Annotated in this window: 47 protein-coding genes (1 of these 47 running past the window's edge); 19 read left to right on the top strand and 28 right to left on the bottom strand. The window is 61.1% G+C overall.

The features are described from left to right. From HYE77_RS05060 to HYE77_RS05050, 3 genes are all read right to left on the bottom strand, one after another. Window positions 1-528 carry the start of an OmpP1/FadL family transporter gene (locus tag HYE77_RS05060; RefSeq protein ID WP_026078188.1) on the bottom strand. It extends 747 nt beyond the left edge of the window, so the window shows 528 of its 1,275 coding nt (coding positions 1-528); it begins with the start codon at window positions 526-528; its stop codon lies off the left edge, out of view. A 146-nt stretch (window positions 529-674) separates the two neighbouring features. Next, window positions 675-1,157, bottom strand: coding sequence for a hypothetical protein (locus tag HYE77_RS05055; protein WP_177036358.1), 483 nt, complete (start codon window positions 1,155-1,157; stop codon window positions 675-677). 265 nt (window positions 1,158-1,422) lie between these two features. Beyond that, window positions 1,423-1,647 (bottom strand): hypothetical protein, encoded by a 225-nt coding sequence (locus tag HYE77_RS05050; RefSeq protein WP_003214941.1) that lies wholly within the window; start codon window positions 1,645-1,647, stop codon window positions 1,423-1,425. 846 nt (window positions 1,648-2,493) lie between these two features. Between HYE77_RS05050 and HYE77_RS05045 the strand changes: the two genes are divergently transcribed. Together HYE77_RS05045 and rmuC are read left to right on the top strand one after the other, a co-directional pair. After that, window positions 2,494-2,817: a sel1 repeat family protein gene (locus HYE77_RS05045; RefSeq protein ID WP_023659092.1), complete on the top strand. Its 324-nt coding sequence runs from the start codon at window positions 2,494-2,496 to the stop codon at window positions 2,815-2,817. Window positions 2,818-2,992: 175 nt separating this feature from the next. Continuing rightward, window positions 2,993-4,357, top strand: coding sequence for a DNA recombination protein RmuC (gene rmuC / locus HYE77_RS05040; protein ID WP_173406092.1), 1,365 nt, complete (start codon window positions 2,993-2,995; stop codon window positions 4,355-4,357). Window positions 4,358-4,459: 102 nt separating this feature from the next. On the opposite strand, the gene HYE77_RS05035 is transcribed toward rmuC, so the two are convergent. Both HYE77_RS05035 and HYE77_RS05030 read right to left on the bottom strand, forming a co-directional pair. Further along, window positions 4,460-7,930 carry a PAS domain-containing hybrid sensor histidine kinase/response regulator gene (locus HYE77_RS05035; RefSeq protein ID WP_003214948.1) on the bottom strand — a complete coding sequence of 1,157 codons (3,471 nt, stop codon included), beginning with the start codon at window positions 7,928-7,930 and terminating at the stop codon, window positions 4,460-4,462. Between the two features lie 120 nt (window positions 7,931-8,050). Continuing rightward, window positions 8,051-8,797 (bottom strand): 3-oxoacyl-ACP reductase family protein, encoded by a 747-nt coding sequence (locus tag HYE77_RS05030; RefSeq protein ID WP_177019643.1) that lies wholly within the window; start codon window positions 8,795-8,797, stop codon window positions 8,051-8,053. Window positions 8,798-8,911: 114 nt separating this feature from the next. On the opposite strand from HYE77_RS05030, the gene HYE77_RS05025 reads away from it, so the two are divergent. After that, the gene (locus tag HYE77_RS05025; protein WP_102605104.1) at window positions 8,912-9,835 is read left to right on the top strand and encodes a LysR family transcriptional regulator; all 924 of its coding nucleotides are present in this window, start codon (window positions 8,912-8,914) and stop codon (window positions 9,833-9,835) included. A gap of 118 nt (window positions 9,836-9,953) precedes the next feature. On the opposite strand, the gene HYE77_RS05020 is transcribed toward HYE77_RS05025, so the two are convergent. The 3 genes from HYE77_RS05020 to HYE77_RS05010 all read right to left on the bottom strand — a co-directional run bounded on the left by HYE77_RS05020 (window position 9,954) and on the right by HYE77_RS05010 (window position 13,312). Then, window positions 9,954-10,682 (bottom strand): aspartate/glutamate racemase family protein, encoded by a 729-nt coding sequence (locus tag HYE77_RS05020; protein WP_003214954.1) that lies wholly within the window; start codon window positions 10,680-10,682, stop codon window positions 9,954-9,956. A 13-nt stretch (window positions 10,683-10,695) separates the two neighbouring features. After that, entirely contained in the window at window positions 10,696-12,225 is a 1,530-nt protein-coding gene (locus HYE77_RS05015) for an NCS1 family nucleobase:cation symporter-1 (RefSeq protein WP_177027957.1), read from the bottom strand. A gap of 352 nt (window positions 12,226-12,577) precedes the next feature. Then, on the bottom strand, window positions 12,578-13,312 hold the full coding sequence (locus tag HYE77_RS05010; protein ID WP_003214958.1) for a phosphoadenylyl-sulfate reductase: 735 nt from the start codon (window positions 13,310-13,312) through the stop codon (window positions 12,578-12,580). Window positions 13,313-13,464: 152 nt separating this feature from the next. Between HYE77_RS05010 and thrH the strand changes: the two genes are divergently transcribed. Next, complete coding sequence (gene thrH, locus HYE77_RS05005) at window positions 13,465-14,082, top strand: bifunctional phosphoserine phosphatase/homoserine phosphotransferase ThrH (RefSeq protein ID WP_177068499.1); 618 nt, start codon at window positions 13,465-13,467, stop codon at window positions 14,080-14,082. A gap of 115 nt (window positions 14,083-14,197) precedes the next feature. Here the strand turns inward: thrH and HYE77_RS05000 are convergent, their stop codons facing one another. The 6 genes from HYE77_RS05000 to HYE77_RS04975 all read right to left on the bottom strand — a co-directional run bounded on the left by HYE77_RS05000 (window position 14,198) and on the right by HYE77_RS04975 (window position 19,487). Beyond that, window positions 14,198-14,554 carry a type II toxin-antitoxin system HigA family antitoxin gene (locus tag HYE77_RS05000; RefSeq protein ID WP_087695204.1) on the bottom strand — a complete coding sequence of 119 codons (357 nt, stop codon included), beginning with the start codon at window positions 14,552-14,554 and terminating at the stop codon, window positions 14,198-14,200. After that, window positions 14,554-14,856: a type II toxin-antitoxin system HigB family toxin gene (locus HYE77_RS04995; RefSeq protein WP_177067726.1), complete on the bottom strand. Its 303-nt coding sequence runs from the start codon at window positions 14,854-14,856 to the stop codon at window positions 14,554-14,556. The genes HYE77_RS05000 and HYE77_RS04995 overlap by 1 nt, the downstream gene beginning before the upstream one ends. Window positions 14,857-15,083: 227 nt before the next feature. Beyond that, a complete protein-coding gene (pabB, locus tag HYE77_RS04990; RefSeq protein WP_177068498.1) occupies window positions 15,084-16,424 on the bottom strand; it encodes an aminodeoxychorismate synthase component I in 1,341 nt (446 codons plus the stop codon). 5 nt (window positions 16,425-16,429) lie between these two features. After that, on the bottom strand, window positions 16,430-17,416 hold the full coding sequence (locus tag HYE77_RS04985) for an alpha-L-glutamate ligase-like protein (RefSeq protein ID WP_003214969.1): 987 nt from the start codon (window positions 17,414-17,416) through the stop codon (window positions 16,430-16,432). Continuing rightward, window positions 17,416-18,948 (bottom strand): inactive transglutaminase family protein, encoded by a 1,533-nt coding sequence (locus HYE77_RS04980; protein ID WP_003214971.1) that lies wholly within the window; start codon window positions 18,946-18,948, stop codon window positions 17,416-17,418. Before HYE77_RS04980 ends, HYE77_RS04985 begins: the two co-directional genes overlap by 1 nt. Before the next feature lie 5 nt (window positions 18,949-18,953). After that, entirely contained in the window at window positions 18,954-19,487 is a 534-nt protein-coding gene (locus HYE77_RS04975; RefSeq protein WP_023659091.1) for an ATP-dependent zinc protease, read from the bottom strand. Between the two features lie 272 nt (window positions 19,488-19,759). On the opposite strand from HYE77_RS04975, the gene HYE77_RS04970 reads away from it, so the two are divergent. From HYE77_RS04970 to prpD, 6 genes are all read left to right on the top strand, one after another. Beyond that, entirely contained in the window at window positions 19,760-20,473 is a 714-nt protein-coding gene (locus tag HYE77_RS04970; RefSeq protein ID WP_008432676.1) for a GntR family transcriptional regulator, read from the top strand. After that, window positions 20,470-21,363 (top strand): methylisocitrate lyase, encoded by an 894-nt coding sequence (gene prpB, locus HYE77_RS04965; protein WP_003214976.1) that lies wholly within the window; start codon window positions 20,470-20,472, stop codon window positions 21,361-21,363. The genes HYE77_RS04970 and prpB overlap by 4 nt, the downstream gene beginning before the upstream one ends. Window positions 21,364-21,403: 40 nt before the next feature. Continuing rightward, window positions 21,404-22,531 carry a 2-methylcitrate synthase gene (prpC, locus tag HYE77_RS04960; protein ID WP_177008963.1) on the top strand — a complete coding sequence of 376 codons (1,128 nt, stop codon included), beginning with the start codon at window positions 21,404-21,406 and terminating at the stop codon, window positions 22,529-22,531. Window positions 22,532-22,732: 201 nt separating this feature from the next. Continuing rightward, a complete protein-coding gene (gene acnD / locus HYE77_RS04955; protein ID WP_177068497.1) occupies window positions 22,733-25,327 on the top strand; it encodes a Fe/S-dependent 2-methylisocitrate dehydratase AcnD in 2,595 nt (864 codons plus the stop codon). 42 nt (window positions 25,328-25,369) lie between these two features. Then, complete coding sequence (prpF, locus tag HYE77_RS04950) at window positions 25,370-26,560, top strand: 2-methylaconitate cis-trans isomerase PrpF (protein ID WP_177068496.1); 1,191 nt, start codon at window positions 25,370-25,372, stop codon at window positions 26,558-26,560. 166 nt (window positions 26,561-26,726) lie between these two features. After that, entirely contained in the window at window positions 26,727-28,211 is a 1,485-nt protein-coding gene (prpD, locus tag HYE77_RS04945; protein WP_177068495.1) for a 2-methylcitrate dehydratase, read from the top strand. Between the two features lie 113 nt (window positions 28,212-28,324). Here the strand turns inward: prpD and HYE77_RS04940 are convergent, their stop codons facing one another. The 7 genes from HYE77_RS04940 to HYE77_RS04910 form a co-directional block, all read right to left on the bottom strand. Beyond that, complete coding sequence (locus tag HYE77_RS04940) at window positions 28,325-29,647, bottom strand: AAA-associated domain-containing protein (RefSeq protein WP_177023062.1); 1,323 nt, start codon at window positions 29,645-29,647, stop codon at window positions 28,325-28,327. A 14-nt stretch (window positions 29,648-29,661) separates the two neighbouring features. Continuing rightward, on the bottom strand, window positions 29,662-31,407 hold the full coding sequence (locus HYE77_RS04935) for an ABC transporter permease subunit (protein ID WP_134325938.1): 1,746 nt from the start codon (window positions 31,405-31,407) through the stop codon (window positions 29,662-29,664). A gap of 227 nt (window positions 31,408-31,634) precedes the next feature. Then, window positions 31,635-32,363, bottom strand: a complete 729-nt coding sequence (locus HYE77_RS04930; RefSeq protein ID WP_003214990.1) for an alanyl-tRNA editing protein — start codon at window positions 32,361-32,363, stop codon at window positions 31,635-31,637. A gap of 2 nt (window positions 32,364-32,365) precedes the next feature. Further along, window positions 32,366-33,358: a serine O-acetyltransferase gene (locus tag HYE77_RS04925; RefSeq protein WP_003214992.1), complete on the bottom strand. Its 993-nt coding sequence runs from the start codon at window positions 33,356-33,358 to the stop codon at window positions 32,366-32,368. A 22-nt stretch (window positions 33,359-33,380) separates the two neighbouring features. Next, a complete protein-coding gene (locus HYE77_RS04920; RefSeq protein WP_043225528.1) occupies window positions 33,381-34,295 on the bottom strand; it encodes a PLP-dependent cysteine synthase family protein in 915 nt (304 codons plus the stop codon). Window positions 34,296-34,319: 24 nt separating this feature from the next. Next, window positions 34,320-36,179 (bottom strand): molybdopterin-synthase adenylyltransferase MoeB, encoded by a 1,860-nt coding sequence (gene moeB, locus HYE77_RS04915; protein WP_134325939.1) that lies wholly within the window; start codon window positions 36,177-36,179, stop codon window positions 34,320-34,322. A 1-nt stretch (window position 36,180) separates the two neighbouring features. After that, window positions 36,181-37,074 (bottom strand): DMT family transporter, encoded by an 894-nt coding sequence (locus HYE77_RS04910; RefSeq protein ID WP_166742189.1) that lies wholly within the window; start codon window positions 37,072-37,074, stop codon window positions 36,181-36,183. Between the two features lie 150 nt (window positions 37,075-37,224). On the opposite strand from HYE77_RS04910, the gene HYE77_RS04905 reads away from it, so the two are divergent. Then, a complete protein-coding gene (locus HYE77_RS04905) occupies window positions 37,225-38,649 on the top strand; it encodes a PLP-dependent aminotransferase family protein (RefSeq protein ID WP_032899027.1) in 1,425 nt (474 codons plus the stop codon). Between the two features lie 190 nt (window positions 38,650-38,839). On the opposite strand, the gene HYE77_RS04900 is transcribed toward HYE77_RS04905, so the two are convergent. Beyond that, the gene (locus HYE77_RS04900; RefSeq protein WP_003215001.1) at window positions 38,840-39,658 is read right to left on the bottom strand and encodes a pyruvate, water dikinase regulatory protein; all 819 of its coding nucleotides are present in this window, start codon (window positions 39,656-39,658) and stop codon (window positions 38,840-38,842) included. A gap of 178 nt (window positions 39,659-39,836) precedes the next feature. Here HYE77_RS04900 and ppsA point away from each other — a divergent pair, with 178 nt between their 5' ends. The 8 genes from ppsA (at window position 39,837) to HYE77_RS04860 (ending at window position 47,972) form a co-directional block, all read left to right on the top strand. Continuing rightward, complete coding sequence (gene ppsA / locus HYE77_RS04895; RefSeq protein ID WP_003215003.1) at window positions 39,837-42,212, top strand: phosphoenolpyruvate synthase; 2,376 nt, start codon at window positions 39,837-39,839, stop codon at window positions 42,210-42,212. A gap of 107 nt (window positions 42,213-42,319) precedes the next feature. Beyond that, window positions 42,320-43,309, top strand: a complete 990-nt coding sequence (locus tag HYE77_RS04890) for an alpha/beta fold hydrolase (protein WP_003215005.1) — start codon at window positions 42,320-42,322, stop codon at window positions 43,307-43,309. 222 nt (window positions 43,310-43,531) lie between these two features. Then, window positions 43,532-44,023 (top strand): ribonuclease E activity regulator RraA, encoded by a 492-nt coding sequence (rraA, locus tag HYE77_RS04885; RefSeq protein ID WP_003215007.1) that lies wholly within the window; start codon window positions 43,532-43,534, stop codon window positions 44,021-44,023. 25 nt (window positions 44,024-44,048) lie between these two features. Continuing rightward, window positions 44,049-45,044 (top strand): zinc transporter ZntB, encoded by a 996-nt coding sequence (locus tag HYE77_RS04880; protein WP_003215009.1) that lies wholly within the window; start codon window positions 44,049-44,051, stop codon window positions 45,042-45,044. Window positions 45,045-45,130: 86 nt separating this feature from the next. Next, a complete protein-coding gene (locus HYE77_RS04875; RefSeq protein ID WP_003215011.1) occupies window positions 45,131-45,376 on the top strand; it encodes a hypothetical protein in 246 nt (81 codons plus the stop codon). Between the two features lie 2 nt (window positions 45,377-45,378). Beyond that, entirely contained in the window at window positions 45,379-46,203 is an 825-nt protein-coding gene (locus tag HYE77_RS04870) for a mechanosensitive ion channel domain-containing protein (RefSeq protein ID WP_177068494.1), read from the top strand. A gap of 87 nt (window positions 46,204-46,290) precedes the next feature. Next, window positions 46,291-46,881, top strand: coding sequence for an RNA polymerase sigma factor SigX (gene sigX, locus HYE77_RS04865; protein ID WP_008432648.1), 591 nt, complete (start codon window positions 46,291-46,293; stop codon window positions 46,879-46,881). Between the two features lie 107 nt (window positions 46,882-46,988). After that, the gene (locus tag HYE77_RS04860) at window positions 46,989-47,972 is read left to right on the top strand and encodes an OmpA family protein (RefSeq protein WP_003215016.1); all 984 of its coding nucleotides are present in this window, start codon (window positions 46,989-46,991) and stop codon (window positions 47,970-47,972) included. A 60-nt stretch (window positions 47,973-48,032) separates the two neighbouring features. On the opposite strand, the gene cobA is transcribed toward HYE77_RS04860, so the two are convergent. The 6 genes from cobA to HYE77_RS04830 form a co-directional block, all read right to left on the bottom strand. Then, the gene (gene cobA / locus HYE77_RS04855) at window positions 48,033-48,776 is read right to left on the bottom strand and encodes a uroporphyrinogen-III C-methyltransferase (protein WP_177068493.1); all 744 of its coding nucleotides are present in this window, start codon (window positions 48,774-48,776) and stop codon (window positions 48,033-48,035) included. A 9-nt stretch (window positions 48,777-48,785) separates the two neighbouring features. Beyond that, a complete protein-coding gene (locus HYE77_RS04850; protein WP_177068492.1) occupies window positions 48,786-51,494 on the bottom strand; it encodes a nitrate reductase in 2,709 nt (902 codons plus the stop codon). After that, window positions 51,494-51,811: a nitrite reductase small subunit NirD gene (gene nirD / locus HYE77_RS04845; RefSeq protein WP_003215022.1), complete on the bottom strand. Its 318-nt coding sequence runs from the start codon at window positions 51,809-51,811 to the stop codon at window positions 51,494-51,496. Before nirD ends, HYE77_RS04850 begins: the two co-directional genes overlap by 1 nt. After that, complete coding sequence (gene nirB / locus HYE77_RS04840; protein WP_003215025.1) at window positions 51,808-54,261, bottom strand: nitrite reductase large subunit NirB; 2,454 nt, start codon at window positions 54,259-54,261, stop codon at window positions 51,808-51,810. Before nirB ends, nirD begins: the two co-directional genes overlap by 4 nt. Before the next feature lie 232 nt (window positions 54,262-54,493). Next, on the bottom strand, window positions 54,494-56,164 hold the full coding sequence (locus HYE77_RS04835) for a bifunctional protein-serine/threonine kinase/phosphatase (protein WP_177068491.1): 1,671 nt from the start codon (window positions 56,162-56,164) through the stop codon (window positions 54,494-54,496). Then, entirely contained in the window at window positions 56,164-57,375 is a 1,212-nt protein-coding gene (locus HYE77_RS04830) for a NarK/NasA family nitrate transporter (protein ID WP_003215029.1), read from the bottom strand. Before HYE77_RS04830 ends, HYE77_RS04835 begins: the two co-directional genes overlap by 1 nt. Window positions 57,376-57,671: the final 296 nt, after the last annotated feature.

Below are 57,671 nucleotides of genomic sequence, written 5' to 3'. Positions count from 1 at the left end.
GCCGGAGATCCGGTTGATGGTAGGACCGAAACCGATGGAAACCCGGTCGTTGAATGCGTAGCTGACCGTTGGCTGCAGAGTGATTACAGATACTTTGCTGTAGCTGCCGAACCCGCTGCCCTGGAAGCCGCGTTCATAATCAGTCACCAGGCCGAACGGTGCGTAAACACCAAAGCCGACAGCCCACTGATCGTTGAGTTTGTTGGTGTAGAAGCCGAACGGTACGCCGGTGAAGGGCACCATGTCGCCTTTGTTGGTGCCCCTGGAACGGCCGCCGGCATCTTTGATGTCGGTCGAGGCATCGATGGCTGCAACACCACCCGTGATTTGCTGGCCTTCAAGGCGAGCCATACCGGCAGGGTTGCCATAAACAGTGCTTGCGTTATCGGCAGATGAAGAACGTCCCGCAAAACCGGTACCCATCCCGGCAACGTCTTGTTCGTTGAGGGCGAAGCCGCTCGCGAACACGTGGGAGGAGGCCATTGCAACGGCGAGGCTAAGTGTCGTCTTGAGCATTACTTTTTTCATTATTAGAACTCCGTGGTGATCACCGCTGCGGAAAGTAACAATAAATTTATGTTTGCGCTATAGGCTCAAACACAGGAGATAGAGCGGTTTTGTAGGACAATCCGACCAAAATCAACGTTTTTAGCCGAATCTTGCAAATCGCCCGGTCAACAGGCGACGTGATTCATGGGTGAAACACAGGTTTGCCAGGCCTGGGTGAAATCCCGGAGCCGGCCTTGAGGGTGAAATATTTCTTTCCAGATACGCGCCATCGCCAATACGTCGTCGGCCGGTGGCAGGTGTGGGCGGTGTTGTTCCACCAGCAGCCAGGCGATGGCGGTGGCGTAACGCAGGTTGACCGTCAGCTCAAGCTGCGGCCCGCTGAGGAAAGCATGCTGGCTGGCGAGTCCGCGTACCAGGCTGGCGCGCTCGGGGTCCAGCGCCAGGTAGTTATCCCACAGCGCGCGATGACGCGGCTCGGTGATGCTGTAGAGGCCGTGGCCGCGGCGGTCGTGCAGGGCTGAACCGAGTGCCGACTGGCTGGCGGCGATGCCCAGCAGCAGGGATTCAGCCGTCTGGTTATGGCGACCCAGGTAAAGCAGGGTGGGCCGGATCACATAACGACACAATTCGCTGGCGGCGATGCCCATAAATGCCTCAATCCATGAAATTAATCGGCGATACCTGAGCGAGGGCTTGGCAGCGGTGAATCGGATCTCAGGTCCGCCGGAAGCGGATCATGCCGCTTGAGTTGAAGTGTAGTGTCATATTTACGATGTAAAGGACTGTTTTTAAAATATTTTCATCATTTAGTTATATCGTTTATATCAATTTAAACTTAGCGCGCCTGAATTTCAGGCAATAAAAAACCCCGGGTTTTAACCGGGGTTTTTGTGTTTCAGCGATTCGGGTCGATCAGGCAACCAGTGCCTGGCGAGTACGATCGATCACGGCCTGCAGCGGTTCTGCGCTGGAGTATTGATCGGGGTACAGGCGTTCGCTGTGACGAGCGATGCCGTGTTCGTTGACCAGGGTAAAGCTGAAGCAGCCTTTGCGAGCGGCCATGATCAGGCAGTTCATTGGTGCAAAAGCGTTGGTGAGGGTGCGAATGGCATCCTGAGTGTGGATTTGAGTGGACATATTATTGGTGTTCCTACAAATGACACGGTTAAGAACCGTGCAACGTTAAAACGTTCCAGTGACGTTGATCACCATTGATCGAACGAAGAACCCGACTGGAACAAAGCAGCCAGTTTGAAGCGCTATTAAGTTGGCGCGCTTGGGCTGGCAGGTAGGTACTTAGGAGGGCAGGCAACACAACAGGGGCAAAGGTTCTGGGCCCGGGGTGAAGATCCTGATCAATTTGCAGGTTGGTTCTTTCAGAGTATGGAAACTTCGCGACACCCTTTGCATTGTTCAAAGGCCGTGTCGTCGCAAGTGATACCTGGAAACCATCGAGGTGGTCGATCCCTTTTTGTCGGCGGTGCCGTGAGGGAGTTGTTCGACCAGAATTGACTTTCAGCTTGGTACTAACGCCGCGGATAGTAACGGATTGAAACGATGAAAGGAAGTGTGATAGGCAAAAAACTTTTCGGGTCCTGGGCCTGCGGTAACATTCCTTAGCCGCTGCCTGAGCAAAAAACGCGGTTGATATAACCGGCGAGTGGGTAGTTGTGCACATTGGTGGCGCCCTGTGTAACTGAACTGACATACGCCCCGCAAAGCGCCCGGGTGCCTGCAACTAAAATTTAAGTCAATGAAAAATCGAGCTTTTTTTTATTGGTGAAAAAATCGTCAGTTTGACTGCGGCCCCCGTTCCATGGGCCTTTGCGGGACTTACAGAACGGTTGTCCACTGAGTTATCCACAGCTTCTGTGGATTGTCCCAAGCGCTTGCTCTAGAACGGGCGTGCAGGCTTTTTTCAGCTTTACCTGTACGAAAAAAAGAGTAGAGTGGCGCGCCTTCCGTTCTGTCCCACAGTGCTTTATGAAGTTTCGCTCAGTATCACCTTCTGTTACCGACAGCCCTCAGGTTGTTACCGCACCCAAGCGTTTTTCCCTGAAAGTTGCCTTGTGGTTGCTCGACAGCCCGCGCCTGGGCCACAGCCCCAACGTCAAACATTTTGCAGGGCATTTGCTCAAGCAACCGGCTCGTGCTGGCGTGGTGGTGGCGCAAAGCCGTCTGGGCCAGTTGATGTGCCGCGAGTGCGGCAATGCCCGCGACCGCCGTATCGGCCACGAACTGCTGCGCCAGGCCGCCCGCGCCGGTGACCGCATCGCCCAGCGTGAACTGGGCCAGATCGAAGACTGAGCTGTCCTCAATGCGCTGGCTTGGTTAACCTTCTTCTTTTCGGGTGACGGCAGGAATCGCTATGGCTTTTGACTGGACCAGTGTTGTGCTGGGTCTCGCCGCTGCTGGATTGCCGCTGTTGGGCCTGTGCTGGCAAATTCAGCGCCGACTGAGCGCGCGAATCGCCGGCTGGGAATTGCTCGAAGAGCGCCTGGCCACCGCACAACTGGCCCAGGAAGGGCTCGCCGCGCAGTTGGACGCCAGCCGTGACGAAATCAGCGACCTGAGCCAGGCCAACGCTGCCAAACAGGCTGATTTGGCCGCCGTGCGCCGGGAAGTCGAACTGCTGCAGATCGACCGTGACAACGCCCGCGACGCCGCCCACGCCTGGAACCTCGACCGTTCCGCCAAGGAAACCGAACTACGCCGCCTGGATGCCTTGTCCGCGTCCCTGCGCGCCGAATTGCGCGAGCAACAGGAAAGCCATCAGCAACGCCTCAGTGACCTGCAAGGTTCCCGTGATGAGCTGCGGGCGCAGTTCGCTGAACTCGCCGGGAAGATCTTCGACGAGCGCGAGCAACGCTTCGCCGAAACCAGCCAGCAGCGCCTCGGCCAATTGCTCGACCCGCTCAAGGAGCGCATCCAGTCGTTCGAAAAGCGCGTCGAAGAAAGCTACCAGAGCGAAGCCCGCGAGCGGTTTTCCCTGGCCAAGGAGCTGGAGCGCCTGCAACAGCTGAACCTGCGCCTGTCCGATGAAGCCACCAACCTGACCCGCGCCCTCAAGGGCCAGAAAACCCAGGGCAACTGGGGCGAGTTGATCCTGGAGCGGGTGCTGGAACATGCCGGTCTGGAAAAGGGCCGCGAGTACCAGACCCAGGTCAACCTCAAGGGCCCGGACGGCGAACGCTTCCAGCCCGACGTGTTGATCATGCTGCCGGGGGACAAGCAGGTAGTGGTGGACTCCAAGGTCAGCCTGACCGCCTATCAACAGTACGTCGCCGAGGACGACCAGGCGATCGGCCAGGCAGCCCTCAAGCAGCACGTACTGTCCTTGCGCAACCACGTCAAAGGCTTGGCCGGCAAGGACTACAAACGTCTGGAAGGCCTGCACAGCCTGGATTTCGTGCTGCTGTTCGTGCCCATTGAAGCCGCATTTTCGGCGGCGCTTCAAGCCGAGCCGAACCTGTTCCAGGAAGCCTTCGACCGCAACATCGTGATTGTCAGCCCGACCACGTTGTTGGCCACCTTGCGGGTGATCGACAGCCTGTGGAAACAGGAACGGCAAAGCCAGAACGCCCGGGAAATTGCCGAGCGCGCCGGTTGGCTGTACGACAAGTTCGTGCTGTTTATCCAGGACCTGGACGAGGTAGGCAACCGCCTGCAGCAGCTGGATAAAGCCTACAGTGCAGCGCGCAACAAGCTGACCGACGGACGCGGAAACCTGGTGAGCCGTACCGAGCAACTGAAGCTGCTCGGCGCCCGCGCCAGCAAAAGCCTGCCGGCCGACTTGCTGGAACGGGCGATGACCGATGAAGACGGCGTGGCGCAGTTGCCAGAATAGTCACCGGTCTCTGTGGGAGCTGGCTTGCCTGCGATGCAGACACCTCGTTCCTCCAGATACACCGAGGCGATGCCATCGCAGGCAAGCCAGCTCCCACATGGGCTAAAGCGGCAGGTGCCGGCTCAACAATGCCCGCAACGCCGCCGGCTTCACCGGCTTGGCCAGGTAATCCAACCCTGCCGCATGCACCTGGGCCACCATCTCCGGCCGCCCGTCGGCACTGATCACCACACCCGGAATCGGCTCTGCCAGTTGTGCCCGCAGCCAGCCCATCAACTCGGTGCCGGTCTCGCCGTGGTCGAGGTGGTAATCCACCAGGGCCAGTTGCGGCCGCACACCCTCGGCCAGCAACGCGGCACATTGCGCCTGGTCGCGGGCGGTCCAGACTTCACAGCCCCAGCGCGTGAGCAAACTGCGCATGCCGATCAGGATGCTTTCTTCGTTATCCACACACAGCACCTGTGCACCGCTCAACGGCTGGCCGCTTTCCTGCGCCGGCTTGGCAGGCGCGCTGACCTGAGTGCGCGCCAACGGCACACGCACGCTGAACACGCTGCCTTTGCCCGGCCATGAACGCACGCTCAGGCGGTGCCCGAGCACGCGGCACAGGCCATCGGCAATCGCCAGGCCCAGTCCCAGGCCTTTCTCGGCACGGGTCTGGTGACTGTCCAGGCGTTTGAATTCCTCGAAGATGACTTTTTGCTTGTCCTGGGGAATCCCGGGACCGCGGTCCCACACTTCCAGGCACAACTCGCCGCGACGGCGCCGCACACCCAATAGCACCGGCCCGTCGGCGTACCGGAATGCGTTGGTGAGGAAATTCTGCAACACCCGCCGCAGCAACTTGATGTCACTGTCCACCCGCAAACGACTGCCCCGCAGACGGAAACGCAAACCCTGCTCCTGAGCCAGCGCCTTGAACTCGGCGCCCAGCGTATCGAACAGTTCATTGAGCACGAAGGGCTGGCGCTGCGGATTGATCTTGCCGTTTTCCAGGCGCGAAATATCCAGCAGGTCGCTGATCAGGTCTTCCGCCGAACGCAACGAGCTGTCCAGATGCTGCACCAACTGCCGGGCATCCGGCGACATGCCGTCGTTCTGGTGGGAGAGGGCGGCAGAGAACAGCCTTGCGGCGTTCAACGGTTGCATCAAGTCGTGACTGACCGCTGCGAGGAACCGGGTTTTCGACTGGCTGGCGGTCTCGGCCACGCCCTTGGCATCGGTCAGCGCGACGTTGAGTTGCGACAGTTCGTGGGTTCGCTCGGTCACCCGCTGTTCCAGGCCTTCATTGGCCTCGGTCAACGCCTGCTCGGCTTCGCGGAACGCGGTGATGTCGGTGAAGCTCATCACAAACCCGCCACCCGGCATCGGGTTGCCGATCAGCTCGATCACCCGGCCATTGGGAAACAGCCGCTCGGAGGTATGCGCACGGCCCTGGCGCATCCAGTGCAGGCGGCGCGCCACGTGTACTTCCGCCTCGCCCGGGCCGCACAGCCCGCGCTCGGCGTTGTAGCGAATGATGTCGGCAATCGGCCGGCCCACGCTGATCAGGCCCTCGGGGTAATTGAACAGCTCCAGGTACCGCCGGTTCCACGCCACCAGCCGCAGGGACTGGTCGACCACGCTGATGCCCTGGGTGATGTTTTCGATGGCGCCTTGCAGCAATGCCCGGTTGAACTGCAGCACTTCCGACGCCTCGTCGGCGATGCGTACTACGTCCTCCAACTGCATTTCCCTGCCTTCAATGGCGGCTTTCACCACTGCGCGGGTCGATGAAGCCCCGAGCACACCGGCCAACAGGCGTTCGGTGTGGGCAATCCAGTCATTGTCAGCGTTCTGGTTGGGGTTAAACCCTTTGCCTTGGCGATAGGCGAAGCGCACAAAACTCTGGTGAGCCCGTTCTTCACCGACAAACCGCGCTGCGAGGCTGAGCAAATCATTGATCTGCACCGAAAGCATTGAGCGGGCGCTGGCTCGCTGGCTGATTTCCTGGCCAATAAAACGCCCGGCCTGCCAATGCTCCGACACCCGCGTACGCGACAGCATTGAGACCCACACAAACAGTGTGAAGTTACCCGCCAGGGAAAATACGGTGCCCAGCGTCAGAGAAGTTACAGACAAGCCCAGCGGATGCGAATGCAGCCACGTCATGCCCGGGAAAAGGCTGAACGACCAGCCCAGACTTTTCGCGGTGACCGGCAGGACCAAGGTGTAGAACCACAGGAACGTACCCGCCGCCAATCCGGCAAACACGCCGCGCCGGTTGGCCTGTTTCCAGTACAGCGCACCCAGCATCGCCGGTGCCAGCTGGGTCACGGCGGCGAACGCAATCTGGCCAATGGTTGCAAGGCTGGCGGAGGACCCCAGCAGCCGGTAACTGACGTAAGCCAGCAGCAGGATGATGACAATGCTCACCCGGCGTACCGACAGCATCCAGTGACGGAACACTTCGAACGGCCGCTCGGCACTGGAACGGCGCAGCAGCCAGGGCAGCAGCATGTCGTTGGAGACCATGGTCGACAGGGCGATGCTCGCGACGATCACCATGCCCGTAGCCGCCGAGGCGCCGCCGATAAACGCCAGCACGGCGAGCGCCGGATGGGCTTCGGCCAACGGCAGGCTGATCACGTAGGAATCCGGCAATACCGAGCCCGGCAGCAGCATCTTCCCGCCGAGGGCAATCGGGATGACAAACAGGGCGGCCAGGATCAGGTAGGCCGGGAACACCCACTTGGCCAGCCGCAGGTCCTGGGGGTCGATATTTTCCACCACGGTGACATGGAACTGCCGGGGCAGGCAGATGATCGCCATCATCGCGACACCGGTCTGCACCACCATCGAGGGCCAGTTGACGGTCTCTTTCCAGTATTCCTCCAGCCGTGGCGCGAGCATCGCCTGGCTGAACAAATCGTCGAAACCGTCGTACAGGCCGTAGGTCACAAACGCACCGACGGCGAGAAACGCGAACAGCTTGACCAACGATTCAAAGGCAATCGCCAGCACCATGCCGCGGTGGTGTTCCGTGGCGTCCAGGTTGCGGGTACCGAACACAATGGTGAACAACGCCAATACCAGCGACACGATCAGCGCCGTGTCCTGGGAGCGGGTGCCGGTAGTGTCGGCGCTGGCGCCGATCAGCAGGTTCACCCCCAGCACGATGCCTTTGAGTTGCAAGGCTATATAAGGCAGGACGCCCACCAGGCAGATCAGCGCCACCACCACCGCCAGGGATTGGGATTTGCCGTAACGGGCGGCGATAAAGTCGGCGATGGAGGTGATGTTTTCCTGCTTGCTGATCAGCACCATCTTCTGCAGGACCCACGGCGCGAGCACCAACAGCAGCACCGGTCCCAGGTAGATCGGTAAAAACGCCCACAACTGTTCGGCCGCCTGGCCTACGGCACCAAAGAATGTCCAGCTGGTGCAATACACCGCCAGCGACAGGCTATACACCCAGGCACGCATCCGCGGCGGCAGCGGCGCATGGCGACGGTCACCGTAAAAGGCGATGGCAAACATAATGGCCATATAGGCCAGGGCAACGGCGGCGATCAGCCCGCTGGACAGCGTCATGAGAACTCCAGACATAAGAACGCCCGGGCATTCCCGGCCCGGGCGAACAGTCTCGCATGATGCTTGGCGTTAGTCAGTGTCGACCAAGGTCGGAGCGTGGTGTGATGTCGCAGCGTTGGTTCAGGCGCCGAAACCACCGTCGATGGTCAGGCTGGCGCCGGTGATGTAGCCGGCCTCAGGGCCTGCCAGATAGGCAACGAAACTGGCGATCTCTTCTACATGGCCATAACGGCCCACGGCCATGAAGCCGATCAGGCTTTCGGCGAAATCACCGCTTGCCGGGTTCATGTCGGTGTCCACCGGGCCTGGCTGCACGTTATTGATGGTGATGCCCCGTGGGCCCAGGTCGCGGGCCAGGCCTTTGGTCAGGCCGACCAGCGCCGATTTGCTCATGGCGTACGGGCCGCCACCGGCAAACGGCATGCGATCGGCATTGGTGCTGCCGATGTTGATGATGCGGCCACCTTCGCCCATGTGCCGCGCGGCTTCCTGGGTGGCGACAAATACGCTGCGTACGTTGATGGCGAGGGTGCGGTCGAAGTCTTCCAGCTTGAAATCTTCCAGCGGGCCGACGGCCAGCACGCCTGCGTTGTTGACCAGAATATCCAGGCGCCCGAACGCTTCGACGGTGGCGTTGACGGCGCTGCGGATGGCGTCTGCGTCGGCGCTGTCGGCATGAATCGCCAGGGCTTTGCCGCCTTGGCTGATCACGCTGTTCTGCAACGCTTCAGCCTTGGCAGCCGAACTGACGTAGGTAAAGGCGACGGCAGCGCCCTGTGCGGCCAGGCGCTTGACGATGGCGGCGCCGATACCGCGGGAACCGCCCTGGATCAAGGCGACTTTGCCGCTGAGGTTTTGTGTGGTCATGTCGTTCTCCAAAAGGTGTGTTTAGGTTGGAGTCGAGTATCGACCTCACCCGGCGCGCCCGGTAGACCGTGATTGCTATAGTCTGTGTAAACCAAAAGTTTAGAGTGGGGCGATATGGAAAGCTTTGGCAGTATCGAATGCTTCGTGCGCAGCGCCGAAGGCGGCAGTTTTGCCGAGGCTGCCCGGCACCTGAGCCTGACCCCGGCGGCCGTGGGCAAAAGTGTGGCCAAGCTGGAGGCGCGCCTGGGTGTAAGGCTGTTCCAGCGCAGTACCCGGCGCCTGACGCTGACTGAGGCCGGCAAGCTCTTCCTCGAAGAAGTCAGCGGCAGCCTCACCACCATTCAAAACGCCGTGGCTAACCTGGCCAGTGCCGAAGGGCGGCCAGTGGGCACGCTGAAAGTGAGCATGGGCACGGTGTTCGGCAACCGTTATGTGGTGCCGTTGCTGGGGGAGTTTCTAAAGCGCTTTCCTGATATCAACCCCGACTGGCATTTCGATAACCGCCAGGTGGACCTGATCGGCCAGGGTTTCGATGCCGCGATCGGCGGTGGTTTTGAGCTGCCCCAGGGCGTGGTCGCGCGCAAGCTGGCGCCGGCTCACCGGATCCTGCTGGCCTCACCGGAATACCTCGCCAAACGCAAGCCGGTGGTCGCGCCCGAGGACTTGTCTGTGTGCAACGGCATCCTGATCCGCTCACCGCAAACCGGGCGCGTGCGTTCGTGGCAACTCACCCACCGCACCCGCGAACAACGCCCGCTGGTGCTCAAGCCGCGCATGACCATGAGCGACTCGGGCGCTGCCTGCTGCGCCAGCGCCCAGGGCCTGGGGATTGCGCTGGTCAGCATGCCGATGGCGGTGCCGTATCTGGACAGCGGCCAACTGGTGCGAGTGCTGCCCGACTGGTACGTCGACGACGGCAACATCTCGCTGTACTACGCCGAACACAAGCTGCTGCCCGGCAAGACCCGGGCGTTTGTGGATTTCATCCTGGAGCAGTTTGTCGAACGCGAGTTGGGGCGGCGGTTCAGCGCCATTTGATCCTTGTGGGAATCAAAGTGTGGGAGCGGGCTTGCTCGCGAAGGCGGTGTGACAGTCACCACATGCATCGACTGATCCACCGCTTTCGCGAGCAAGCCCGCTCCCACATTTTGGATCTTCAATGTCCGAACTTTCCGGGCCAGCCGATCACTTTCTTCGGCCTCGGCGTCGCATACGTGCGGATCTTCGAGGTCGACAGTCCCAACCGCACCAGGCCTTCGGCAATGGTGACAGCCGAGGTCACACCGTCCACCACCGGCACACCCGTGCGGTAGCGAATCTGCTCATCCAGCCCGGCCATGCCGCCGCAGCCCAGGCAGATCACTTCGGCCTTGTCTTCGCTGATCGCCAATTCGGCCTGGCGTACGATGGCCTCCATGGCCCGCAGCGGGTCTTCTTCCAGCTCCAGTACCGCCATGCCGCTGGCCCGTACCGACGCGCAGCGCTGATACAAACCCGCCAGTTTCAGTCGGTCCTCGATCAGCGGCACGGTGCGGTCCAGGGTGGTCACCACGGAGTAGGCATGTCCGAGGAACATCGCGGTGCTGGCGGCCGCTTCGGTGATGTCCACCACCGGCACGTTGAGCAACTCCTGTAAGCCTTCGCGGCCATGTTCGCCGTAGCCGGCCTGGATTACCGCATCGAACGGCTGGTCGTAAGCCATCACCCGGTCCATCACCGCGATGGCCGCCAGGTAGCTTTCGAAATTGCCTTCCACCGATTCGGCACCGAAAAACGGAGTCAGGCCGACGATCTCGGTGCCGGGGGACGCCACCGCCCGTGCCTGTTTGGCGATGGCCTCGGTGATGGACTCGGTGGTGTTGACGTTGACCACAAGGATGCGCATGGAATGTCCTTACTTAATGACTGATGTTATCGACTGCAATGCTTTCGCCGCTCACATCGGCGTAGTACGGCTGGCGCTTGGCGAACAGCAGGTACAGCAGCCCTGCAATACCGGCGCCAATCAGCCAGGAGAAGGGCGAGACGAGGGCGAACCCGGGCAGCAGGGCCAGGAGAATGGCGATCACCGCCGCAGGAATAAACGCCGCCACCGCCCGCAAATTGATCCCGCAGCTGTAGTAATAAGCGCCATTCGGGTCTTCGCTATACAACTGCGGCACGTCCACCTGGCTTTTACGGATCAACCAGTAGTCGACCATGATCACGCCGTACAACGGCCCCAGCAGTGCGCCCAGCCCTGAGAGGAAATACACGATCACCAGCGGGCTGTTGTAGAGGTTCCACGGCAGGATCAACACCGCCACGGTGGCGCTGATCAGCCCGGCGCGGCGGAAGTTCAGGTACTTGGGCGCCAGGTTGCTCAGCACAAAGGCGGGTGCGACGAAGTTGGCCATGATGTTCACCGCCACGGTCACAATCAGGAACGCTAGGCAGCCCAGCACCAGGAAGAATGTGTTGGGTATCGCCGCAATGATTTCCGTAGGGCTCTCGATCACCCGGCCATTGAGGTGGAACTGCCCGCCGCACAGCAGCACGGTGATGGCCGCGAACACCAGGATATTCACCGGCAGGCCCCAGAAATTACCGACCTTGATGGTCTTGCGGCACGGCGAGGAGCGGGCGAAGTCGCAGAAATTCAGGATCAGCGTGCCGTAGATCGCCAGCCACAGCGCGCCGCCGGCAAAGATATTGCGCCACATCTCACCACCGGTCAGCGGCTCGCGGATCGACCAGGCGATCTGGCCGCCGGCCTGGAAATACATCCAGCCGGCCAGGGACGCTACTGTCAGCAGAATCACCGGCCCGGCGAAGGCTTCATAGCGGCGCACCATCTCCATCCCATAGGCGAGGATGGCGAGCTGCACAAACCAGATCGCCACAAAACACGCCCAGCCCAGGGTGGACAGGCCGAGGATTGAGTTGTGGTCGTAGTCGGCAAAACCTGGATGAACCGCTGTCAATAGCACGCGGAAAACCACCGAGGCCAGGTAGGTCTGTATCCCGAACCAGGCAATCGCGATCACCGCACGAATCAGTGCAGGAATCTGCGCACCATGGATGCCAAAACTGATGCGGCTGATCACTGGAAACGGTACGCCGGTCTTCTGCCCCATATAGCCCGACAGGTTCATGAAGAAGTACACCAGCGCCGCGCCGATCCCCAGGGACAGCAGAATCTGCCAGCCACCCAGGCCCAGCGCATACAGGCCGATGGCGAAGGAGTAGTTGGCGATGTTGTGCACATCGTTGGTCCACAAGGCAAAGATGCTGTAGCGGCCCCAGCGCCGGCCTTCGGCCTTGGTAGGCGCCAGGTCCTTGTTGTGCAGGCGCGGGCTGAGGACCAACGGGCCGGGGCTCGTGGCCTCGGGGTTCAGGGTGGAGGAGGGCAGATCCAGTGCGATGTTATTGGAGAGACTTGTACGCATTCCGGCAGGCTCCTGGACATCAGCAGGAGAGCGGCTGATGTCAAAGTGTATGTATCTTTTTTATTAATTGTATACAAAGTGTGTTTTGCCTTAAGCCACATGCGTGCCAGATTTTCGCCGGGTGAAATACACGGCGATTTGGTTTTTAGCGTGATTGGAAATAACCGGCTGAATTTAAAGCGATATAAATTGACCGTTTGAACAGCTATTTATTTTGTGGTGCAGAGAGGGGCGGGGATTTTAGAAGAGGTGTGACGAGGGAGGATGTAACTTTTCGGTGCAGGATTTTATAAGTGCACACAAAAATGGCACCGATGGTGACATTTCTGTGTACAGGATTCTGGCTCAGGCGTTATGCCTTGCTGATGATGTTCCCGGCGTGCAACCCGCATTCTTTTTGGGTTGCTTCTTCCCACCACCAACGGCCTTCGCGTTCGTGCTGGTTCGGCAGTACCGGACGGGTGCACGGCTCACAGCCGATGCTGATAAAACCGCGCTCGTGCAGGCTGTTGTACGGCAACTCCAGCATGCGGATGTAACCCCATACTTCCTCACTGGTCATCTGCGCCAGCGGGTTGAACTTGTACAGGGTGCGTTCCGGGGTGGAAAAAGCCGTATCGATTTCCAGCGCGGCCACCTGGCTGCGGGTGCCGGGGCTCTGGTCGCGGCGCTGGCCGGTGGCCCAAGCGCTTACACCGGACAGCTTGCGGCGCAGCGGTTCGATCTTGCGCACGCCACAGCACTCGCCATGGCCGTCCTTGTAGAAACTGAACAGGCCCTTTTCCTTGACGAAGGGTTCCAGCTTGCTCTGGTCCGGCGAGATCAGTTCGATGTCGATCTTGTAGAACTCACGCACCTGCTCGATAAACCGGTAGGTCTCCGGGTGCAGGCGACCGGTGTCGAGGCTGAACACCTTGACGTTCTTGTTCAGCTTCCAGGCCATGTCTACCAGCACCACGTCCTCGGCACCGCTGAAAGAGATCCACAGGTCGTCGCCAAACTGGCTGAAGGCCAGCTTGAGAATGTCCTGAGCGGATTTGTTGGCGTAAGTCGCGGCGAGTTCAGCGACGTCGAAGGCTTGGTTCATCAGGACGGTTCCTACAGGTCAGTGGCGCTGAGCGCTCTATAGGGGGGCGATGGTAACAAAATCCCGCCTGCGTTGCGGCGGCCAGCGTGAATCGCTAGAGTTCGGCAGTCCTTTTGCTCGCTCAACTCAATAACTTTAAATGGGAGTGTCTTGTGGAAATTGCCTGTCTCGACCTGGAAGGGGTGCTGGTTCCGGAAATCTGGATCGCCTTCGCCGAAAAAACCGGTATTGAATCCTTGCGGGCCACCACCCGGGACATCCCCGACTACGACGTGCTGATGAAACAGCGCCTGCGCATTCTTGATGAGCATGGGCTGAAGCTCTCGGACATCCAGGAAGTGATCGCCACCCTCAAGCCGCTGGACGGCGCCATCGAGTTCGTCAATTGGCTGCGCGAGCGCTTCCAGGTGGTGATCCTGTCTGACACCTTCTATGAGTTCTCCCAGCCGCTGATGCGCCAACTGGGTTTCCCGACCTTGCTGTGCCACCGGTTGATCACCGACGAAAATGACCGGGTGGTGAGCTACCAGCTGCGTCAGAAAGATCCCAAGCGTCAGTCGGTGCTGGCCTTCAAGACCATGTACTACCGCGTGATTGCCGCTGGTGATTCCTACAACGACACCACCATGCTGGGTGAGGCCGACCGTGGGATCCTGTTCCACGCGCCGGAGAACGTGATTCGCGAGTTCCCGCAGTTCCCGGCGGTGCATACGTTTGAGGATTTGAAGAAAGAGTTCATCAAGGCGTCGAATCGGCAGTTGAGCCTGTAAGTTATTTGGCGTGGCTGACGCCTCATCGCAGGCAAGCCAGCTCCCACATGTTGACCGCGCTCCCATGTGGGAGCCGGGCTTGCCCGCGATGGGGCCGGTATGGCCACTGCACAGCCTAGACCCCTGCCAGCAAACTCTCATAAGGAATGCGCAAGCCTTCATGCAGGCGTTTGATCATCGACAAGCTCAGCTTGCGCTTATGATTCAACACTTCGGAAACCCGCCCGCTCGGACCTATGAAAGGCTCCAGGTCACGGGCGGTCAGGCCTAGTTGCTCCATTCGAAATTTAATCGCTTCGACGGGATCCGAAGGCGGCATTGGGAAATGCTCCGCTTCGTACTTTTCGATAAGTATCGCGAGAATTTCCAGCTCGTCACCCTCGGGCGAGCCGATTTCCGCTTCCCATAGCTGTTCGACGCGCGCGAGCGCAGCGGTCAGGTCTTCCTGGGAATGAATGGGTTTGATGTTCATCACACGGTCTCCGCATTGATCTGATCGTACTGCGCGTGGGTCCCCACGAAGCGTATGAACGCAAGCTGTCGCTGATAATTGATCGCCATGATCACTCGATACTTGTTGCCGCCTATGTTGAACACAACCCGGCCCCCTTTGAGAATGCTCGCTGTCCTTAGCTCTGCCTTGAGGGCCTGAGGGGTTGGGTAAACAGCTTTTTCCATATGGCGATACAGCTCGACCAGCGGCGTTTTGGCATCCATGCAACCAGGGTGGTTTTCCCAGAATATTCGTAGGCCAGACAGAGCGATTATCCGCATCGCTGCGACCTCCCAATTTGGGAGATAATAGGTGCGGTTGAGGGCAGATGCAATCTCGGAAATCTTTCCTGACAAGTAGGCAGTCGTTTCATGTGATCCTTCACAGACGGCTGGTGGACGGTTGAAACCGGACGCTATCCTCCGGCTTCGACCCCGTCTACTTCGGTACTGATTCAGGTCTTTTCTGCTGCCTGGCTCCGCGTCGCAGAGCCAGGGAGGGCTGCGTGCTACAGGCTTTCCAAGGTTTGTAACAACACCCGCACCTTGGTCATCGACTCCTGATACTCCGCCTGCCACTCCGAGTCCGCGACAATCCCGCCGCCGCCCCAGCAGCACACCTGACCATCCTTGACCAACAGGCTGCGAATGGCGATGGAGCTGTCCATCTCGCCGCGCACGTCCAGATACACCAGCGAACCGCAATACAACCCGCGCCGGGTCGGCTCCAGCTCGTCGATGATCTGCATCGCGCGAATCTTCGGTGCGCCGGTGATGGAGCCGCCGGGGAAGCTGCCGGCGATCAGGTCGAGGGCGTCTTTATCGTCGGCCAATTCGCCGGTCACGCTGCTCACCAGATGATGCACATTTGGATAGCTTTCCAGGCTGAACAACTCCGGGACCCTCACCGAGCCGGTGCGGCAGGTGCGGCCCAGGTCGTTGCGCAGCAGGTCGACGATCATCAGGTTTTCGGCACGATCCTTGGGGCTGGCCAGCAATTCAGCGGCGTTGGCTGCATCTTCCTCGGGCGTCGCCCCCCTTGGCCGGGTGCCCTTGATCGGGCGGGTTTCCACCCGGCGCTGGCTGATTTTGACGAAGCGCTCCGGCGATAAACTCAATACCGCGCCATCATCCGGCAAGCTTTGGAACCCGGAAAACGGCGTCGGGCAGGCTTCGCGCAAGGCGCAGTAGGCCACCCACGGATCGCCACTGCACGGGGCACGGAAACGTTGGGCAAAGTTGACCTGGTAGCAGTCACCGGCCTGGATGTAGTCCTGGATACGGGCGAGGGCGTGCTGGTAGGTGTCGGCTGTCACGTCCGGGGCCATTGGGCCTTGCAGCTTGAAGGTGGCCGATGCGCTGATGGTCGGCTGACCGAACAAGGTAATCAGGCGTTGCCGTTCGCTTTCCGCCAGTTTGGGGTGGAACACCAGTTGGCTGGTCTGCGCCTGGTGATCGCTGATCAAGGCCCAGGCGTACAGGCCAAAGCGTGCATCCGGCAGGTGCAGGTCGTCCACCGCCAGGTGCGGCAGGTGCTCAAGATGACGACCGAAGTCGTAGCTCAGGTAGCCGATGAGGCCGCCGGCAAACGGCAGTTCGTAGGGCGCGGGGATCGTGGCTTCACCCAGCAACGTCAGGTTTTCCCGCAGGCGCTGCAGGAAATCACTGCCGCTTTCGTCGGGCAGTACCGCCAGGGTCGTCTCGGGCCAGGCGCTCAGCAGGTCATAACGGCCGCGCTCGGCCGCCGGTCGGCCACTGTCCAGCAGCACCGCGCCGGGCGCATGGCGGATTGCTGCAAAGTATTCGGCAGGGTTGGCCCGGTAGGGCAGCGGGTGTACGGAGCAGGTCACTGGGTTTATCCCTCGACCGCCGGAATATGCCCAAACATTTCCTGCACAAACTTAACCCGTTCCTCCGGTGTTTCCGTTACGCCCGCCGCCTTCAGCTCTTCCAGTCGAGCCTCCACGGCATGGGTGCGCAAGGTCAGGCCGCAGTCGTTGGCAATCTGGATGTTCAGCCCCGGGCGAGCGTTAAGTTCCAGGATCAACGGACCCTTTTCCTGGTCCAGCACCATGTCCACGCCGATATAGCCCAGGCCGCACAGCTCGTAGCAGCCGGCGGCGAGCTTCATGAAACCGTCCCAGTTGGGCAGTTGCACGCCGTCCACCGCATTGGTGGTGTCGGGGTGCTTGGTGATGATGTTGTTCAGCCAGGTGCCGCGCAGGGTCAGGCCGGTGGCGAGATCGACACCCACGCCAATCGCGCCCTGGTGCAGGTTGGCCTTGCCGCCGGACTGGCGGGTGGGCAAGCGCAGCATGGCCATCACCGGGTAGCCCATCAGCACGATGATGCGGATGTCCGGTACGCCTTCGTAGCTGATGCTTTTGAAGATCTGGTCGGGCACCACCCGGTATTCGATCAGCGCGCGGTCACGGTGGCCGCCGAGGGAATACAGGCCGGTGAGGATGCTGGAAATCTGATGCTCGATTTCTTCATGGCTGATGATCTTGCCGGAGACCGTTCGATAGCGCCCTTCAAAACGGTCGGCGATCACCAGGATACCGTCACCACCGGCGCCCTGGGCCGGCTTGATCACGAAGTCGCTGCGCCCGCCGATGATCTCGTCGAGCTTGTCGATTTCCTTCTCGGTGGAAATGACCCCGTACATTTCCGGCACGTGGATGCCGGCGGCCATGGCCCGTTCCTTGGTGATGATCTTGTCATCGACGATCGGATACAGGCTGCGCTTGTTGTACTTGAGCACGTAGTCGGCATTTCGCCGGTTGATGCCCATGATCCCCCGCGCTTCCAGGGCCTTCCAGGTCTTCCAGAAGCCGAACATTACGAGTCAGCCTTGAGGAAGGCCTTGAAACGCACCAGTTCGGTCAGGCGGTAGCCGCGATAACGACCCATGGCCAGCATGAAGCCCACCAGGATCAACAGGATCGCCGGGAAGGTGAACACGAAGTAGATCAGCTCCGGCACGCTCATGATGATGTGCGCCAGGGAAGCGGCGAACAGCGTGCCGATCGCGACTTTCATCGCATGGCCGCCACCGCGTTCTTCCCAGGTAATCGACAGGCGTTCGATGGTCATGGTCAGGATCACCATCGGGAACAGTGCCACCGACAACCCGCGCTCCAGGCCGAGCTTGTGGCTGAACAGACTGATGGCGGCGATCAGCACCACCACGAAGGTCAGCACCACCGAGAGCCTCGGCAGCATCTGCAGCTTCAAGTGTTCCAGGTAAGACCGAAGCGACAGCCCCAGCGCCGTAATAATGGTGAACAGCACAATCCCGAAGCCCAGCTGTGTCTCGCGGAACGCCAGGGCAATCAGCACCGGGGTAAACGTGCCAAGGGTCTGCAGGCCGATCAGGTTGCGCAGGATCAGGATCACCAGCACGCCAATCGGGATCATCACCATGATCATGAAGGTCTGCTGGGTTTGCAGCGGCAGGCCGTACAGCGAGTATTCGAGGAAGTTGGCGTCGGTGTTTTCGTCCGTCAGCTTGGCCAGGCGAATCGCGTTCATTTCGCTGTTGTTGAGGCTGAAGGTCACCATGGCCTTCTTGCCGCCGTCGACGGTGATCAGGTTTTCATCGCCGGTCCACCACAGCAGGCGGTCGGCCGGCAGGCCTTGCTCGCCGGTGTCGGGGTTGAAGTACAGCCAGTCATTACCGTTGAAGCTGCGCAGCCAGAGTTCCGGGGTTTGCGGCTGGTCGGCCACCAGGCGGATGGTGTGGACCTTTTCCACCGGCACATGGGCGATGGACAGCAGCAACTCGACGATCTTGGCCTTGTGCGGCGTCGACGGGTCGCCCGCCAGCAGCAGCTTCACGTTGTCGTCGTTGAGGTTGTTGGTGCGCTTGATGGCTTCGCTGATAAAGGTCTCGACGTCGGCCGAGTGCTGGCGGATCGGCGCCAGCAGGGCTTCGGCGGCGATTTTTTCCGGGCCTTCGACGGCGATGCTGTCGCGGAAGGTCGGGCCCTTGACCTTGACCTTTTCACCGCTGTAACGCTTGGTCAGCACCAGGCGGTAGTAGAGGGTCTGGTTGCCCTTGGCCCGGCGTGCCGACCAGGTGACCTTGCGGTTGCCGTCGAGGCGATTGACGCTGACGCCGTAGTTATTCGAGATAAAGCTTTCATTCAGGCTGACGAAGTCGCGGCTCAGGGGCGGCACGAACATCTGGATTTTCACCGGGTCCTTGGCGCTGGCGACGAACTCGACCTTGGCGTCGATGTTCCACAGGTCGTCGGTGGCGTCCTCGGTGACGGGAATCCCCAGCACGAAAATCTGATAGGCGGTGACCGAAATGCCCAAGACCACCAAAACGGCGATCAGGATTTTCAGGTGCAGATTAAGAGAGCGCATTCAAATTACTCAGCGGTATGAGCGTCGGAGGCGCAGGCAGGTTTGCCCGCCGCGTATTTAAGACTGGGGTCGACCAGCGCATCAAAGCGTTTCAGCGCTTCGGAGCCGATCAGCAGCGGGTATTGGAAGGCGCTGCGGTCAGTCAAGTTCACTTCGATACTGCGTAAAGCGGTGCCCATGCAGATGTCCAGGGCGATGACTGGACGGGCGGTGTAGTTCTTGTCTTCATCGGGGTCGTAGTCACCGGCGCGGCGCTTGATCTTGCTCACGCGGGCCAGGGGACGCTCGATGGGGTGGGAGTGTGCGGTGTCGATGGCCAGGTAGAAGCGCACCCAGGACTCGCCGTTGCGCTTGAAGCGCTTGATGTCGCGGGCGCTCAAGGACGCGGTCTTGGCCCCGGTGTCGAGCTTGGCGGCCACTTCCAGGTCAATGCCGGCCAACTTGGCGTATTCATTGAGTCCATAAACGGTCTTCTCGGCAGCAACGCCAAGGCCCGGGATAAACAGTAGAAGCAAAAGGGGGAAGGGCTTGAGTCTCATAAATCCTGACGCGGTGCAGTGCGATGTTCAATTCAAGGCGACTGGCATTGCTGCGCAAGCTCCCTCGTGCGCCTTTTCATCCAGGGATGTGAGGCAAAAGTGGCCGGCATTCTAACATGAAGGTTTTCTGGCGCCAGCGCTGGCAGCCGGCCATGCCCCGATAGAGTGCAAGGCGGGTTATTAGACGATTGTCGACAATGTGTATTTATTCTTTGACTATCCGGGGCTGATTGGCTAGTTTTTGCGGCATTGCTTTTAAAGGTGTCGACAATATGCTGGATCAACTGGAAACCCCAGTGATGGCCCAAGACGATTCCCAGACCATGTCCGAGAACGTCTTCCGGCGTATCCAGGCCGCCATCGTCAAGGGCGAAATCGCCCCCGGCAGCAAGATCTCCGAGCCGGAACTGGCGCGCACCTATGGCATCAGCCGTGGCCCGCTGCGCGAGGCGATTCATCGCCTGGAAGGCCAGCGCCTGCTGGTGCGCATCCCCCATGTGGGCGCGCGAGTGGTCTCGTTGAGCCATGAAGAACTGATCGAACTCTACGAAATCCGCGAATCCCTGGAAGGCATGGCCTGCCGCCTGGCCGCCGAGCGCATGACCGACGCCGAGATCGAAGAGCTGCGCCAGGTGTTGCACACCCACGAGCGCGATGCGGCCTTCCAGGCCGGTGTCGGCTACTACCAGCAGGAAGGCGACTTCGATTTTCATTACCGGATAATTCAAGGCGCCGGTAACCGCACCCTGACCCAAATGTTGTGCGGCGAGCTGTATCAGTTGGTGCGCATGTACCGCATCCAGTTCTCCGCCACCCCCAATCGTCCACGCCAGGCCTTTGCCGAGCATCACCGCATTCTTGACGCGATTGCCGATCGCGACGGTGAACTGGCCGAGTTGTTGATGCGCCGGCATATCGGTGCCTCCAAACGCAACATTGCCCGTCACTTCCCGGACGGCGCTCCCCAATCACGAGGTGAGTCATGAGTTCCAATAACAACACCACTCCAGGCCAGCGTTTCCGTGACGCGGTTGCCAGCGAGCACCCGTTGCAGGTAGTCGGCGCGATCAACGCCAACCATGCGCTGCTGGCCAAGCGCGCCGGCTTCAAGGCGATCTACCTGTCGGGTGGCGGGGTGGCTGCCGGCTCCCTCGGTGTGCCGGACCTGGGCATCACCGGCCTGGATGACGTGCTGACGGACGTGCGCCGCATCACCGACGTGTGCGACCTGCCGCTGCTGGTGGACGTGGACACCGGTTTCGGCTCCTCCGCGTTCAACGTGGCGCGCACCGTCAAGTCGATGATCAAGTTCGGCGCGGCGGCGATCCATATCGAAGATCAGGTGGGCGCCAAGCGTTGCGGCCATCGCCCGAACAAAGAAATCGTGTCCCAGCAGGAAATGGTCGACCGCATCAAGGCTGCGGTGGATGCGCGTACCGATGACAGCTTCGTGATCATGGCCCGCACCGATGCACTGGCCGTGGAAGGTTTGGAATCCGCCCTGGAACGTGCGGCCGCCTGCATCGAGGCCGGTGCCGACATGGTGTTCCCGGAAGCCATCACTGAGCTTGAGATGTACAAGCTGTTCGCCTCTCGCGTGAAAGCGCCGATCCTGGCCAACATCACCGAATTCGGTGCGACACCTCTCTATACCGTCGATCAACTGAAATCTGCGGATGTTTCCATCGTCCTGTACCCGCTCTCGGCCTTCCGCGCCATGAACAAGGCGGCCGAGAACGTCTACACCGCGATCCGTCGCGACGGCACCCAGCAGAACGTGATCGACACCATGCAAACCCGCATGGAGCTTTATGATCGCATCGACTACCACACCTTCGAGCAGAAGCTCGACGCGCTGTTCGCCGCCAAGAAGTAACGCGAGCGCCTCACTAATAACTACAAGATTGGAGATAACCATGGCCGAAGCAAAAGTACTCAGTGGAGCTGGCCTGCGTGGCCAGGTTGCCGGGCAAACCGCACTGTCCACCGTGGGCCAGGCCGGTGCCGGCTTGACCTATCGCGGCTACGACGTGCGCGAACTCGCCGCCGATGCCCAGTTTGAAGAAGTCGCCTACCTGCTGCTCTACGGCGAACTGCCGACCAAAGCCGAACTGGCCGCCTACACCGCCAAGCTCGGCAAACTGCGCGACCTGCCCCAGGCGCTGAAAGAAGTGCTGGAACGCATCCCCGCCGACGCGCACCCGATGGACGTGATGCGCACCGGTTGCTCGTTCCTGGGCAACATCGAGCCGGAGAGAGACTTCAGCGTGCAGCGCGACGTGACCGACCGCCTGCTGGCCGCGTTCCCGGCGATCATGTGCTACTGGTACCGCTTCAGCCACGACGGCCAGCGCATCAACTGCGTGACCGACGAGCCGAGCATCGGCGGGCACTTCCTGCACCTGCTGCACGACAAGAAGCCCAGCGACTTGCACGTCAAGGTGATGAACGTGTCGCTGATTCTCTACGCCGAGCACGAATTCAACGCCTCGACCTTCACCGCCCGCGTGTGTGCGTCGACCCTGTCGGACCTGTATTCCTGCGTGACTGCCGCCATCGGCTCCCTGCGTGGCCCGCTGCACGGCGGCGCCAATGAAGCGGCGATGGAGATGATCGAGCGTTTCTCTTCCGCCCAGGAAGCGGTGGAAGGCACCCTCGGCATGCTGGCGCGCAAGGACAAGATCATGGGCTTTGGCCACGCGATCTATAAAGACAGCGACCCGCGTAATGAAGTGATCAAGGCCTGGTCGAAAAAACTCGCCGACGAAGTGGGCGACACCGTGCTGTTCCCGGTTTCCGAAGCCATCGACAAGACCATGTGGGAGCAGAAGAAACTGTTCCCCAACGCCGACTTCTACCATGCCTCGGCGTACCACTTCATGGGCATCCCGACGAAGCTGTTCACCCCGATTTTCGTCTGCTCGCGGCTGACAGGATGGGCAGCTCATGTGTTCGAGCAGCGAGCCAACAACCGCATCATCCGTCCGAGCGCCGAGTACATCGGCGTTGAGCAGCGCAAGTTCGTGCCAATCGAACGTCGCTGAGTGGAGAAACCGCTGATCTTGGGGTGAAACCGGATCAAAAATGTGGGAGCGGGCTTGCTCGCGAAGGCGGTGTGACAGTCGCCATGTGTGTTGCATGACACACCGCTTTCGCGAGCAAGCCCGCTCCCACATTTTGATCGCATTCCACCTTGGATCAGCAACGGTTCTTCCTTTTGCAACTACCGTGACCGAGTCCTGACGATGAACACTGAACACCGCAAAGCGCTCCCCGGCAGCCGCCTCGATTTCTTTGACGCCCGCGCGGCAGTCGATGCAATCACCCCCGGCGCCTACGCCACACTGCCGTACACCTCCCGCGTGCTCGCGGAAAACCTGGTGCGTCGCTGTGACCCGGCGACCCTCAACGCGTCCCTGAGCCAACTGATCGAGCGCAAACGCGACCTCGACTTCCCGTGGTTCCCGGCCCGCGTGGTGTGCCACGACATCCTGGGCCAGACCGCCCTGGTGGACCTTGCCGGCCTGCGCGACGCCATCGCCCTGCAAGGCGGTGACCCGGCCCAGGTCAACCCGGTGGTGCCGACCCAACTGATCGTCGACCACTCCCTGGCCGTCGAAGCCGGTGGTTCTGACCCGCAGGCGTTCGAGAAAAACCGCGCCATCGAAGACCGTCGCAACGAAGACCGTTTCCACTTTATCGAGTGGACCAAAAAGGCCTTCAAGAACGTCGACGTGATCCCGCCGGGCAACGGCATCATGCACCAGATCAACCTGGAGAAAATGTCTCCGGTGATCCAGGTGCGTGACGGCGTGGCCTTCCCGGATACTTGCGTCGGCACCGACAGCCACACGCCTCACGTTGATGCCTTGGGCGTGATCGCCATCGGCGTTGGCGGCCTCGAAGCGGAGAGCGTGATGCTCGGCCGCGCCTCGTGGATGCGCCTGCCGGAAAGTGTCGGCGTGGAGCTGACGGGCAAGCTGCAACCGGGCATCACCGCCACCGACATGGTGCTGGCGCTGACCGAGTTCCTGCGCAAGCAGAAGGTCGTCGGTGCGTGGCTGGAGTTCTTCGGTGAAGGTGCTTCGGCGCTGACCCTGGGCGACCGCGCCACCATTTCCAACATGGCCCCGGAATACGGCGCCACGGCGGCGATGTTCTACATCGACCAACAGACCATCGCCTACCTCAAGCTCACCGGCCGTGAAGACGAACAAGTCACCCTGGTGGAGCAGTACGCTCGCCACACCGGCCTGTGGGCGGACGACCTCAAGGGCGCGCAATACGAGCGTGGCCTGAGCTTCGATTTGTCCTCGGTGGTGCGCAACATGGCCGGCCCGAGCAACCCCCACGCCCGCGTCGCCACCAGCGACCTGGCGGCCAAGGGCATCTCCGGCCAGTGGGATGACGTGCCGGGGCAAATGCCCGACGGCGCGGTGATCATCGCGGCCATCACCAGTTGCACCAACACCAGCAACCCGCGCAACGTGATTGCCGCCGGCCTGCTGGCACGCAATGCCAACAAGCTCGGCCTGGCCCGCAAGCCGTGGGTCAAGTCGTCCCTGGCACCGGGTTCGAAAACCGTCGCGATGTACCTCGACGAAGCCGGGCTGACCACCGAACTGGAGCAACTCGGTTTTGGTGTCGTGGCGTTCGCCTGCACCACCTGCAACGGCATGTCCGGCGCACTCGACCCGGTGATCCAGCAAGAGATCATCGACCGCGACCTGTACGCCACCGCCGTGCTTTCGGGTAACCGCAACTTCGACGGCCGTATCCACCCGTACGCCAAGCAAGCGTTCCTCGCGTCGCCGCCGCTGGTGGTGGCCTATGCGATTGCCGGCACCATCCGTTTCGACATCGAAAAAGACGTGCTGGGCCTGGACGCCAACGGCAAGGAAATCCGCCTCAAGGACATCTGGCCAAGCGACGAAGAAATCGACGCGGTGGTCAAGGCGTCGGTCAAGCCGGAGCAGTTTCGCCAGGTGTACATCCCGATGTTCGCGATCCACGAAGACACCGGCCCGAAGGTCACGCCGCTGTACGACTGGCGCCCGCAGAGCACCTACATCCGTCGCCCGCCGTACTGGGAAGGTGCCCTGGCCGGTGCACGTCCGCTCAAGGGCATGCGCCCGCTGGCGGTGCTGCCGGACAACATCACCACCGATCACCTGTCGCCGTCCAACGCGATCATGCCGGGCAGCGCCGCCGGTGAATACCTGGCGAAAATGGGCCTGCCGGAAGTCGACTTCAACTCTTACGCGACCCATCGTGGCGACCACTTGACCGCGCAGCGCGCCACCTTCGCCAACCCGAAACTGTTCAATGAAATGGTGGTTGAAGACGGTAAGGTCAAGCAGGGTTCGCTGGCGCGCCTGGAGCCGGAAGGCAAGGTCACGCGCATGTGGGAAGCGATCGAAACCTACATGGGGCGCAAGCAGCCGCTGATCATCATTGCCGGCGCCGACTACGGCCAGGGTTCGTCCCGGGACTGGGCGGCCAAGGGCGTACGCCTGGCCGGTGTTGAGGCGATTGCCGCCGAAGGTTTCGAGCGCATCCACCGCACCAACCTGGTGGGCATGGGCGTGCTGCCGCTGGAGTTCCTGCCGGGCACCGACCGCAAGACCCTGAAGATCGACGGCACGGAAACCTACGACGTGATCGGCGAACGCACCCCGCGTGCGCAACTGACGTTGCTGATCAACCGCAAGAACGGCGAGCGTGTCGAGGTGCCGGTGACCTGCCGGCTGGACACGGCTGAAGAAGTGTCGATCTACGAGGCGGGCGGCGTGTTGCAACGTTTTGCCCAGGACTTCCTGGAATCGGCTGTAACTGCCTGATAACTGCGGCCGGGGTCAACGCCCCGGCCCATGAGGACCACCATGGCACACGTACCGCAGATCAAGATTCCCGCCACCTACATGCGTGGCGGCACCAGTAAAGGCGTGTTTTTCAGCCTCAAGGATTTGCCCGAGTCGGCCCAGGTGCCGGGCGCGGCGCGGGATGCGTTGTTGTTGCGGGTGATCGGCAGCCCCGACCCGTATGACAAGCAAATCGACGGCATGGGCGGCGCGACTTCCAGCACCAGCAAAACCGTGATCCTGGCCAAAAGTACCCGCGCCGATCACGACGTGGATTACCTGTTCGGCCAGGTGTCCATCGACAAACCGTTCGTGGACTGGAGCGGCAACTGCGGCAACCTGTCGGCGGCGGTGGGTTCGTTCGCCATCAGCGCCGGCCTGGTAGATGCCGCGCGCATTCCGCACAACGGCGTGGCCGTGGTGCGGGTGTGGCAGGCGAATATCGCCAAGACCATCATCGCTCACGTACCGATCACCGACGGTGCGGTGCAGGAAACCGGCGACTTCGAACTCGACGGCGTGACCTTCCCGGCCGCCGAGGTGCAGCTGGAATTCATGGACCCAGCGGCGGAAGAAGAGGGCGGCGGTGGCTCGATGTTCCCTACCGGCAACCTGGTGGATGACCTGGACGTGCCGGGTGTCGGCACATTCAAGGCGACCCTGATCAACGCCGGGATTCCCACCATCTTCATCAACGCCCAGGACCTGGGTTACACCGGCACCGAGCTGCAGAGCGCGATCAATGGCGACCCCAAGTCCCTGGCGATGTTTGAAACCATCCGCGCCCATGGTGCGCTGCGCATGGGCTTGATCAAACACCTGGACGAAGCGGCCCAGCGTCAGCACACGCCGAAGGTGGCGTTTGTGGCGCGGCCTGCGGACTACGTGGCGTCCAGCGGCAAGGCGATCAGGGCGGGTGATGTCGACCTGCTGGTGCGGGCGCTGTCCATGGGCAAGTTGCACCACGCGATGATGGGCACGGCGGCGGTGGCGATTGGCACGGCGGCGGCGATTTCCGGCACGCTGGTGAATTTGGCGGCGGGCGGCGTGGAGCGTAATGCAGTGCGGTTCGGGCATCCCTCCGGGACGTTGCGCGTAGGCGCCGAGGCCAGCCAGGTCGACGGTGAATGGGTCGTGAAAAAAGCCATCATGAGCCGCAGTGCGCGAGTGTTGATGGAAGGGTTCGTACGCGTCCCCGGCGACGCTTTCTAACCGATCGTTCCCACGCTCTGCGTGGGAATGCATCCCGTGACGCTCTGCGTCACCCTTGCGCCGTACGGGACGCGAAGCGTCCAAGGCGGCATTCCCACGCAGAGCGTGGGAACGAACACCCTGACCCTGAGGATGGACCACACCTAACCCACTTTGGAGTACTGCCATGAGCGCCAACGTCGACCAGAACAACCGCCCCGACTACGACCAGGTCCTGCAGGACATCGCCGACTACGTACTGAATTTCAGGATCGAATCCCGCGATGCCCTCGACACCGCCCGCAACTGCCTGATGGACACCCTCGGTTGCGGCCTGCTGGCCCTGCGTTTCCCGGAGTGCACCAAGCACCTGGGGCCGATCGTCGAAGGCACGGTGGTGCCGTTCGGCGCACGGGTGCCGGGCACCTCGTTCCGCCTGGACCCGGTCAAGGCCGCATGGGACATCGGCTGCATCGTGCGCTGGCTCGACTACAACGACACCTGGCTTGCCGCCGAATGGGGTCACCCTTCCGATAACCTCGGTGGCATCCTCGCGGTCGCCGACCATCTCTCGCAAAAACGCGTGGCCAACGGCGACGCACCGCTGACCGTGCGGGCCGTGCTTGAGGCGATGATCATGGCCCACGAAATCCAGGGTGTGATTGCCCTGGAAAACTCCTTTAACCGCGTCGGCCTTGACCACGTGCTGCTGGTGAAAGTCGCCTCCACCGCCGTCACCGCCAAGCTGATGGGCGCCAACCGTGAGCAACTGCTGTCGGCCCTGTCCCAGGCGTTTGTCGATGGCCAGGCATTGCGTACTTATCGTCATGCGCCGAACGCCGGTTCGCGCAAGTCGTGGGCGGCGGGGGATGCGTCGAGTCGCGGGGTGCGCCTGGCGGATATCGCCATGCGCGGCGAGATGGGCATTCCCGGTGTGTTGAGCGCGCCGCAGTGGGGCTTTTACGACGTGCTGTTCAGCCACACCAACAAGGACCTGGCGCTCAAGCCCGAAGACAAGCGCGCCTTCAGCCTGTCGCAGCCCTATGGCACTTATGTGATGGAGAACGTGCTGTTCAAGATCAGCTTCCCCGCCGAGTTCCACGCACAAACCGCCTGCGAGGCAGCAGTCACCCTGCACCCACAGGTGAAGCACCGTCTGCATGAGATCGACCGGATTGTCATCACCACCCACGAGTCGGCGATCCGGATCATCTCCAAGGTCGGGCAGTTGGCCAACGCGGCGGACCGCGACCATTGCCTGCAGTACATGACCGCCGTACCGCTGGCGTTTGGCAATCTGGTGGCCGAGCAATACGAAGATGAATTCCACGCGGCCCATCCGATCATCGATGAGCTGCGCGAAAAGATGGTCATCGTCGAGGAGCCGCGCTACAGCCGCGAATACCTGGAGGCCGACAAGCGCTCCATCGCCAATGCGGTGCAGGTGTTCTTCAAGGATGGTTCCAGCACCGAACAGGTGGCAGTGGAATACCCGATTGGCCACCGTCGCCGTCGGGTGGATGGCATTCCGTTGCTGGAAGACAAGTTCAAGGCCAACCTGGCGACCCGGTTTACCGCGCAGCGCAGTGCCGAGATTTTTGCGCTGTGCAAGGATCAGGCACGGCTTGAGGCCACTGCGGTAAACCGGTTTGTGGACCTGTTCGTCATCTGAAGAACACCACTGGTCAAATGTGGGAGCGGGCTTGCTCGCGAATGCGGTGGATCAGCCATATATGCATTGGCTGACACTCCGCATTCGCGAGCAAGCCCGCTCCCACATTAAACCTACATGCTGCCTTCCACATCATCCAGGCTGAACGTCTCGGTATGGTCGTCATAGGAGAAGATCTCCGCATACCGCCCCCAGGCCACCACGCTTTCCAGGGTTTTCTCCACAAAGGCTTCCGTCATCGAGTCTTCCAGCTCCTGCTCGAAGCGCACCCGTGGCGCCCGGTGGCCGCTGCGCTCAAGCAACACCTGATGAATGCGCGCGGCCAATGGCACGTGGCGGATCAAGTGTTCGGCGAACAGGGTTTTACGCTCCTGGGTGCCGTAGTCGGCGAACAGTTTGCCGGCATCGGTCAGGGTGATATCGGCACCCTTCAGTTCGGCGAAGCCCAAATGCTCAAGCATCTCCGCCACCGGGAACAGATCGTCGACTTCCAGCAAACGCCGTTCAGCCACGGTCGGCAGGCCGGCGTGGCCATTGTAGGGCTCGGCGGCCAAGGTTTCGATCAGGCCAGCCATCAGGTTGGTGGAGACTTCCGGCAACAGGCTGCCCATTTTCAGCTCAGGCAAACCTCTGCTCGCGTCGGCGCTGCGGCGGTCGGTCATCAGGGCGTAGATGTCGTCGACCATTTGCCGGAAGGTCGGGTCCAGGCGGTTGCGCGGGTGGGCAAACGGCACCTTGATCTCGGCCACCACCCGGCCAGGGTTGGACGACAGCACCAGGATGCGGTCGCACATCAGCACCGCTTCTTCGATGTTGTGGGTCACGATCAGGATCGACTTGATCGGCAGTTGCTTGCCGCTCCAAAGATCCAGCAGGTCGGTGCGCAGGGTTTCGGCGGTGAGTACGTCCAGCGCCGAGAACGGTTCGTCCATCAGCAGCAGGGTCGGGTTCACCACCAGCCCGCGGGCGAAACCCACGCGTTGGCGCATGCCGCCGGACAGTTCGCGCGGGTAGGCGTTTTCAAAACCGTCCAAGCCGATCAGGTCGATGGCCGCCAGGGCGCGCCTGCGGGATTCCTTGCGCTCGACCTGCAAGGCTTGCAGGCCGGCCTCGACGTTTTCCAGCACGGTCAGCCACGGGAACAGCGCGAAGGTCTGGAACACCATGGCCACGCCTTCGGCCGGGCCGTTGAGCGGCGCGCCGTTGTAGCGCACTTCGCCCGACGACGGCTGAATCAGCCCGGCGATGATGCGCAGCAAGGTCGACTTGCCCGAGCCGGACCGGCCGAGCATGCCGACAATCTCGCCTTCGTGCAGGCTCAAGTTCACGCCGCTGAGGACTTGCAGCTCGTCTTTACCTTTGCCGAACACCCGGTTCACGTTTTTCAACGAGTAGATTTCCGGAGTGTCGGCGGCATGCTCGGTATAGGTAGTCATCACAGCGAGTCCCATCAATTCAGACGAAGTTTGTTTTCAGCCATTGCGTACATCGGCCGCCACACAGCGCGGTTGAACGCCACCACGAAGATCGACATCACCACCACGCCCAGGGCGATCTTCGGGAAGTCGCCGGCCGCGGTGGTCTGGGCGATGTAGGCGCCCAGCCCGTGGGCGACCACGTTGTCGTGGCCCCAGGACACGTACTCGGACACGATACTGGCGTTCCAGGCACCCCCCGAGGCGGTAATCGCGCCGGTGACGTAGTACGGGAAAATCCCCGGCAGCATCACCTTGCGCCACCACAACCAGCCGCGAATGCGGAAGTTGGCGGCGGCTTCCTTGAAGTCATTCGGGAACGCGCTGGCTCCGGCGATCACGTTGAACAGGATGTACCACTGGGTGCCCAGCACAATCAGCGGGCTCAGCCAGATATCCGGGTTGAGGTTGTAGTGCAGGATCACGATGACGAACACCGGGAACAGCAGGTTCGCCGGGAAGGCCGCAAGGAACTGCGCCAGCGGCTGGATTTTTTCCGCAAGCGCAGGGCGCAAGCCGATCATCACGCCCAGCGGCACCCAGATCAGCGAGGCGATCAGGATCAGGCCAGCCACACGCAGCAGCGTGATGAAGCCCAGCACAAATACGTGGCCGACTTCGGCCAGGGTCACTTCGGTGCCGACGTACTGCACGATGTGGTACAGCGCATAAGCGGCCAGCAGCGCGATGAGTGCGCCCCATACCCAGTCGATCACTTTTGACGCTTTCGGGGTTTCTGCCGGCAGCGCCTTGAGTGCACCGCCCGCCAGGCTGAAGCGCTTGTTGCCAATGCGGCTGATGGCGCGGGTGACAGGCCGCAGGATGCGCTGGACGATGCGCGTGCGCTGGATCAGGTTCAGCAGCCAGGATTGCGGCGCGGCACCCTGGGAGGCGGTGGTTTCCATGCGGAACTTGTCGGCCCAGGCCACCAGTGGGCGGAACAGGAACTGGTCGTACATCAGGATGACCACAATCATCGCCAGGATCACGTAGCCCACGGCGTGCAGGTCTTTCTGGGCAATCGCCAGGGCCAGGTATGAGCCCACGCCCGGCAAGGTGATGGTCTTGTCGCCGACGGTAATGGCCTCGGAGGCGACCACGAAAAACCAGCCGCCGGACATGCTCATCATCATGTTCCACACCAGCCCGGGCATGGCGAAGGGCACGTCGAGCTTCCAGAACCGCTGCCAACCGGAAAGTCGCAGGTTGGTCGACACTTCCACCAGGTCATGGGGCAGCATGCGCAGCGACTGGTAGAAGCTGAACGTCATGTTCCAGGCCTGGCTGGTGAAAATCGCAAAGATGGCCGCGAACTCCGCGCCGAGCACACGCCCGGGGAACAGCAGCAGGAAGAACGTCACTGTGAACGAGATGTAACCCAGCACTGGTACTGATTGCAGGATGTCGAGCACGGGCACCAGCAGTTTCTCGGCGCGCCGGCTTTTGGCGGCCAGGGTGCCATACAACAGGGTGAACACCAGCGCTGCAACCATCGCCGCCAGCATGCGCATCGTGGTGCGCATCGCGTATTCCGGCAGGTTGGCCGGGTCCAGCGAGATCACTTCACTCTGCAGGGTGGCGATGGGCGCCCAGGTTTCCCGTGCAGTGATGGAGAAAAACAGTAAAAAGCCGATCACCAGGGGCAGGGCGACCAAATCCCAGCGGTTGGGGAGCAAGCGCAATGTGGATGCAGGGATGTAGTGACGGAACACTCTTTTCATAGGCAGTCATTCCTGCAGCGTTCAGGTTCAGGGGCGTGATGGGAGTGAGCTTAGCTGCTGCACGAATGACCCACCGAGAAGGGCGGGCGCTGTTTTCGCGAGTCAGGGGCAACGAGGCGTTGCTGGCGGGATTGTACGTTTCTGAATGTTACAAGCGCATAAATTTGCTGTCAGTTTCCTGTACGAACGGCGACTAGGGCGTCGGCGCCCCGGTCGTCGCTCGGCGGTTATTCAAACCGCAGGATCACCCTGCGATTGTGTTTGCTCTTCTTCTCGATTTTTTCGCAGAACACCCGGCCGATTTCCTCGGTATTGGTCACATGGGTGCCGCCGCAGGGCTGGATATCGATCCCGGCGATTTCAATCACCCGTACTGCCCCCTGGATGACCGGTGGCGCCACCGCCTGGGTGCGAGTGATCTGCAGCAGGGTTGAATACTCCGAGGCGGGCATGGACAGGGTTTTCACCCCATGAGCCTGTTCGATCAAGGCATTGAGGTCACGGGTGATGGTCTCTTTGTCGAGGGTCATTTCCGGCAGGTCGAAATCCAGGCGGCCCTTGTCGGCGCCGATGCTGCAACCGGTCACCGGAGCGTCGATGATCGAGCACAGGAGGTGCAGGCAGGTGTGCATTTTCATGTGCTGGTAGCGACGTTCCCAGTCCAGGCTGGCGTCTACCTGCATCCCGGCGGCCAGTTGCTCGGGGCAGTGTTCTACCTGGTGCCAGATGATCGAGCGCAGCACCGGGTCACGCACGGTGCCGGTGATGTCGACGCGGCTGCCGTCGGGCAGGATGAAATGGCCGGTGTCCCCCGGTTGGCCGCCGCCGGTGGGGTAGAACAGCGTGTGCTCCAGGGCGATTCCCTGTTCGCTGACGGCAATCACCCGCGCACTGAAGGCATTCTGGTAAGGCGCGCTGTCGAACAGCGCGAGGGTTTCCATGGTGTGCACGGACATGTTCAACCTCCGACGATCAGTGGGCTGGCTTGCAGCAGGCGACGAACCATCGCGCTCAAGCCAGGAGGAGATAGCAGGGTGATTTCAAATTCGGGCCCGGTCACTTTCAGGTTCAGCGGCAGGCGCGGCGGGTAGGCGTTGGTTTCGATGTGCCGCAGGCGGAATTGCAGGTGATGACGTTCCTTGACTGTCGGCTCCAGCAGCAGGCCGGGCAGGGGATGAAAGTCAGCGTCCAATACCGTCACCTTGTGGCTGGCGTTGACTTCGCCCACCACGTGCAGGCGTTCGTCGAGGGCAAACGCGCCGAGGTAATTGCTGTGGTCCGACTCATCGTTTTTCTGCAACTGGATCTGGTTGACCACCTTGACCTTGGTGCCGGCCGGCACGTCCTGGGTGATCACGCAGGACGGGCTGATGAACACGTTGTCACCGATCAGCACGTAACCGAGCACCCGCGCGCCGGAGCCGACTTCCACGTTGTTGCCCAGCCGCGGGTGGCGCTTGCCGTCCGGGTTGTTGGCGATGCCCCGGGCGCCGAGGGTCACGCCGCAGAGGATGTAGCAGTCGTTGCCGATCTCGCAGGTTTCACCGATGACCGTGCCGTAACCGTGGTCCAGCACAAAGCGCCGGCCGATCCGCGCCGCGGGGTGAATTTCGGCGCCGGACAGGATCTTGCCCTGGTTGCTCAGCTTCAGGGCGATGGCGGAAAACACGCCGTTGTTCTTGTCCGGGAAATTCCACACCAGGTGGGCCAGGCGGTAATACAGCACGGCCTTGAACGAGGCGTAGGACTCCAGGATCAGCTCTCCGCGCCCACGGGACGCCGGGTCGCGCCAGGCATAGGCGATCAGGTCTTCGGCCACCGCCTGGGCCGCCGCCTGGATCAGCGGCGCGAGATGCGCCTCCAGCTGCTTCAACTGCGCAGGCGTGAGCGTGGTGATGAGGTGGGTGAGCAACTCATCGTGCAGTTGTTGCATGTCGATAAAGCCCCCCATGGAGGCACCCCCGCAATAGTTGTTATTCAAAACAGGGCAGATAGCTGTCGGCACTGTCGTAGACCATGGTCAGCACGACGGTGTCGGTGGGCAGCTCCGGCGCCAGCTTGGCGATGGCTACCATGTTGGCGGCCGACGACAGCCCGAGGCTGATGGCGTCGGTGCGCATGATGCGTTTGATCATGTCGAGGCATTCCTGGCGCGACACCTTGAGCATCCCGTCAATGATCGCGACGTTGAGAATGCTCGGGATCAAGCCGATCGACAGGCCCTGGATATGGTGCGGCGCATGGCGGTCGCTGAGCAGGTCGCACTCTTCCGGCTCCACCCCCATCACGCGGATCGCCGGCCAGGTGCTCTTGAGGGTTTCGCCGATGCCGGTGATATGGCCCCCGGTGCCGATGCCGCTGACGAAGTAGTCCACACGCAGCTCGCCGAAGGCGCGGATGATTTCCCGGGCGGTGGTGTCACGGTGGGTCTGCGGGTTGGCGCCGTTGCGCTGCTGGTTGAGCATCACGTAGCTGGGGTTTTCCAGCTGCAGCTCCATGCACTTTTCGCCGTGGGAATTGTTGCCCAGGCGGCTGTCCGACAGCACCACCCTGGCGCCGTACAGGCGCAGCAGTTTCTGCTTCTCGGGGCTGTAGTTGTCGGGGATCACCAGCACCACTTTATAGCCCAGCACGTTACCGGCCATCACCAGGCCGATGCCGGTGTTGCCGCCGCTGGGCTCAATGATGGTTTGCCCTGAGCCACGAATCAGAATGCCCCGGCGCTCGGCGTCGAGGATCATGCCCAGGGCGATGCGTGCCTTGTGGCTTCCGCCGGGGTTGAGGGATTCCAGCTTGGCGTAGACCTCGATGCCGAGGTCTTCGGAAAACTGTTCCAGGCGCACGATGGGCGTTTGGCCAATGGCGTCGAGTATCGAGTTATGCAACATCAAGTAAGAGCCCATGGCCGCTGATCAGTACAAAGGCATGTCGGGTTCGACGTCGCGAACCCAGTGTTTCATGCCACCTTGCAGTACTTTGGTGTTGGCGAATCCGGCGGCCAGCAAGGTGCTGGCGGCTTGCTCCGCGCGGGTCCCGGCGTAGCAGATGAGGTAGTGCGTGTTGTCGCGGCTGAGGTTGGCGAGTTGCCCGTCGAGCTCGGCCAGCGGGATGTGCACCACCCCCGGCAACTTGCACACTTCCAGCTCGCTGGCGTCCCGCACATCCAGCAGTACGTCGGCCTTGCTGTGTTGCTCGAGCAGTTGCTTGAGCACCCGCGGCTTGATGTAGCGTTCTTCGGCCAGGGAAGGTTGGCTTGGCAGGGCGTCGGCGCAGACGGCGGGGGCGATGGTTTGGCTGTGGCGCAGTTCCGAGCAGCAAGGGCAGTCGGCGCGGCGCTTGAAGCGGATCTCGCTGAACTTCATCGCCAGCGCATCAAAGCGCATCAGCCGGCCCGAGAGTGGTTCGCCAATGCCGATCAGCAGCTTGATCGCCTCGGTGGCCTGGATCATCCCGACCACCCCGGGTAATACGCCGATGACCCCGCCGGCGCTGCAGTTGGGCGCCAGTTCCGCCGGTGGTGCCTGGGGAAACAGGCAGCGATAGCACGGCCCGCCTTTATAGTTGAGCACGCTGATCTGCCCGTCGAAGCGGTAGATGGCGCCGTACACCAACGGCTTGCCCAACTGCACGCAAGCGTCGTTGACCAGGTAGCGGGTTTCGAAATTGTCGGTGCCGTCGATCACCAGGTCATAGGCGCCCACCAGTTCCAGGGCGTTGTCGGTGTTGAAGGCGGTGTCGTAGGTGTTGATCTGGATGTGGCTGTTCAGGTCCTGCAAGCGCTGCTTGGCGGACTCGACCTTGGGCAGGCCCAAGGTGCTGTTGCCGTGGACGATCTGGCGTTGCAGGTTGCTGCTTTCCACCACGTCGAAATCCACCAGCCCCAGGGTGCCGATGCCGGCCGCCGCCAGGTACAGGCTGATGGGCGAACCGAGGCCGCCGGTGCCGATGATCAGCACGCGGGCTTTCTTCAGGTTCAACTGGCCTTCGCGGCCGACGCCGGGTAGGGTGATGTGGCGCACGTAGCGCTGCACTTCTTCATTGCTCAGTTGGTCGACGTCCATGCCGCCGGAAGTGGCCAGCAACACTTCGATTTTGGCTTTTTCGGGCAACCGGTCGTTGGCGTCGATCAGTTCCTCTTCGGCGGTGAACAGGAAGTGTTCCTTGAGCTGGTTGTTCTCGTAGAGCAGGTGCGCCCGCAATTGCGGGTGCTCGATGCAGAGGTTTTCAATGACTTCGCGCAATGTCGATCCGGCACCCTCGAGGGTCGATGCTGGCAGCTTGGCCACGCGGACCAGGATGTCGGGGAAAGAGACAGCGTTCATGCACAACTCCGTTTGCAGGTCGTTGAAGGGTTTTTGGGCGAAGTGTTTGCCATCCCAGGCAAACAGCTTGGAACCTTGGGTCTTGCCCTGGCGAACATCCACCACCAGGTAGCTTACGGGGTAGATCGGCTCGCCCATGAAAAGGGCCTTGTCCTGGTCTTCGTCGCTGAAATACGCGCCGACGTCAGGGTGGGAGTGGTAGATCACCACCACCGGGTTATCACTGCGAAACGCCTTGTTCATCATCAGCGTGTCGGCCACCGAAAAGGTGTAGCCGTTGGCGGCGCTGCGTGAATACATATCCGGGTTCTTGCTGTGCAGCTCGTTCTGGATGTTGCTGCCCAGGTACACGCTGCCATCGGCGAAAACGAAACCGCAGCATTCCTCGGGGTAGCTGCGGTCGGCGTGGGCGTAGATCTGCTCCAGTGCGCTTGGGCTCAGGACCTTCATCTCAGTTTTTCTTCGCCAGGAGCTTTTCGATGGGCAGCTTGGTGATGGCAAAGCCGGCCAGCAGGATCGCCGAATACATCATCAGGTCCCTGGAAATCTGCACGCCCTCGTACCAGGCCCCGATGATCACCGCGAACACCGGGAAGATGATGAACACGAAGGACAAAATGATCGGGCTCAGGCGCTTTAGCAGCATGAAATACACGATAAAACCGCCCACCGAGGCCACCAGCCCGAGGTAGAACAGCGCACTCCAGGACCGCAGGGTGATGTCTTCAAAGGTCGGGGTTTCAAACCACAGCCCGGCGACAAACAGCATCAACCCGGCGATGCCGATGGGCAGGGTGTTGTAGGTGATCACGCTGATGGCACTGCCTTGTTTCTTGGTAATCACGTAGCACAAGGCATGCATGATCGCCGCAGCCAGGATCGCCAGCACGCCGAAGAACTCGGCGTGGTCCAGGTGCAGGCCCTGGCTCTTGATGATCATGTACAGGCTGCCGAACCCGATGGCGATGCCGATCACCTGGGAAAAGTAGATGCGCTCGCGCAGGAACAGCGCGGAGAAAATCAGGATAAACACCGGCATGCAGCTGAACAGCAGCGCGGTGAGGCCGGACGAGACATGCATTTCGCCGTAGTTGAGCAGGTAATACGGAACGCTGAAGTAGGACAGCGTCACAAACACGAAGAACCAGCGGCTTTCCCGGGGAAACAGGATCGGCTCGCGGCGCACCCAGGCGAAACACAGGAACAGCGGAAACGCGATCAGGAACCGCAGCCCGGCGGAGGTCAGCGGTGGCACGCTTTCCACGGCGATCTTGATGCCCAGCCAGGTAGTGCCCCAGCTGAGACACACGATCAGGAACATCACACTGGTAATCAGCCCGGCCAACCACTGCTTGTGAGTTTTTGTTTTTCCAGCATTTTCGAGAACGGCGGACATTGGCATCGTGACATTGCTTCCATGAGACCGAATTGACCTCTATATTGAGTGCCATGATTCGGTGATTGAACCCGTAAAAGCACACTATTAGGGCGAATGATGGCTGTCAAAACAAATATTGACATGGTGTCAATTATGCGAGAAGGACTCTCCAACGGGCAGGGCGTGAAGTACAAGCGCCTGTCCGATGTCATGGAGCGAGGCATCCTTGAAGGCTTGATTGAACCGGGAAGAAAACTGCCGCCTCATCGGGTGCTTTCCGACAATCTGGGGGTCACCATTGGCACCATCAGCCGCGCCTACGGTGAGCTGGAACGCCTGGGGCTGGTAGTGGCGCGGGTCGGCGACGGCACTTTCGTACGCAAGCGTGGGATGGAGCGCCAGCGGGATGAAGGCTTTCGCAACTTCAGCGACGAGCCGCGGCAATACTTTGATATGAGCCGCAACATGCACATCCCCGGGCAGGAGACCACGTTTCTGGCCCAGAGCTTCCAGACGCTGGCGAACAACGCCAAGTTCTTGCAGGACATCAGTGCCTACACCCCGGATGCCGGGCTGCCGCGTTACCGGGCGGCGGGTGCGCAGTGGCTGGTGCAGCGGGATTTCCACCCGATTCCCGAGCAGGTGATTTGCGTGAACGGCGGCCAGCATGGGTTGCTCTGCGCAATGATGGCGCTGTTGCGAGCCGGCGATACGGTGGTGACCGAACAGTTGACCTATCCAGGGCTGATCACCGCCGCGCGCATGCTGGGCATCCGCCTGATCGGCCTGGAAATGGATGAAGAAGGGCTGCTGCCGGGGGCGCTGGATGAAGTCTGCCGCAATCACCGGGTTTCGGCGTTGTACTGCACGCCGACCATCCAGAATCCTACGACAGCGGTGCTGTCGGTCGCGCGTCGTGAGGCATTGGTGAAGGTCTGTCGGGAACACAACCTGCTGATTCTCGAGGATGAGGCCCACGGTGTGCTGGTGGAAGACCGTCCGCCGCCCCTGAGTCATTTTGCCCCGGAGCGTACGATTCTGATCAGCAGCCTGAGCAAGGCGGTATCGGCAGGCTTGCGCGTTGGGTACGTGCATGCACCGCCGGCGCTGGTCAGCCGGATTTCTGCGGCCTTGCGTTCCACCTGCTGGATGGCCACGCCGGTCACCCTGGAACTGGCGACCCAGTGGATCGAAAACGGCACGGCGGAACACCTGTTGCACCAGCAGATCCAGGAAATCAGCCGCCGCAAGGCACTGGTGGAAGGTTTGTTGATCGGGCTGGAGTACCGCACTCACCTGAACAGCCCGCACTTCTGGATCGAAGTCCCGGAGCCATGGCGCGCGTCGGAAATCGAAGCGGAGTTAAAGCAGAACAATTACCTGATTGCGACAGCCGAAGCGTTTGCCGTGGGGCAGACGGCGGTGCCGCAATTCATTCGGGCGAGCATCTGCAATACGTCGGGGGATGATCAGTTGCTGCTGGATGGGTTCGATGCGCTGGCGACGGCGCTGGGGCAGGGCGGGGGGCGGTTTCACCTGTGAACCCAACAGCTTGTTGTGAACATGACCCCTGTGGCGAGGGAGCTTGCTCCCGCTGGGCTGCGAAGCAGCCCCAAAGCCATTCACTAAATACCAGTCGTCTGGTTTGCGACTGCTGCGCAGTCGAGCGGGAGCAAGCTCCCTCGCCACAGAAGCTCCCTCGCCACACAAGCACCTTGGCCAGCGCGCGGAGTTACTTGAACCGCCGCTCCACCCCTTTCTCCACCAGTATCTTCGCCGAAATCTCTTCCACCGAAAAATGCGTGGAATTGATGTGCGCAATATTTTCCCGGCGGAACAGATTTTCCACCTCCCGCACTTCAAATTCGCACTGCGCATAGCTGGAGTAACGGCTATTGGGCTTGCGCTCGTTGCGAATCGCCGTCAGGCGGTCCGGGTCGATGGTCAGCCCGAACAGCTTGTGCTGGTGCGCGCGCAGGGCGCTCGGCAGCGTCAGGTGCTCCATGTCGTCTTCGGTCAGCGGGTAGTTGGCCGCGCGAATCCCGAACTGCATGGCCATATAAAGGCAGGTCGGCGTCTTGCCGCAGCGGGACACGCCCACCAGGATCAAATCAGCCTTGTCGTAGTAGTGGGTGCGGGCGCCGTCGTCGTTGTCGAGGGCGAAGTTCACCGCCTCGATCCGCTCCATATAGTTGGAGTTATGGCCAATGGAGTGAGATTTTCCGACAGAGTATGACGAATGTTCACTTAACTCTTGTTCCAGCGGCGCCAGGAAGGTAGAGAAGATGTCGATCATGAAACCATTGGAGGTGGCGAGGATCTCACGAATGTCCTGATTGACGATGGTGTCGAAAATGATCGGACGAAATCCGTCTTTTTCGGCCGCCAGATTGATTTGTTGTACCATGGCTCGCGCTTTATCCACGCTATCGATATAGGGTCGCGTGAATTTGCTGAAGGTAATGTTTTCGAACTGCGCCAGCAGGCTTTGACCCAGGGTTTCGGCTGTAATGCCGGTGCCGTCGGAGATAAAGAAAGCAGATCGTTTCATTTGAGCCTTGGGCCTTAAGCTGATGACGAATCTTGGATATGATAGGCGCGATTTTGCCGTCCCGCAGTGGGCCGCATTCTCACTTATTTTCCAGGTCCAGGCCACAAACGCCGGTAACCGCTCCTACTGAGCCGCCGGCGTCCTGAGCTTTTCCAACACAGAAAGTGGAGAGATCACCTTGGTAGAGTACGTAGTTTCCCTCGATAAGCTCGGCGTCCATGATGTAGAGCACGTAGGGGGCAAGAACGCATCCCTGGGCGAGATGATCAGTAATCTTGCGGGCGCCGGTGTATCGGTGCCAGGTGGTTTTGCCACCACCGCCCAGGCTTACCGTGATTTCCTCGAGTTGAGCGGCCTCAACGATCAGATCCATGCCGCCCTCGATGCGCTGGACGTCGATGACGTCAACGCCCTGGCCAAGACTGGCGCCCAGATCCGTCAATGGATCATGGAAGCCGAGTTCCCCGAGAAGCTCAACGCCGAGATCCGCACCGCGTTTGCCACGCTGTCGGCCGGTAACCCCGACATGGCTGTCGCCGTGCGCTCCTCGGCCACCGCCGAAGACCTGCCTGACGCCTCCTTTGCCGGCCAGCAGGAAACCTTCCTGAACATCCGCGGCGTGGAAAACGTGATCCGCGCAGCCAAGGAAGTGTTTGCCTCCCTCTTTAACGACCGTGCTATTTCCTACCGCGTGCACCAGGGTTTCGACCACAAGCTGGTGGCCCTGTCTGCCGGTGTGCAGCGCATGGTGCGTTCGGAAACCGGCACCGCCGGCGTGATGTTCACCCTGGACACTGAATCGGGCTTCCGCGACGTGGTGTTCATCACCGGCGCCTACGGCCTCGGCGAAACCGTCGTACAAGGCGCGGTGAACCCGGACGAATTCTACGTCCACAAACACACCCTTGAAGCCGGCCGCCCGGCCATCCTGCGCCGCAACCTGGGCAGCAAGGCGATCAAGATGATCTACGGCGACGAGGCCAAGGCCGGTCGCTCGGTGAAAACCGTTGATGTCGACAAGGCCGAACGCGCGCGTTTCTGCCTGACCGACGCCGAAGTCAGCGAATTGGCCAAGCAGGCGATGATCATCGAGAAGCACTACAAGTGCCCGATGGACATCGAATGGGCCAAGGACGGTGACGACGGCAAGCTGTACATCGTCCAGGCCCGCCCTGAGACCGTGAAGAGCCGCACCTCGGCCAACGTCATGGAACGCTACCTGTTGAAAGAAACCGGCACCGTGCTGGTGGAAGGCCGTGCCATCGGCCAGCGCATCGGCGCCGGCAAGGTGCGGATCATCAAGGACGTGTCCGAGATGGACAAGGTCCAGCCAGGCGACGTGCTGGTCTCCGACATGACCGACCCGGACTGGGAACCGGTGATGAAGCGCGCCAGCGCCATCGTCACCAACCGTGGCGGGCGTACCTGCCACGCGGCGATCATCGCCCGCGAGCTGGGGATTCCGGCAGTGGTCGGTTGCGGTAACGCCACCCAACTGTTGAAAGACGGCCAGGGCGTAACCGTGTCCTGCGCTGAAGGCGACACCGGCTTCATCTTCGAAGGTGAGCTGGGCTTCGATATCAAGCAAAACTCCATCGACGCCATGCCCGACCTGCCGTTCAAGATCATGATGAACGTCGGCAACCCGGACCGCGCCTTCGATTTCGCGCAATTGCCGAACGCCGGTGTGGGCCTGGCCCGCCTGGAGTTCATCATCAACCGCATGATCGGTGTGCACCCCAAGGCCCTGCTGAACTACGACGGCCTGCCGCCGGACATCAAGGAAAGCGTCGACAAGCGCATCGCCGGCTACAACGACCCGGTGGGCTTCTACGTCGAGAAGCTGGTGGAAGGCATCAGCACCCTGGCAGCGGCGTTCTACCCGAAAAAGGTCATCGTGCGCCTGTCGGACTTCAAGTCCAACGAGTACGCCAACCTGATCGGCGGCAAGCTTTACGAGCCGGAAGAAGAAAACCCGATGCTGGGCTTCCGTGGCGCCTCGCGCTACATCAGCGAAGCCTTCCGCGACTGCTTCGAGCTGGAATGCCGTGCCCTCAAGCGCGTGCGCAACGAGATGGGCCTGACCAACGTCGAAATCATGGTGCCGTTCGTGCGCACCCTGGGTGAAGCGAGCCAGGTGGTGGACCTGCTGGCTGAAAACGGCCTGTCCCGTGGCGAGAACGGCCTGCGCGTCATCATGATGTGCGAGCTGCCATCCAATGCCATCCTGGCTGAAGAATTCCTGGAGTTCTTCGACGGCTTCTCCATCGGTTCCAACGACCTGACCCAGCTGACCCTGGGCCTGGACCGCGACTCCGGGATCATCGCCCACCTGTTCGACGAGCGTAACCCTGCGGTCAAGAAGCTGCTGGCCAACGCCATCCAGGCGTGCAACAAGGCCGGCAAGTACATCGGGATCTGCGGCCAGGGCCCTTCCGATCACCCGGACCTGGCCAAGTGGCTGATGGAGCAGGGCATCGAAAGCGTCTCGCTGAACCCCGATTCCGTACTGGAAACCTGGTTCTTCCTGGCTGAAGGTCAAGCCCAGGCGTAACACGCAACACCCAAAAGTGCCGGTCAACCTTGCGGTTGGCCGGCATTTCTCATTCTGTACAGGGCGGAACTCCTTCCGGACGCCGCCCTTTTTTGTGCAAGAGCATTATGCAAAGCAGCAGCAACCTGTTTCCCGTCGCCTTGATCAGCGCTGAGCGTCGTGGCGACCTGAGTGAAGATGTGTATCGGCTGAAACCCGGCAACAGCCCTGACGGTACCGTCGAGCTGGCCGTGACCCGCCTGGGCCTGGCTGACGTCCCGGAAAACCGGGGCGTGCCGGTGGTTTTGTTGCATGGCAGTTTTTCCAACCGCCGCTTCTGGTACTCGCCCAAGGGGATCGGCCTGGGCGCCTACCTGGCGCGCGAAGGGTTTGACGTCTGGATCCCGGAAATGCGCGGTCACGGGCTGTCCCGGCGCAACCAGGACTACGCCAGGAATCGTGTCGCCGACTATGCTCGCTACGACTTGCCGGCCATTGCCGCCTTCGTGCGTGAGCAAAGCGGGCAGATTCCCCACTGGATCGGGCATTCCCTGGGTGGCACAACCCTGGCTGCGGCCCTGGGTGGGCAGCACCTTGGCGCGCCGGCAGTGGCCTCGGTGGCGCTGTTTGGCTGCCAGGTCAGTCGCACGCATTGGCCGTTGAAGTTGCCACCGGTGGAGTGGACCGGTCGCCTGCTCTTGAAACGTTTCGGCCAATTGTCCGGCGCTCGGTGGAAACGCGGCCCGGAGGACGAGCCGGCGGGTGTATTGATTGAAGCCATGCGCTGGAATGGGCTGTTCGGCCGCTTTGGCGAAGGTAAGCAGGATTGGTGGAAAGGCCTGGCCGAGGTTGACGTGCCGCTGTTGGCGGTGAGCGCCGCCGGCGATCACCAGGACCCGGACTGGGCCTGTCGCAAGCTCTTTGAGCAGGTCGGCTCCGAGCATCGCCAATACCTGTGCCTGGGGCGCCAGCAAGGGTTCAGCGGGGATTTCGGGCATGTCGAGATGCTCGTCAGCAAGGCCGCCCAGGCTGAAGTGTGGCCGCTGGTGACGCGCTGGTTGAAAAATCCGCTTACACCTTTGCTGGGGGCGCAGGCGCAGGAACTGGCAGCGGTTTGAGCGCGAGGCTCTATCAGGGGCGTTTCGCTTGTTTGCCGTAGAGGCTAAGATATGACGCGTTGGGTGGTTCTGGTCATATTCAGTCGCGCAGTGGGTCTTGCGTTGCTATCCGATGGGCCTGACTATTCGGCCCGGATTAAAGAACCTTCACGGCAAAGCGTTTCCAGATGTAAGTAAACAGTGGGATGTTTGACACCTTCTTTCACCTACAGGAGTTTCTCGATGAACCATTACCTTACCCCCGACCTGTGTGACGCCTATCCGGAGCTGGTGCAGGTGGTTGAGCCGATGTTCAGCAATTTCGGCGGCCGGGACTCCTTTGGTGGCGAGATCGTGACCATCAAGTGCTTTGAAGACAATTCCCTGGTCAAGGAACAAGCCGAACTCAATGGGGCCGGCAAGGTGCTGGTGGTCGATGGTGGGGGTTCCCTGCGCCGCGCGTTGCTGGGCGACATGATCGCCGAGAAAGCCGCGAAAAACGGCTGGGAAGGGCTGGTGATCTACGGCTGCATCCGCGATGTCGACGTAATCGCCCAGACCGACCTGGGCGTGCAGGCCCTGGCCAGCCACCCGATGAAGACTGACAAGCGCGGTATTGGCGATTTGAACGTGGCGGTGACATTCGCCGGCGTGACCTTCCGCCCGGGCGAGTACGTGTACGCCGACAATAACGGTGTGATCGTCTCCCCCAGCCCGCTGAAGATGCCTGAATAAACAGCAGTAGCCGACAGGGGTGAGGATGTTCGAGGAAGAAAACGCGCAGTGGGGGCTGGTGCATGCCCTGGTGCTGGACGGTAAAGGTGGTGCGCGTTCGATTGCCCGGACAGAGCTTGATGAGCTGCAACTGCAGCCTCAGGAAAGCCTGTGGCTGCATTGGGACCGTAGCCATCCCCAGACCCAGACCTGGTTGCGCAAATCCAGCGGCCTCAGCGAATTCGCCTGTGACCTGCTGCTGGAGGAGAACACTCGCCCACGCCTGTTGCCGCTGCCGGATGCCGAACTGCTGCTGTTTTTGCGCGGGGTCAACCTCAATCCCGGCGCCGAACCGGAAGACATGGTCTCGGTGCGGATCTTTGCCTCGGCAGCGCGGGTGATTTCCCTGCGTTTGCGCCCATTGCGCGCCACCGACGAGTTGCTGGTGCAACTGGCAGACGGCAAGGGGCCGAAGACTTCCTCGGAACTGGTCCTGTATATGGCGCAGTACCTGACCAACAAGGTTCAGGATCTGGTCAGCGACTTATCCGAAATCGTCGATATCGAAGAAGAAAAACTGGATGCCGACGAACGGTATACTCCGGAGCACGGCAGCGTTTTGCAGATCCGTCGGCGCGCCGCCGGGCTTAAACGTTTCCTGTCGCCGCAGCGGGATATTTTCGCGCAGTTGACCCGGATCAAATTGCCCTGGTTCTGTGACGACGATGCTGACTACTGGAACGAATTGAACAACAGCCTGACCCGCTACCTGGAAGAGCTTGAGCTGGCCCGGGAGCGCGTGGGGCTTGTGCTGGAGACCGAAGACCGGCGTTTGAGCCTGCGCATGAACCGCACCATGTACCGCTTCGGGATCATCACCGGGATCTTCCTGCCGATGAGTTTCCTGACCGGTTTGCTGGGCATCAATGTAGGCGGAATTCCGTTCTCTTCCAGCCCTTACGGGTTCCTGATTGCTTGCCTGATGATGGTCACGGTGGCGGTCGGGCAATGGTGGTTGTTTCGACGGTTACGTTGGGTTTGAGCTGAATGTGACCTGAACGTGGAAAGAGGTCATGTGACCCGAAGAATTTTACCCTCGTCTTTTAAATCACTTGCGAGAGGTTTTTTATGCACGATCCGTTCGAACAGTCTTTGCGTGACATGCTCAATGCCTCGCCGTCCAACCGGGACGACGATGCTTGCCTGGGTCGCGTCTTGAAAACCGCCAACCGCCAGGTCGGGGCTGGGGATCTGTTCGGTCTGCTTGGCCGCTGGTTGCCGGCGTTGATGATGGCCTTGAACAATGGTTCGGCCCATGTCTCACCGGTTTCCCGTCGTAAACCTCTTGCTCGCACTGCTGATAAGGCTGAATGAATATGGAACTCGATCTCTGGACCCAGAGTCTGGTAACTGCAATGACTGCGTTGTGGACCAAGGTGGCGAATTTCATTCCCAACCTGTTTGGTGCACTGGTGGTGGTACTGCTGGGTTTTGTCGTGGCCAAGCTGCTTGACACCCTGCTTTCCAAGTTGCTGGCTAAGCTGGGTCTTGATCGATTGATGGGTGGCACCGGCCTGACCAAGATTTTGGGGCGTGCCGGGTTGCAAGTGCCGATCTCGACACTGATCGGCAAGATCGTTTATTGGTTTGTTTTGCTGATTTTTCTGGTTTCTGCGGCTGAATCCCTTGGACTTGAGCGAGTTTCAGCTACGCTCGACATGCTGGCGCTGTATTTGCCGAAAGTATTCGGTGGCGCGCTGGTGTTGCTGGTAGGGGTTTTGCTGGCGCAACTGGCCAATGGCCTGGTGCGTGGCGCGGCTGAAGGCGTGGGTCTGGATTATGCCAGCGGCCTGGGGCGAATTGCCCAGGGTCTGGTGATTATCATCAGTATTTCGGTCGCGATCAGCCAGCTGGAGGTCAAGACCGACCTGCTGAACCATGTGATTGTGATTGTTTTGATTACCGTTGGTCTGGCCGTTGCGCTGGCCATGGGACTGGGAAGCCGGGAAATTGCCGGGCAGATTCTTGCGGGAATCTATGTGCGTGAGCTATATCAGGTTGGGCATCAAGTGCGTGTGGGCGAGGTCGAAGGGCAGATCGAGGAGATCGGCACGGTCAAGACGACAGTGCTGACGGACGATGGCGAACTGGTTTCGCTTTCGAACCGGATCCTGCTGGAACAGCATGTGACTAGCCGCTAACCCGGCGAATCCTGCTAATGTACGCCGCCGCAAACCTGGGTATCCAGGCCATGGCGGACATTGACCTGACTGTCGGCACGACTTGTTTTGAATAAAGCCCAAACGCTGTCCACGCGCTATGACCCCCGTGAGCTCTCTGATGAGGAGTTGGTCGCGCGCGCGCACACGGAGCTGTTTCACGTAACACGCGCGTACGAAGAATTGATGCGCAGGTATCAACGCACTCTGTTCAACGTTTGTTCAAGGTATTTAGGGAACGATAGAGATGCGGATGATGTCTGTCAGGAAGTGATGCTCAAGGTGCTATACGGCCTGAAGAACTTCGAGGGAAAATCGAAGTTCAAGACATGGCTCTATAGCATCACGTACAACGAGTGCATCACGCAGTATCGGAAGGAACGGCGAAAGCGTCGCTTGATGGATGCTTTGAGTCTGGACCCCCTTGAGGAAGCGTCTGAGGAAAAGGCGCCTACCCCGGAAGAAAAGGGCGGACTCGATCGCTGGTTGGTGCATGTGAATCCGATTGACCGGGAAATTCTGGTGCTACGATTTGTCGCAGAGCTGGAGTTTCAGGAGATCGCTGACATCATGCATATGGGTTTGAGTGCTACAAAAATGCGTTACAAACGCGCTCTTGATAAATTACGTGAGAAATTTGCGGGCAGCACTGAAACTTAGTGCGTGGCAAATATCTCTTACGTGTAGGCAAGTTCTGTTAGACTTGTCGCCGAGTTGTCCCCCGGTATGTGGGACTGCTTTACAATCACCAGATGGGGATTTAACGGATGAAACTGAAAAACACCTTGGGCTTGGCCATTGGTACTCTTATTGCTGCCACTTCTGTCGGCGCTCTGGCACAAGGCCAAGGCGCAGTTGAAGGCCAGCTGTTTTACAAAAAGCAGTTCAACGATAGCGTCAAACATATCGAAGACGGCTTCAATCCTGGCGCCAGCATCGGTTACTTCCTGACCGACGACGTGTCGATCAACCTGAACTACGACACTACCAACCACACCCGTTCGAACGACGGTACTGGCAACCAGAAGATCAAAGGTGATACCGGCAGCGTTACTGCCCAGTACCACTTCGGTCAAGCTGGCGTCGACTCCCTGCGTCCATACGTAGAGGGCGGTTTCGGCCACCAGAGCCGTACCAACGTTGAAGCTGATGGTCACAAAGGTCGCGATCAATCGACCCTGGCTATCGCTGGCGCTGGTGTGAAGTACTACTTCACCGACAACCTGTTCGCACGTGCTGGTGTTGAAGCTGACTACGCTATCGACAACGGCAAGTGGGACTACTCCGCACTGGTTGGCCTGGGCGTAAACTTCGGCGGCAACGCTGGCAAAACTGCTCCAGCTCCTACCCCAGCACCAGCTCCAGAGCCAACCCCAGAGCCAGAAGCTCCGGTTGCTCAGGTTGTTCGTGTTGAGCTGGACGTGAAGTTCGACTTCGACAAGTCGGTTGTTAAGCCTAACAGCTACGGCGACGTGAAAAACCTCGCTGACTTCATGAAACAGTACCCACAAACCACCACCGTTGTTGAAGGTCACACTGACTCCGTCGGTCCTGACGCTTACAACCAGAAGCTGTCCCAGCGTCGTGCTGACGCTGTTAAGCAAGTCCTGGTCAAAGACGGTATTGCTCCTAACCGTGTAAGCTCGGTTGGTTATGGCAAATCCCGCCCAGTTGCTGACAACGCAACTGAAGCTGGCCGTGCTATCAACCGTCGCGTAGAAGCCTCGGTAGAAGCGCAAGCAGCTCAGTAATTACTGAGTTGTAGAAAAAAGCCCGGCTTAGGCCGGGCTTTTTTTCGCCTGTAATTTGCCTCAGGCCGTGGCGCTGGCCAGGGCCGCAAGCGCCTGCGTCGCTTGCGCAACCCGGCCAATCACCAGGATAGCCGGGCTCTTGAGCGCGAATTCGTGCGCATCATCCTGCATCCGGGCGAGGCTGCTGAGGCATTCGCGCTGTTGTGGCAGTGAAGCGTTTTCAATCATCGCCACCGGCATGTCATCGCTCATGCCACCTTCCAGCAATTGCCGGCGGATTTCCCCCAGTTTCGCCACCCCCATATAGATCACCAGCGTCGTGCCGCCCTCGGCCAGGGCCCGCCAATTGAGGCTGCTGTCGTCCTGGGTATGGGCCGTGACCAACGTGACGCCACGGCTGACACCGCGCAACGTCAGCGAGATATCGCAGTTCGTTGCCCCGGCCAGCCCTGCCGTAATGCCGTTGACCAACTCCACTTCCACCCCTTGCTGCCTGAGCCACGCCGCCTCTTCGCCGCCGCGACCAAAAATGCACGGGTCGCCGCCCTTGAGCCGCACCACGCACTTACCCTGCCGGGCATAACGCAACATCAGGCGATGGATAAACGCCTGTGGGGTGGAACGGCAGCCACCGCGTTTGCCCACGGTGATCAGCCGTGCAGCGGGGCAATGCTCCAGCAGCGCCGGGTTGACCAGATCATCGATCAGCACCACATCGGCTTCCCGCAGGGCTCTCACCGCCTTGAGTGTCAGCAGTTCCGGATCGCCGGGGCCTGCGCCCACCAGCCAGACTTTTGCGCTCATATGCTTGCCTCACACTCTGATCGCGATTGGCTGCTTGCCACTCGCCAATAACCGTTTGATTTCCGGCACACAGGAGCCGCATTGCGTGCCGCAACCCAGTTCCTGCTTCAGCCCGTTCAGGTCCAGGCCCCGGGCAATGCCGGCGCAGACCGCGCTTTCGCTGACGTTCTTGCAGTTGCACAGCGTCTTGTTGCTGCTCGAGCCGCCCCCCGGTGGCGCACTCAATGGTGCCAACAACCAGCGGCGTAACTGCTCATCGGTGCGACCTTCCAGCCACAGGCTTTGCAGCCAGTGGCGAGCCAGGGTTTCGCCAGCCAGGCGGATCGCGGTGATACGGCCTTTTTCAATCTTTACCCGCTTGCCAATGGAGCGCCGCGGGTCGTCGTACGCCATCACGGGGCCGTCGTTGAGGCCCAGCAGTTGGTCGATCTGCTTGAGCAGTTCAAGGGCGGGCGCCTCGTGATGCGCCGCACGAATCAGCAGGGCAGGCCGCTCGCGTCCGGTCAGGCTCAGGCTGACGTAGGCAAAGCCGTCACACAGCGGTCGCAACGCTTCGAAGTGTTGCTGCACATCGCCTTCAATCAGCGCAAACAAGTGCCAGGGCAGCCGCACCGCCTCCAGGCGCACGCCGCTGTGCTTGAGTTCCGGCTGTTTGGACAGCGGGTCGAATGCCGGCTGGGTCAGCGCATTTACGCCGCCTTTAAGAAAACGGTCGCCCCAGTGCATCGGCAGGAAAGCCTGGCCGGGACGCACGCTGTCATCGCTGCCGACGGCCACAATCACGCTGCCGCGCCGGCTTTTCAGGCTGACCAGATCCCCTTCCTTCAAGCGATGGCGACGCAGTTCGTCCGGGTGCAGGCTGAGCACTGCTTCACTGACATGGCCGAACAGCTGCGCAGCGGTGCCGGTGCGGCTCATGCCATGCCATTGGTCCCGCAGGCGGCCGGTGATCAGGGTGAGTGGGAAGCGCGCGTCACGCTGCTCCTTGGCGGCGCGATAAGGGTCGGCGACAAAGTGCGCCCGGCCAGTCTCCGTAGGGAAAAATCCGTCGGTGTACAGCCTTGGTGTTCCGCCCACCGCATCGGCCGGGAATGGCCATTGCTGCGGGCCTATCCGGTCCAGCAGCGCGTGGCTGATACCCGACAGGTCCAGGTCACGCCCACGGGTCAGCAGCTTGTATTCATCAAAGATCTGCGCTGGTTGCTCAAAGGCAAAAAGCCCCGGTTTTCCGGGACAAAGACGCTGCTCCAGGCGTTGGGCAAAATCCACGGTGATTGCCCAGTCCGGCCGCGCTTCCCCAGGTGGGGCGATGGCTCGGCGAACGTGGGAAATGCGCCGCTCAGAGTTGGTCACTGTGCCTTCCTTCTCGCCCCAGCTCGCGGCTGGCAGCAACAGGTCGGCGTAACGCGCCGTCTCGGTTGTACGAAAGGCTTCCTGTAGCACCACGAACGGACACGCTTCCAGGGCCTGGCGCACGGTGTTCTGGTCGGGCAGGGATTGGGCGGGGTTGGTGCACGCGATCCACAAGGCCTTGATCTTGCCGGCCTGCATCTGTTCAAACAATTCGATGGCGGTCAGCCCGGTGCTGGCCGGCAGTTGGTCGACCCCCCAATACGCGGCTACTTCTGCCCGATGTTCGGGGTTGGCAGCCTCACGATGGCCAGGCAGTAAATTCGACAAACTGCCGGTTTCCCGCCCACCCATGGCATTCGGCTGACCCGTCAGGGAGAAAGGTCCGCAGCCAGGGCGGCCGATGGTGCCGGTCGCCAAATGCAGGTTAATCAAGGCGCTGTTCTTCGCGCTGCCGGCGGTGGACTGATTGAGCCCCATGCACCACAACGACAGAAAACTCGCCGAGGTGCCGACCCATTCCGCACACAGACGCAGTTGCTCGACACTGATCCCGCACAACTGCGTGACCATTTGCGGTGTGTAGTCGTGAACCAGGCGTTTGAGTTCGACCAGGCCGTCGGTATGGGCCTGGATAAAGTCGCGGTCGATCCAGTCTTCCCACAACAGCAAGTGCAGGATCCCATGGAACAATGCGACATCCGTACCCGGCAAAATCGCCAGATGCAGGTCCGCCAAGTCGCAGGTGTCGGTGCGCCGGGGATCAATTACCAGCACTTTCATCTGTGGCCGGCGGGCCTTGGCTTCCTCCAGGCGTCGGAACAACACCGGATGCGCGTAGGCCATATTGCTGCCGACGATCATCACGCAGTCGCTCGACTCCAGGTCCTCGTAGCTGCACGGTGGCGCGTCGGCCCCCAGGCTGCGCTTGTAGCCGACCACCGCCGAAGACATGCACAGCCGCGAGTTGCTGTCGATATTGTTGGTGCCCACCAGCGCCCGCGCCAGTTTGTTGAAGCTGTAGTAATCCTCGGTCAGCAACTGCCCGGAAATATAGAACGCGACGCTGTCCGGCCCGTGTTTAGCGATGGTTTCGGCAAACACGTTCGCCGCGTGCTCCAGGGCGGTATCCCAGTCGGTGCGGCTGCGGGCCAGGCCTTTGCCCAGCCGCAGTTCCGGGTACAACGCGCGGGCCGCGAGGTCTCCGGTGAGGTGCAGGCTGGAGCCCTTGCTGCACAATTTTCCGAAGTTGGCCGGATGACTCGGATCGCCACTGACGCCGAGGATCTGCGAGCCATCATGCTCGATCAGTACGCCGCAACCGACCCCGCAGTAGCAGCAGGTGGACGCGGTGGTCTGGCGGTTCATCAACCGGCGTCCCGCAGGGCCAACATCACCCGGCCGTTTTCCACGCGGGCCGGGTGGTGATGGGCGCAGCCGACGTCCGGTGCCTGGGCCTCCCCGGACTCCAGGTCGATCTGCCAGTTGTGCAGCGGGCAGGCCACGCGCTTGCCGTAGATCAAGCCTTGGGACAGCGGGCCACCCTTGTGCGGGCAGCGGTCGTCGAGGGCGAAAACCTCGTCGTCACTGGTACGAAAAATCGCGATGTCGCCTTTTGGCCCGCTGATGATGCGCGAGCCCAGGGCGTTGATTTCTTCGAGGGCGCAGATATCCAGCCAGTTCATGCCGGCACCTCCAGCAGTTTGACGGGGATGGTGTCGAATTCCTTTTTCAGCAGCGGCTGTTCCAGGCGTTCTTTCCACGGGTCCTGCTCGAACGACAGGGAGAATTGCAGGCGTTCATTCAGTGCCTGGCGCCGCGCCGGGTCTTCCAGTACAGCCTTCTTGATGTGCTCCATGCCGACCCGTTGCAGGTAGTGCACGGTGCGCTCCAGGTAGAAGGCTTCTTCCCGGTAGAGCTGTAGGAAAGCGCCGTTGTATTCGCGCACTTCTTCGGCGGTTTTCAGCTTGACGAAGAACTCGGCGACCTCGGTCTTGATCCCGCCGTTACCGCCGATGTACATCTCCCAGCCGGAATCGACGCCGATGATTCCCACGTCCTTGATCCCCGCTTCCGAGCAGTTGCGCGGGCAGCCGGACACTGCCAGCTTGACCTTGTGGGGCGACCACATATTGAACAGGTCATGTTCCAGCTCAATCCCCAGTTGCGTCGAGTTCTGCGTACCAAAGCGGCAGAACTCGCTGCCGACGCAGGTCTTCACGGTGCGGATGGATTTGCCGTAGGCGTGGCCGGATGGCATATCGAGGTCTTTCCATACGCCGGGCAAGTCCTGCTTCTTGATGCCGAGCAAATCGATGCGCTGCCCGCCGGTGACCTTGACCATCGGCACGTTGTACTTGTCGGCCACATCAGCGATGCGCCGCAGTTCCGACGGATTGGTCACACCACCCCACATCCTTGGGACTACCGAGTAGGTGCCGTCTTTCTGAATATTGGCGTGGGCGCGTTCGTTGATCAGGCGCGATTGCGGATCGTCTTTTGCCTCGCCGGGCCAAGTGGAGATCAGGTAGTAGTTGAGTGCCGGGCGGCAGGTGGCACAGCCGTTCGGGGTGCGCCAGTTCAGGTAGCTCATGGTGCCGGCGATGGTCAGCAGGTGCTGGTCGCGGATGGCCTGGCGGATTTGCCCGTGGTTGAGGTCGCTGCAGCCGCAGATGGCTTTTTCGCTTTTCGGTTTGACGTCCGCCGCGCCGCCCACGGTGTTGATCAGGATCTGTTCCACCAGCCCGGCGCAGGAACCGCAGGAACTGGCAGCCTTGGTGTGCTTCTTCACGTCGTCGACGCTGAAAAGACCGTGTTCCTGAATCGCCTTGACGATGGTGCCCTTGCACACGCCGTTGCAGCCGCAGACTTCGGCGGTGTCGGCCATGCTCATGGCTTTGTCCTGGCCTTGGTGGCCTACATCGCCCAAAGCATTTTCACCGAACATCAGGTGATCGCGGATCTCGCCAATGGCATGGTTCTCACGGATCTGCCGGAAATACCAGCCGCCGTCAGCCGTATCGCCGTACAGGCAGGCGCCGACGAGGATGTCGTCCTTGATCACCAGCTTCTTGTACACACCGCCAATCGGGTCGGAAAGCGTGATGGTTTCCGTGCCTTCGCCGCCCATGAAGTCCCCGGCGGAGAACAGGTCGATGCCGGTGACTTTCAATTTGGTCGAAGTCACCGAGCCTTGATAGCGCGCGAAACCCAGCTGGGCGAGGTGGTTGGCGCAGACCTTGGCCTGCTCGAACAGCGGTGCCACCAGGCCGTAGGCAATCCCGCGATGGCTGGCGCATTCGCCGATGGCATAGATGCGAGGGTCGTAGGTTTGCAGGGTGTCGTTGACCAGAATCCCGCGGTTGCACGGGATGCCGGATTTTTCCGCGAGTTCGGTGTTGGGGCGGATGCCCGCAGCCATCACCACCAGGTCGGCGGGGATCACATCGCCATTCTTGAATTGCACCGAGCCGACGCGGCCGTTGCCGGCGTCATGCAGCGCCTCGGTCTGCTCCTTCAAGCGAAACACCAGGCCACGGCTTTCCAGTTCGGTTTGCAGCAACTGGCCGCTGGTCTTGTCCAGTTGCCGTTCCAGCAGCCACTCGCCGATATGCACCACGGTCACGTGCATGCCACGCAGCATCAGGCCGTTGGCGGCCTCCAGGCCCAGCAGGCCGCCGCCGATGACGACCGCGTGCTTGTGGGTCTTGGCGGTGTCGATCATGGCCTGGGTGTCGGCGATGTCGCGGTAGCCGATCACACCCTGCAACGTATTGCCCGGGATCGGCAGGATAAACGGCGTGGAGCCGGTGGCGATCAGCAGGCGATCGTACTCGGCCTCGCTGCCGTCTTCGGCGATGACTTTGCGTTTGACCCGGTCGATCTGCACCACTTTGCGGTTAAGCAACAGCTTGATGTTGTTATCGAGGTACCAGCTCAAGTCATTGAGCACGATCTCTTCGAAGGTCTGCTCACCGGCCAGCACCGGCGACAGCAAAATGCGGTTGTAATTGGTGTGGGGCTCGGCGCCGAAAACGGTGATGTCGTACAGGTCGCTGCTCAGCTTGAGCAATTCTTCAAGGGTGCGAACCCCGGCCATGCCGTTGCCGATCATCACCAGTTTGAGTTTCTTCATGTCGTTCTCCGCAGTGGCTCGACAAATCGTGCGCAACAAAAAAAGGCGTCCCCGCTACGTAAGTAGCGAGGACGCCTTTGTCCTGGTCCCGTTCTCTCGGGAAGCCCGACCTTCGACGTTGAAGGTGCGGCTATATGTGTGTTGATGGGAAAGCTAATGCAGCGGTTGTGCCAAGTAGGATTTTGGCCGGTTTTGCTAAGTGAGGCGGTGATGTATCAAGAAATTTCGCCTCTTAGTGGTGCAACAGCCAGTACAACAGCACCAGATTGATCAGCAGCGACAGCACGGCCAACGTTTGCCAGACCTTCAGCGGTTCGCGCTCCAGCAGCGGTTTTGGTCGCGTGCTCAACTCGCGGCGATCCGCCTGCTCCAGTACCAGCAACCATTCCTCGGCAGTTTCATAACGCTGCTCGGGTTGCGCGGCGACTGCGCGCTCCAGGCTCTGTTGCAGCCAGTCGGGCAGGTCGGGGCGGTAGCGGCTGGCGCCGACAGGCGTAATGAACCTGGGACGCTGGAAAGCTTCGATTTCGCCGTAGGGGTAATGCCCGGTGAGCAGGTAATACAAGGTCACACCGACGCTATACAGGTCCTGTTGCGGGGTAGGGCGTTCGCCGTTGAAGGCTTCCGGGGCGATAAAGCTTGGCGTGCCAGGCAACAGGTGCGCGCGATCCTCCGAAAGCCCGGGGCAGTAGGCCAGGCCGAAGTCCAGCACACGCAAGTCGCCATCCTCTCCCAGCAGCAGGTTTTCCGGCTTGATGTCGCGGTGCAGGATCTGCCGGCGGTGCAGCAGCCCGACGGCACGCAACAGGCGCTCGGCCAGGGTTTGCCACTGCGCCAGGGGCAATGGGCCCTGGTGCTTGAACAGTTCGGCCAGGGTTTGGCCGGAGTATTCACGCATCACGTAGTACAAATGCTGACGGCCACTGGCTGGATGGACTTCAGGAAACGCGCGGCCGGCGACCCGGCGCAGGAACCATTCCTCTGACAGCAATGCCTGGGCGGCGAACACGTCATCGTCGTGGCTGAGCGGCAAGGTCTTCAGCAGCCACGCCTGTTGATGGCCATCGCGCACCCGATAGAGCAAGGATTGGCGGCTTTGCCCCAACAGCGACTCTACGTGCCAGCCTTCGAAGCGCTGGCCGGGTTTCAGAGGGGGCGGCAGGGGCCATTGCTGCAACTGCACCAGCGCATCGCCGAGGGTGGCGGCGCCAAGCTGGTCGACGCGGACCAGCAGGGCGCTGGCGTTGTCCTGACTACCGGCCAGATGCGCGGCGCTGACCAGGGTGTTTACCGCGAGGTCCAGGTCCGACTGTTCCCGCAGGATTGCGCTGATGTTGTTGTCATCCAGGGTCGCCCACACGCCGTCGCTGAGCAGCAGGAAACACTCGCCTGCCCGCAACTCGCCGTCGAGGAAATCCAGCACCAGATGCTGATCCAGGCCCATGGCGCGCTTGAGCACATGCTGCATGCCCGGTTGCTCCCACACATGCTCCTGGCTCAGGCGCTGCAACTGGCCATCGAGCCAGCGGTACACCCGGCAATCACCCACATGGGCCAGGGTGAAACGCTGGCCGCGGAACACCAGGGCGCTGAGGGTGGTCAGCAACGGCTGGCCGCCGCCGTTGGCTTGCAGCCAGCGATTCTGGGCCACCAGCAAGCGTTCCAGGGCCTGGGCCACGCCCCAGGTTTGCGGCGTGGCGTAATAGTCCAGGGCCAGGGCTTGCAAGGTCGAGCGCGCAGCCAGTCCGCCATCGGCGCATTGGCTGACGCCATCGGCGATGGCACACAGGTAGCCTTTGCTGGCGGCCAGCTCCGGGGCGGGGGTGACCAGGCGCAAGGCGTCCTGGTTTTCCTGCCGTGGGCCGGTGGCGCTGGCTTGGGCGAAGCTCAGTTGCAGGCTCATCAGACCCGTGCAGCCGTCACCGCAGCCGAGCCCCAGGTGGTTCTCCAGCGACGCTTGACGCCGTACAGGCCGAACCAGGCCAGCACGCCCAGGCTGGCGAACAGCCACAGCGCCAACTGATAGCTGCCAGTGCTTTGCTTGATCGCGCCCATGCCCGCCGCCAGGGCGAAACCGCCGATGCCGCCGGCCATGCCGATCAGGCCGGTCATCACACCAATCTCGCGGTGAAAGCGTTGGGGCACCAGTTGGAAGACTGCACCGTTACCGGCACCCAAACCGAGCATGGTGCACACAAAAAGCGCCAGTGCTGCGTAGGAGCTTGGCAGGTTGAACCCCACCGCCGCGATGCAGATCGCTGCCACGCCGTACATGCCGAGCAGGGTGCGAATCCCGCCGAAACGGTCGGCCAGGGCGCCGCCCAAAGGCCGCATCAGGCTGCCGCCGAATACGCAGGCGGCGGTGTAGTAGCCGGCGGTGACCGGGCTCAGGCCGTATTGGTCGTTGAAATAGCCGGGCAGGGCGCTGGCCAGGCCGATGAAACCACCGAAGGTCACACTGTAGAAGAACATGAACCACCAACTGTCGCGGTCGCCCAGGGCTTTGAAGTAGTCGGCCATGGACTTGGCCTTGGGTCGTTGCGGGGCGTTGCGGGCGAGCCAGGCGAAGACGATCAGCGTCAGGATCAGCGGGATCAGTGCGAAGCCGAACACATTGCTCCAGCCAAACGCGGCGGCGAGCACCGGTGCCAGCAGGGCCGCAAACACCGTCCCGGAGTTGCCGGCGCCGGCGATGCCCATGGCCTTGCCCTGGTGCTCGGCGGGGTACCACTGGGACGCCAGGGGCAGGGCGACGGCGAACGAGGCTCCCGCCATGCCGAGGAACATGCCCAGCAGCAGGGCTTGCTCGTAGCTGTGGATTCCGAGTTTCCAGGCGACGAACAAGGCGCCGATGACAATCACCTGGCCGATCAGGCCGGCGGTCTTGGGGGAGAGTTTGTCGGCGAGCATGCCCATCAGGAACCGCAGCACTGCGCCGGCCAGGATGGGGGTGGCGACCACCAGGCCGCGTTGTTGGGTGGTGAGGTGCAGGTCGGCGGCGATTTGTACCGCCAATGGGCCCAACAGGTACCAGACCATGAAGCTCAGGTCGAAATACAGGAACGCGGCGAACAGGGTCGGGGTGTGACCGGATTTCCAGAAGCTTGATTTCATCACGCACCTCAGCGGTAAGGGGTCTTATGAGAAGGCCTGGTGATGGAGCGGCTGTGGCCGCCCCATCGGCCCCGGGCTATGGGGCCAAAACGAAAAAACGCCGCCACCGGGTTCGCTGGGGCAAACCGGGTGTGCGACGTCTTTGTCGTGGAGGGGGCAACCGCCGTTGGCTACCTGTGGGGATTCTTTAGCAAGAGGTGGGCCAACAGGGGGTGGGGGCGTTGTGGTGTGGTGTGGTGTGGTGTACATATCCGTTGCTGCGGTAACGGCGGCTTAGGGTTCCGCTCTTACAGCGG

The sequence above is a fragment of the Pseudomonas sp. IPO3774 genome (assembly GCF_013386835.1).
Classification (GTDB): domain Bacteria; phylum Pseudomonadota; class Gammaproteobacteria; order Pseudomonadales; family Pseudomonadaceae; genus Aquipseudomonas.
The sequence above is the reverse complement of the archived record's forward strand: the minus strand, read 5'-3'. Positions and strand labels throughout refer to the sequence as shown.

Bases quoted from the DNA above. Each gene is read 5' to 3' on its own strand.
- HYE77_RS05055 (WP_177036358.1), bottom strand. From the start codon at position 1,157: ATGGGCATCGCCGCCAGCGAATTGTGTCGTTATGTGATCCGGCCCACC.
- HYE77_RS05050 (WP_003214941.1), bottom strand. From the start codon at position 1,647: ATGTCCACTCAAATCCACACTCAGGATGCCATTCGCACCCTCACCAAC.
- HYE77_RS05045 (WP_023659092.1), top strand. From the start codon at position 2,494: ATGAAGTTTCGCTCAGTATCACCTTCTGTTACCGACAGCCCTCAGGTT.
- HYE77_RS05035 (WP_003214948.1), bottom strand. From the start codon at position 7,930: ATGACGCTGTCCAGCGGGCTGATCGCCGCCGTTGCCCTGGCCTATATG.
- HYE77_RS05030 (WP_177019643.1), bottom strand. From the start codon at position 8,797: ATGACCACACAAAACCTCAGCGGCAAAGTCGCCTTGATCCAGGGCGGT.
- HYE77_RS05025 (WP_102605104.1), top strand. From the start codon at position 8,912: ATGGAAAGCTTTGGCAGTATCGAATGCTTCGTGCGCAGCGCCGAAGGC.
- HYE77_RS05020 (WP_003214954.1), bottom strand. From the start codon at position 10,682: ATGCGCATCCTTGTGGTCAACGTCAACACCACCGAGTCCATCACCGAG.
- HYE77_RS05015 (WP_177027957.1), bottom strand. From the start codon at position 12,225: ATGCGTACAAGTCTCTCCAATAACATCGCACTGGATCTGCCCTCCTCC.
- HYE77_RS05010 (WP_003214958.1), bottom strand. From the start codon at position 13,312: ATGAACCAAGCCTTCGACGTCGCTGAACTCGCCGCGACTTACGCCAAC.
- HYE77_RS05000 (WP_087695204.1), bottom strand. From the start codon at position 14,554: ATGAACATCAAACCCATTCATTCCCAGGAAGACCTGACCGCTGCGCTC.
- HYE77_RS04995 (WP_177067726.1), bottom strand. From the start codon at position 14,856: ATGCGGATAATCGCTCTGTCTGGCCTACGAATATTCTGGGAAAACCAC.
- HYE77_RS04985 (WP_003214969.1), bottom strand. From the start codon at position 17,416: ATGTTCGGCTTCTGGAAGACCTGGAAGGCCCTGGAAGCGCGGGGGATC.
- HYE77_RS04980 (WP_003214971.1), bottom strand. From the start codon at position 18,948: ATGCGCTCTCTTAATCTGCACCTGAAAATCCTGATCGCCGTTTTGGTG.
- HYE77_RS04975 (WP_023659091.1), bottom strand. From the start codon at position 19,487: ATGAGACTCAAGCCCTTCCCCCTTTTGCTTCTACTGTTTATCCCGGGC.
- HYE77_RS04970 (WP_008432676.1), top strand. From the start codon at position 19,760: ATGCTGGATCAACTGGAAACCCCAGTGATGGCCCAAGACGATTCCCAG.
- prpB (WP_003214976.1), top strand. From the start codon at position 20,470: ATGAGTTCCAATAACAACACCACTCCAGGCCAGCGTTTCCGTGACGCG.
- prpC (WP_177008963.1), top strand. From the start codon at position 21,404: ATGGCCGAAGCAAAAGTACTCAGTGGAGCTGGCCTGCGTGGCCAGGTT.
- acnD (WP_177068497.1), top strand. From the start codon at position 22,733: ATGAACACTGAACACCGCAAAGCGCTCCCCGGCAGCCGCCTCGATTTC.
- prpF (WP_177068496.1), top strand. From the start codon at position 25,370: ATGGCACACGTACCGCAGATCAAGATTCCCGCCACCTACATGCGTGGC.
- prpD (WP_177068495.1), top strand. From the start codon at position 26,727: ATGAGCGCCAACGTCGACCAGAACAACCGCCCCGACTACGACCAGGTC.
- HYE77_RS04940 (WP_177023062.1), bottom strand. From the start codon at position 29,647: ATGACTACCTATACCGAGCATGCCGCCGACACTCCGGAAATCTACTCG.
- HYE77_RS04935 (WP_134325938.1), bottom strand. From the start codon at position 31,407: ATGAAAAGAGTGTTCCGTCACTACATCCCTGCATCCACATTGCGCTTG.
- HYE77_RS04930 (WP_003214990.1), bottom strand. From the start codon at position 32,363: ATGTCCGTGCACACCATGGAAACCCTCGCGCTGTTCGACAGCGCGCCT.
- HYE77_RS04925 (WP_003214992.1), bottom strand. From the start codon at position 33,358: ATGGGGGGCTTTATCGACATGCAACAACTGCACGATGAGTTGCTCACC.
- HYE77_RS04920 (WP_043225528.1), bottom strand. From the start codon at position 34,295: ATGTTGCATAACTCGATACTCGACGCCATTGGCCAAACGCCCATCGTG.
- moeB (WP_134325939.1), bottom strand. From the start codon at position 36,179: ATGAAGGTCCTGAGCCCAAGCGCACTGGAGCAGATCTACGCCCACGCC.
- HYE77_RS04905 (WP_032899027.1), top strand. From the start codon at position 37,225: ATGGCTGTCAAAACAAATATTGACATGGTGTCAATTATGCGAGAAGGA.
- HYE77_RS04900 (WP_003215001.1), bottom strand. From the start codon at position 39,658: ATGAAACGATCTGCTTTCTTTATCTCCGACGGCACCGGCATTACAGCC.
- HYE77_RS04890 (WP_003215005.1), top strand. From the start codon at position 42,320: ATGCAAAGCAGCAGCAACCTGTTTCCCGTCGCCTTGATCAGCGCTGAG.
- rraA (WP_003215007.1), top strand. From the start codon at position 43,532: ATGAACCATTACCTTACCCCCGACCTGTGTGACGCCTATCCGGAGCTG.
- HYE77_RS04880 (WP_003215009.1), top strand. From the start codon at position 44,049: ATGTTCGAGGAAGAAAACGCGCAGTGGGGGCTGGTGCATGCCCTGGTG.
- HYE77_RS04875 (WP_003215011.1), top strand. From the start codon at position 45,131: ATGCACGATCCGTTCGAACAGTCTTTGCGTGACATGCTCAATGCCTCG.
- HYE77_RS04870 (WP_177068494.1), top strand. From the start codon at position 45,379: ATGGAACTCGATCTCTGGACCCAGAGTCTGGTAACTGCAATGACTGCG.
- HYE77_RS04860 (WP_003215016.1), top strand. From the start codon at position 46,989: ATGAAACTGAAAAACACCTTGGGCTTGGCCATTGGTACTCTTATTGCT.
- cobA (WP_177068493.1), bottom strand. From the start codon at position 48,776: ATGAGCGCAAAAGTCTGGCTGGTGGGCGCAGGCCCCGGCGATCCGGAA.
- HYE77_RS04850 (WP_177068492.1), bottom strand. From the start codon at position 51,494: ATGAACCGCCAGACCACCGCGTCCACCTGCTGCTACTGCGGGGTCGGT.
- nirD (WP_003215022.1), bottom strand. From the start codon at position 51,811: ATGAACTGGCTGGATATCTGCGCCCTCGAAGAAATCAACGCCCTGGGC.
- nirB (WP_003215025.1), bottom strand. From the start codon at position 54,261: ATGAAGAAACTCAAACTGGTGATGATCGGCAACGGCATGGCCGGGGTT.
- HYE77_RS04835 (WP_177068491.1), bottom strand. From the start codon at position 56,164: ATGAGCCTGCAACTGAGCTTCGCCCAAGCCAGCGCCACCGGCCCACGG.
- HYE77_RS04830 (WP_003215029.1), bottom strand. From the start codon at position 57,375: ATGAAATCAAGCTTCTGGAAATCCGGTCACACCCCGACCCTGTTCGCC.